Annotated in this window: 53 protein-coding genes and 1 pseudogene (2 of these 54 running past the window's edge); 16 read left to right on the forward strand and 38 right to left on the reverse strand. The window is 67.1% G+C overall.

The genetic code is table 11. From position 1 onward, the window contains the following. Positions 1–44 carry the 3' portion of an ABC transporter substrate-binding protein gene (locus ACO2SS_RS03040; RefSeq protein WP_423276075.1) on the forward strand. 1,168 nt of this gene lie to the left of the window's left edge, so 44 of the gene's 1,212 nt are visible here — the last part of the coding sequence; its start codon lies beyond the left edge, outside the window; the stop codon is at positions 42–44. 9 nt (positions 45–53) lie between these two features. Here ACO2SS_RS03040 and ACO2SS_RS03045 read toward each other — a convergent pair whose 3' ends face one another. From ACO2SS_RS03045 to ACO2SS_RS03080, 8 genes are all read right to left on the reverse strand, one after another. Then, positions 54–527 carry a MaoC family dehydratase gene (locus ACO2SS_RS03045; protein ID WP_423276076.1) on the reverse strand — a complete coding sequence of 158 codons (474 nt, stop codon included), beginning with the start codon at positions 525–527 and terminating at the stop codon, positions 54–56. Then, on the reverse strand, positions 524–1,207 hold the full coding sequence (locus tag ACO2SS_RS03050) for a TetR family transcriptional regulator (protein ID WP_423276077.1): 684 nt from the start codon (positions 1,205–1,207) through the stop codon (positions 524–526). The genes ACO2SS_RS03045 and ACO2SS_RS03050 overlap by 4 nt, the downstream gene beginning before the upstream one ends. A gap of 99 nt (positions 1,208–1,306) precedes the next feature. Continuing rightward, positions 1,307–2,920 carry a class I adenylate-forming enzyme family protein gene (locus tag ACO2SS_RS03055; RefSeq protein ID WP_423276078.1) on the reverse strand — a complete coding sequence of 538 codons (1,614 nt, stop codon included), beginning with the start codon at positions 2,918–2,920 and terminating at the stop codon, positions 1,307–1,309. A 10-nt stretch (positions 2,921–2,930) separates the two neighbouring features. Continuing rightward, positions 2,931–3,704, reverse strand: a complete 774-nt coding sequence (locus ACO2SS_RS03060) for an SDR family NAD(P)-dependent oxidoreductase (RefSeq protein WP_423276079.1) — start codon at positions 3,702–3,704, stop codon at positions 2,931–2,933. 16 nt (positions 3,705–3,720) lie between these two features. Then, complete coding sequence (locus ACO2SS_RS03065) at positions 3,721–5,382, reverse strand: flavin-containing monooxygenase (protein ID WP_423276080.1); 1,662 nt, start codon at positions 5,380–5,382, stop codon at positions 3,721–3,723. 486 nt (positions 5,383–5,868) lie between these two features. Beyond that, on the reverse strand, positions 5,869–7,122 hold the full coding sequence (locus ACO2SS_RS03070) for a DUF5996 family protein (RefSeq protein WP_423276081.1): 1,254 nt from the start codon (positions 7,120–7,122) through the stop codon (positions 5,869–5,871). A 38-nt stretch (positions 7,123–7,160) separates the two neighbouring features. Then, positions 7,161–8,096 (reverse strand): pirin family protein, encoded by a 936-nt coding sequence (locus ACO2SS_RS03075; RefSeq protein ID WP_423276082.1) that lies wholly within the window; start codon positions 8,094–8,096, stop codon positions 7,161–7,163. Positions 8,097–8,427: 331 nt separating this feature from the next. Beyond that, positions 8,428–9,351, reverse strand: a complete 924-nt coding sequence (locus tag ACO2SS_RS03080) for a LysR family transcriptional regulator (protein ID WP_423276083.1) — start codon at positions 9,349–9,351, stop codon at positions 8,428–8,430. Between the two features lie 141 nt (positions 9,352–9,492). Between ACO2SS_RS03080 and ACO2SS_RS03085 the strand changes: the two genes are divergently transcribed. The 7 genes and pseudogenes from ACO2SS_RS03085 (at position 9,493) to ACO2SS_RS03115 (ending at position 16,291) form a co-directional block, all read left to right on the forward strand. Next, positions 9,493–10,143 (forward strand): hydrolase, encoded by a 651-nt coding sequence (locus tag ACO2SS_RS03085; RefSeq protein WP_423276085.1) that lies wholly within the window; start codon positions 9,493–9,495, stop codon positions 10,141–10,143. A gap of 220 nt (positions 10,144–10,363) precedes the next feature. Further along, positions 10,364–10,996, forward strand: coding sequence for a LysE family translocator (locus tag ACO2SS_RS03090; protein WP_423276086.1), 633 nt, complete (start codon positions 10,364–10,366; stop codon positions 10,994–10,996). 52 nt (positions 10,997–11,048) lie between these two features. After that, positions 11,049–12,812 carry a monovalent cation:proton antiporter-2 (CPA2) family protein gene (locus ACO2SS_RS03095; RefSeq protein ID WP_423276087.1) on the forward strand — a complete coding sequence of 588 codons (1,764 nt, stop codon included), beginning with the start codon at positions 11,049–11,051 and terminating at the stop codon, positions 12,810–12,812. Positions 12,813–12,911: 99 nt separating this feature from the next. After that, entirely contained in the window at positions 12,912–13,928 is a 1,017-nt protein-coding gene (locus ACO2SS_RS03100; protein ID WP_423276088.1) for a zinc-binding alcohol dehydrogenase family protein, read from the forward strand. Positions 13,929–13,948: 20 nt separating this feature from the next. Beyond that, positions 13,949–14,131 (forward strand): annotated as a pseudogene (locus ACO2SS_RS03105) (integrase core domain-containing protein); the annotation flags it as partial. A 333-nt stretch (positions 14,132–14,464) separates the two neighbouring features. Then, complete coding sequence (locus ACO2SS_RS03110) at positions 14,465–15,163, forward strand: dienelactone hydrolase family protein (protein ID WP_423276089.1); 699 nt, start codon at positions 14,465–14,467, stop codon at positions 15,161–15,163. Positions 15,164–15,307: 144 nt separating this feature from the next. Next, positions 15,308–16,291 (forward strand): ABC transporter substrate-binding protein, encoded by a 984-nt coding sequence (locus tag ACO2SS_RS03115; RefSeq protein ID WP_423276090.1) that lies wholly within the window; start codon positions 15,308–15,310, stop codon positions 16,289–16,291. 31 nt (positions 16,292–16,322) lie between these two features. On the opposite strand, the gene ACO2SS_RS03120 is transcribed toward ACO2SS_RS03115, so the two are convergent. The 8 genes from ACO2SS_RS03120 to ACO2SS_RS03155 form a co-directional block, all read right to left on the reverse strand. Then, a complete protein-coding gene (locus ACO2SS_RS03120) occupies positions 16,323–17,162 on the reverse strand; it encodes an ABC transporter permease (protein ID WP_423276091.1) in 840 nt (279 codons plus the stop codon). After that, positions 17,162–18,112 (reverse strand): ABC transporter substrate-binding protein, encoded by a 951-nt coding sequence (locus ACO2SS_RS03125; protein WP_423276092.1) that lies wholly within the window; start codon positions 18,110–18,112, stop codon positions 17,162–17,164. Before ACO2SS_RS03125 ends, ACO2SS_RS03120 begins: the two co-directional genes overlap by 1 nt. A 24-nt stretch (positions 18,113–18,136) precedes the next feature. Further along, entirely contained in the window at positions 18,137–18,901 is a 765-nt protein-coding gene (locus ACO2SS_RS03130) for an ABC transporter permease (protein WP_423276093.1), read from the reverse strand. Then, positions 18,898–19,686, reverse strand: coding sequence for an ABC transporter ATP-binding protein (locus tag ACO2SS_RS03135; protein ID WP_423276094.1), 789 nt, complete (start codon positions 19,684–19,686; stop codon positions 18,898–18,900). The genes ACO2SS_RS03130 and ACO2SS_RS03135 overlap by 4 nt, the downstream gene beginning before the upstream one ends. Positions 19,687–19,720: 34 nt before the next feature. Beyond that, a complete protein-coding gene (locus tag ACO2SS_RS03140) occupies positions 19,721–21,370 on the reverse strand; it encodes an amidohydrolase (RefSeq protein ID WP_423276095.1) in 1,650 nt (549 codons plus the stop codon). 46 nt (positions 21,371–21,416) lie between these two features. Then, on the reverse strand, positions 21,417–22,181 hold the full coding sequence (locus ACO2SS_RS03145; RefSeq protein ID WP_423276096.1) for a creatininase family protein: 765 nt from the start codon (positions 22,179–22,181) through the stop codon (positions 21,417–21,419). Between the two features lie 91 nt (positions 22,182–22,272). Then, complete coding sequence (locus ACO2SS_RS03150; RefSeq protein WP_423276097.1) at positions 22,273–23,487, reverse strand: ABC transporter substrate-binding protein; 1,215 nt, start codon at positions 23,485–23,487, stop codon at positions 22,273–22,275. Between the two features lie 76 nt (positions 23,488–23,563). Further along, the gene (locus tag ACO2SS_RS03155; protein ID WP_423276098.1) at positions 23,564–24,382 is read right to left on the reverse strand and encodes a GntR family transcriptional regulator; all 819 of its coding nucleotides are present in this window, start codon (positions 24,380–24,382) and stop codon (positions 23,564–23,566) included. A gap of 152 nt (positions 24,383–24,534) precedes the next feature. Between ACO2SS_RS03155 and ACO2SS_RS03160 the strand changes: the two genes are divergently transcribed. Continuing rightward, positions 24,535–25,053, forward strand: coding sequence for a 3-hydroxyanthranilate 3,4-dioxygenase (locus ACO2SS_RS03160; RefSeq protein ID WP_423276099.1), 519 nt, complete (start codon positions 24,535–24,537; stop codon positions 25,051–25,053). A gap of 128 nt (positions 25,054–25,181) precedes the next feature. On the opposite strand, the gene ACO2SS_RS03165 is transcribed toward ACO2SS_RS03160, so the two are convergent. Together ACO2SS_RS03165 and ACO2SS_RS03170 are read right to left on the reverse strand one after the other, a co-directional pair. Then, positions 25,182–26,378, reverse strand: coding sequence for a 4-hydroxybenzoate 3-monooxygenase (locus ACO2SS_RS03165; RefSeq protein WP_423276100.1), 1,197 nt, complete (start codon positions 26,376–26,378; stop codon positions 25,182–25,184). A gap of 24 nt (positions 26,379–26,402) precedes the next feature. Beyond that, positions 26,403–27,338 (reverse strand): amidohydrolase family protein, encoded by a 936-nt coding sequence (locus ACO2SS_RS03170; protein WP_423276101.1) that lies wholly within the window; start codon positions 27,336–27,338, stop codon positions 26,403–26,405. Positions 27,339–27,443: 105 nt separating this feature from the next. Between ACO2SS_RS03170 and ACO2SS_RS03175 the strand changes: the two genes are divergently transcribed. After that, the gene (locus ACO2SS_RS03175) at positions 27,444–27,848 is read left to right on the forward strand and encodes a RidA family protein (RefSeq protein WP_423276102.1); all 405 of its coding nucleotides are present in this window, start codon (positions 27,444–27,446) and stop codon (positions 27,846–27,848) included. Between the two features lie 36 nt (positions 27,849–27,884). Here ACO2SS_RS03175 and ACO2SS_RS03180 read toward each other — a convergent pair whose 3' ends face one another. The 7 genes from ACO2SS_RS03180 to ACO2SS_RS03210 form a co-directional block, all read right to left on the reverse strand. Continuing rightward, positions 27,885–28,649: an HpcH/HpaI aldolase family protein gene (locus ACO2SS_RS03180; RefSeq protein WP_423276103.1), complete on the reverse strand. Its 765-nt coding sequence runs from the start codon at positions 28,647–28,649 to the stop codon at positions 27,885–27,887. Between the two features lie 14 nt (positions 28,650–28,663). Next, a complete protein-coding gene (gene hpaH, locus ACO2SS_RS03185; RefSeq protein ID WP_423276104.1) occupies positions 28,664–29,446 on the reverse strand; it encodes a 2-oxo-hept-4-ene-1,7-dioate hydratase in 783 nt (260 codons plus the stop codon). Positions 29,447–29,583: 137 nt separating this feature from the next. After that, positions 29,584–31,077 carry a 2-hydroxymuconic semialdehyde dehydrogenase gene (locus ACO2SS_RS03190; RefSeq protein WP_423276105.1) on the reverse strand — a complete coding sequence of 498 codons (1,494 nt, stop codon included), beginning with the start codon at positions 31,075–31,077 and terminating at the stop codon, positions 29,584–29,586. A 42-nt stretch (positions 31,078–31,119) separates the two neighbouring features. Beyond that, complete coding sequence (locus tag ACO2SS_RS03195; protein WP_423276106.1) at positions 31,120–31,794, reverse strand: cysteine hydrolase family protein; 675 nt, start codon at positions 31,792–31,794, stop codon at positions 31,120–31,122. Then, complete coding sequence (locus ACO2SS_RS03200; RefSeq protein ID WP_423276107.1) at positions 31,791–32,630, reverse strand: hypothetical protein; 840 nt, start codon at positions 32,628–32,630, stop codon at positions 31,791–31,793. The genes ACO2SS_RS03195 and ACO2SS_RS03200 overlap by 4 nt, the downstream gene beginning before the upstream one ends. 14 nt (positions 32,631–32,644) lie before the next feature. Beyond that, entirely contained in the window at positions 32,645–32,995 is a 351-nt protein-coding gene (locus ACO2SS_RS03205; RefSeq protein ID WP_423276108.1) for a hypothetical protein, read from the reverse strand. A 42-nt stretch (positions 32,996–33,037) separates the two neighbouring features. Beyond that, the gene (locus ACO2SS_RS03210) at positions 33,038–33,955 is read right to left on the reverse strand and encodes a creatininase family protein (RefSeq protein ID WP_423276109.1); all 918 of its coding nucleotides are present in this window, start codon (positions 33,953–33,955) and stop codon (positions 33,038–33,040) included. Between the two features lie 597 nt (positions 33,956–34,552). Between ACO2SS_RS03210 and ACO2SS_RS03215 the strand changes: the two genes are divergently transcribed. Continuing rightward, the gene (locus ACO2SS_RS03215; RefSeq protein ID WP_423276110.1) at positions 34,553–35,758 is read left to right on the forward strand and encodes an ABC transporter substrate-binding protein; all 1,206 of its coding nucleotides are present in this window, start codon (positions 34,553–34,555) and stop codon (positions 35,756–35,758) included. A 16-nt stretch (positions 35,759–35,774) separates the two neighbouring features. After that, entirely contained in the window at positions 35,775–37,475 is a 1,701-nt protein-coding gene (locus ACO2SS_RS03220) for an FAD-dependent oxidoreductase (RefSeq protein WP_423276111.1), read from the forward strand. Here ACO2SS_RS03220 and ACO2SS_RS03225 read toward each other — a convergent pair. After that, positions 37,433–38,257 carry a DNA-binding transcriptional regulator gene (locus ACO2SS_RS03225; protein WP_423276112.1) on the reverse strand — a complete coding sequence of 275 codons (825 nt, stop codon included), beginning with the start codon at positions 38,255–38,257 and terminating at the stop codon, positions 37,433–37,435. The two genes, ACO2SS_RS03220 and ACO2SS_RS03225, sit on opposite strands and share 43 nt — an antisense overlap. 131 nt (positions 38,258–38,388) lie before the next feature. Here ACO2SS_RS03225 and ACO2SS_RS03230 point away from each other — a divergent pair, with 131 nt between their 5' ends. The 4 genes from ACO2SS_RS03230 (at position 38,389) to ACO2SS_RS03245 (ending at position 44,169) form a co-directional block, all read left to right on the forward strand. Further along, positions 38,389–39,273, forward strand: coding sequence for an alpha/beta fold hydrolase (locus ACO2SS_RS03230; protein WP_423276113.1), 885 nt, complete (start codon positions 38,389–38,391; stop codon positions 39,271–39,273). Next, positions 39,270–40,901, forward strand: a complete 1,632-nt coding sequence (locus ACO2SS_RS03235) for a bifunctional 3-(3-hydroxy-phenyl)propionate/3-hydroxycinnamic acid hydroxylase (RefSeq protein ID WP_423276114.1) — start codon at positions 39,270–39,272, stop codon at positions 40,899–40,901. Before ACO2SS_RS03230 ends, ACO2SS_RS03235 begins: the two co-directional genes overlap by 4 nt. Positions 40,902–40,914: 13 nt before the next feature. After that, positions 40,915–41,868, forward strand: coding sequence for a 3-carboxyethylcatechol 2,3-dioxygenase (locus ACO2SS_RS03240; RefSeq protein ID WP_423276115.1), 954 nt, complete (start codon positions 40,915–40,917; stop codon positions 41,866–41,868). A gap of 1,035 nt (positions 41,869–42,903) precedes the next feature. Then, complete coding sequence (locus ACO2SS_RS03245; RefSeq protein ID WP_423276116.1) at positions 42,904–44,169, forward strand: tyrosine-type recombinase/integrase; 1,266 nt, start codon at positions 42,904–42,906, stop codon at positions 44,167–44,169. Between the two features lie 38 nt (positions 44,170–44,207). On the opposite strand, the gene ACO2SS_RS03250 is transcribed toward ACO2SS_RS03245, so the two are convergent. The 12 genes from ACO2SS_RS03250 to ACO2SS_RS03305 all read right to left on the reverse strand — a co-directional run. Beyond that, positions 44,208–45,311, reverse strand: coding sequence for a mandelate racemase/muconate lactonizing enzyme family protein (locus tag ACO2SS_RS03250; protein ID WP_423276117.1), 1,104 nt, complete (start codon positions 45,309–45,311; stop codon positions 44,208–44,210). Further along, positions 45,308–46,789, reverse strand: a complete 1,482-nt coding sequence (locus tag ACO2SS_RS03255; RefSeq protein ID WP_423276118.1) for an amidase — start codon at positions 46,787–46,789, stop codon at positions 45,308–45,310. Before ACO2SS_RS03255 ends, ACO2SS_RS03250 begins: the two co-directional genes overlap by 4 nt. A 1-nt stretch (position 46,790) precedes the next feature. Next, positions 46,791–47,240 (reverse strand): nuclear transport factor 2 family protein, encoded by a 450-nt coding sequence (locus ACO2SS_RS03260; protein ID WP_423276119.1) that lies wholly within the window; start codon positions 47,238–47,240, stop codon positions 46,791–46,793. A gap of 17 nt (positions 47,241–47,257) precedes the next feature. Further along, the gene (locus ACO2SS_RS03265) at positions 47,258–47,971 is read right to left on the reverse strand and encodes an ABC transporter ATP-binding protein (protein WP_423276120.1); all 714 of its coding nucleotides are present in this window, start codon (positions 47,969–47,971) and stop codon (positions 47,258–47,260) included. Beyond that, the gene (locus ACO2SS_RS03270) at positions 47,955–48,728 is read right to left on the reverse strand and encodes an ABC transporter ATP-binding protein (protein WP_423276121.1); all 774 of its coding nucleotides are present in this window, start codon (positions 48,726–48,728) and stop codon (positions 47,955–47,957) included. The genes ACO2SS_RS03265 and ACO2SS_RS03270 overlap by 17 nt, the downstream gene beginning before the upstream one ends. Next, positions 48,725–49,750, reverse strand: coding sequence for a branched-chain amino acid ABC transporter permease (locus ACO2SS_RS03275; protein ID WP_423276122.1), 1,026 nt, complete (start codon positions 49,748–49,750; stop codon positions 48,725–48,727). The genes ACO2SS_RS03270 and ACO2SS_RS03275 overlap by 4 nt, the downstream gene beginning before the upstream one ends. Positions 49,751–49,765: 15 nt before the next feature. Continuing rightward, complete coding sequence (locus tag ACO2SS_RS03280) at positions 49,766–50,641, reverse strand: branched-chain amino acid ABC transporter permease (RefSeq protein WP_423276123.1); 876 nt, start codon at positions 50,639–50,641, stop codon at positions 49,766–49,768. 4 nt (positions 50,642–50,645) lie between these two features. Next, positions 50,646–51,827 carry an ABC transporter substrate-binding protein gene (locus ACO2SS_RS03285; protein WP_423276124.1) on the reverse strand — a complete coding sequence of 394 codons (1,182 nt, stop codon included), beginning with the start codon at positions 51,825–51,827 and terminating at the stop codon, positions 50,646–50,648. Positions 51,828–51,874: 47 nt separating this feature from the next. Beyond that, complete coding sequence (locus ACO2SS_RS03290; protein WP_423276125.1) at positions 51,875–53,155, reverse strand: amidase; 1,281 nt, start codon at positions 53,153–53,155, stop codon at positions 51,875–51,877. Further along, on the reverse strand, positions 53,152–53,880 hold the full coding sequence (locus tag ACO2SS_RS03295) for a GntR family transcriptional regulator (protein WP_423276126.1): 729 nt from the start codon (positions 53,878–53,880) through the stop codon (positions 53,152–53,154). Before ACO2SS_RS03295 ends, ACO2SS_RS03290 begins: the two co-directional genes overlap by 4 nt. Positions 53,881–53,924: 44 nt before the next feature. Continuing rightward, a complete protein-coding gene (locus ACO2SS_RS03300) occupies positions 53,925–54,788 on the reverse strand; it encodes an alpha/beta fold hydrolase (RefSeq protein WP_423276127.1) in 864 nt (287 codons plus the stop codon). Positions 54,789–54,912: 124 nt separating this feature from the next. Further along, on the reverse strand, positions 54,913–55,928 hold the 3' portion of the coding sequence (locus ACO2SS_RS03305; RefSeq protein WP_423276128.1) for an enolase C-terminal domain-like protein. Its footprint extends 94 nt past the window's final position; only the last 1,016 of its 1,110 coding nucleotides appear in the window; the start codon falls outside the window, past its right edge — the gene reads right to left on this strand; the stop codon is at positions 54,913–54,915.

A 55,928-nucleotide genomic window follows, 5' to 3' on the forward strand; every position in this document is an offset into this window, starting at 1 on the left:
CGCTCGCGGAAGGAAATTGCCCGCTCGTCACCGCGGCGAAGTAGCGGAGCGCATCAAGGCCGGGTCGGGGTTGCTGGCCGGCAAGCCATCAGCAGCCCCATCCGGCCTTCCTGGGCGACGCTGCCGTCGCCCTTCACCAGCGTCATCTCGCGGTCCACGATGCCGCGAGTGCCCGACCGCGAGGGCGTCTTGCCGGCGATGCGCATGCGCAACGTGAGCCGGTCGCCGACAAAGATCGGCGCACGAAAGCGCCAGTCCTGGATGTCGGTCAGTGCGATGGAGCCCTCCGAAAGAGCTTCGAACTGGCCGAAGAGACCGAGCACGACGGCTATTCCGAACGGCCCCTGCAGGATCCGCTGACCGAACGGCGATGCTGCCGCGAAATCCGGATCCACGTGGATCGGATGGCGGTCGCCGGACACCTCTGTGAAGACGCGGAGGTCCTCCTCCGTTACGATCCGCTCGCCGCTCAGGAAAACGCTGCCGACGACGACATCCTCGAAGAAGAGGGATGATCCCGCGCTCACGGCCCGGCCCGAACAGCGTGAAGCACGAAGGTCGCCATCTCGTCCGCGATCCGATCGCGTGACTTGCGAGTTTCGTCGGGGCGCGGATGATACCACACCGTCATCCAGTTGAGCGCACCGAGCACCGGCTTCACCAGGAGGCGCGGCTCACTTTCACGGAACTCAGCGGATTCGATGCCGTCCCTGAGAACCGTGACGTAGAGGTCCTGGAACTGCGTCCGCATTGCCATCAGCTCGGTCAGGACATCGCGCTGAGACGGCGTGGTTCGCCCCGTGAGATGCAGCTCGACGCCCTGGTTGAGGACGCGCTGTGTCGGCAGGTGCTCCATCACCAGCATGGCGTGGGCGCGCGCCATATTAAACAGCCGCACAGCGGCAGGGTGTGCCGCCATGGCAAGCGGCCGCATGACCGCAAGGTTCATGGCCATCGCCTGCCGATGGATGTCGAAGAAGAGATCGGTCTTGCTGCGATAGTAGTAGTAAACCCGACCCTTCGTGGCGCCGAGAACATCCGCGACCGTGTCGATCGACGTCGCCGCGTAGCCATGCGCCATGAACGCAGTAGCGGCCGCGCGCAGGATCTCGGCGCGGCTTTCGTCGGCCCCGTTCCCGGCAGCGTCGTCGGGCCCTGCCCGTCCGGCTGCCCTGGAGCGGGCCCTGGTCCTTGTCTCCGAAGCCATCTTAGATCATCCGACCGTCAGCGCGCTCGCGGCCGGGAGGGCACGCCGCCCGACCGCGCTATCATCGCGCGCCCGACTGGCCAACCCGCCGCGGCAGCGTCATCCGGCCAGCCGCTCCTCGGCCTCCTTCGCCAGCACCGAGCGCTGGATCTTGCCGGTTGCGGTGCGCGGAAACTCAGTCACGAAGGAGACGTGCCGCGGCACCTTATAATCCGCCATGCGGTCCTTGCAGAAGCGGACGACCTCCTCGCCCGTGACCGCAGCGCCGGGATTGAGCTCGACAAACGCGTAGGCAACCTGGCCGAGGCGGTCGTCAGGCGCTCCCACGACCACCGAGGACCGGATGGCCGGATGCGCCGCGAGATGCTGCTCGATCTCGATCGGCGACGCATTGGTGCCGCCGATCTTCAGCATCTCCTTCAGCCGGCTCGTGATCGTCAGGTACCGGCGCTCGTCCAGGTTGCCGATGTCGCCGGTCCGCAGCCACCCGTCCGCCGTCACCGTCGCGCGGGTCGCATCCGGGTCCTTGTAGTAGCCGATCATGACCGTATCGCCCCGGCACCAGACCTCACCGTCCTGTCCGGCGGGCATCTCGGCCAGGGTCTCGGGATTGACGATCTTCACCTCGCAATCCGACAGCAAGGGCGCCTTGTTGCGGCAGCAGACCTCAACCGGATCGTCCCAGGCATTGAACGAGGTGGAAATCGTGTTCTCCGTCATGCCGTAGGTCGACAGCAGCCGATCGAGGCCGAGCGTCCGCTTGATGCTCTCGAATGTCTCCTGCATCACGGCCGAGCCACCGATCCAGGCCGCCTTGAGCGACGAGGTGTCGGTCGGCCTCTCAAGCAACTCGCCGACCATGTCGTAGAAGTGGGTCGGGATGCCACCGAACATCGTCACGCGCTCGCCCGCGATGAGGCGGAGCGCCTCCTTCGTGTCCCACTGAACCATGGGAATGAGCGTCGCCCCGAGCGCGAGCGCCGGGATGAGGGCCATGAAGAGCCCGGCCGAATGGTAGAACGGCATGTGCGCCATCACGCGGTCGCCCGGCTCGACGCCCATCGCGGTGCCGACGCGCGTCGCCTGGCGAATGACGTGATGGCTGTGCATCACGCCCTTGGGCTTACCCGTCGTGCCCGACGTGTAGCAGATGAGGAGCATGTCGGGGGACTTCACGGCCGCCTCAGCTTCAGCGACGCCTCCCGTGCCTCCAGCCATGAGGTCGGCCGCCGTGATCGTGCCCGGCAGCGCCTTCTCGGCCTCCAGCACGACGGTGCGCAGCGCCGGTAGCTCCGGCACGGCGATCCGGCCCGGCGTACCCTCCGTGATCCCGGGTGCCATGCTCTTGAGCATGGCATGGAAGTCCGAGCGCCACATGCCCGGCATCATCACGAGCGCCTTCGCGTCGGATTGCTCGATCACGTAGCGCGCTTCGTCGAGCTTGTAGCGAGTGTTCACGGGCACGATGACGGCGCCGATCCGGGCCGCAGCGCAGAAGGCGCGGATCCATGTGCGACCGTTCGGCAGCCAGATCGCCACGTGGTCGCCACGGCCGATGCCGAGCCGGAGGAGGCCTGCCGCGAAGTGATCGACCTCCCGGTCGAACTCAGCGAAGGTGATCGTGCCGTCCTCGTCCTTGATGAACGGGGTTAGGCCATGCTCCCGCGCAGCGTCGCGCAGGAGGGAGCCGATTGTGGGGCGCTGCTCCGCCATGCTTCGCTCGCTAGATGGAGTAGCCGCCATCGAGCGCGATGCTCTGGCCAGTGATGAAGCTTGCTCGCGAGGAGGCAAGGAATACGGCGAGATCCGCGACCTCCTCGGCCGTGCCGAAGCGGCGAAGCGCGGTGTTGCGTTTCATCGCCTCCACGAAGGCAGGCGTCAGGCGCTGCTCGAGCCGGTGGAATAATCCAGCATCAATCACGCCGAGCGCGATCGAGTTCGCCCTGATGCCGCTCCGGCCCTCCTCCCGGGCAAGGCCGCGCATGAGGGCCTCGACGCCGGCTTTCGGGACGACGGACAGGATGTCCTTGGGAGGATGTCGGATCAGGCCCGCGGACGTGATCGCCACTATGGAGCCGCGAGTCGCCCTGAGATGCGGGATCGCGGCGCGCAGGACGTTGTACGAACCTGTGAGATCGCCCGCGATCGTGCGGTCCCATTCGTCGGGGTCGATGTCCGCCGCGTAGGACATGCTGATGTCGGCGCCGGTCGCGAGCACCAGCGTATGCAGGCCGCCAAACCGCTCTGCCGCACCGTCGACGGCGGCCCGAGCACCCTCGCGGTCGGTCAGGTCGAGCCGGATGGCGGCCGCCTTCCGGCGGGCCTGCTCGATCCCGCCGACCACCTCCTGCGCCTTCGCCTCGTTGCTGCGATAGGTCAGCGCCACGTCGCTGCCCGCCTCCGCGAACCCCGCGGCGATCGCCTGCCCTACTCCGCCGCTGCCCCCGATAACGAGGGCCGCGCCGGCGCCGAAAAGCGCCCGGTCCGTCACATCCATCCTCCCTCTCATCAGCTCAGGCCGGGATCTTGTTGTACTCGGCCGGGTCGAAACTCTGCGTCAGGCGCCAGTAATCGATGAGACGCCAAGGCTGGTTCGTGGTGATGCGACCCTGAGCGTTCTTGTACCAGCTCTTCACGCTCGGATGCGTCCAGACCAGCGTCTCGAACTCCGCATCGATGCGGCGGTTATACGCGTCGTGGATGTCCCGCCGGCACTCTATCTCCGCGATGCCGTCATCGAGCATCGTGCGCAGCGAGGACAGGATGTAGCGGATCTGGCACTCGGCCAGGAACATCGCGCTGCCCCCATGCCCGAGGTTGGTGTTTGGGCCGTACATCACGAAAAGGTTCGGGAAGTCGGGAACCGTGATCCCGAGATAGGCGCGCGGGTCGTCCTCGCCCCAAGCCTCGCGAATGCTCCGGCCGCCACGGCCCCGGATATCCATGGGCCAGAGCATGCGGCCGGCCTGGAAGCCGGTCGCCAGCACGATCGTATCGAGCTCGATCAAGCGGTCGTCATCGAGCCGGATGCCCTTCGGCTCGACCTTTGCGATGCCCGTGGTATCGAGGGAGACGTTGTCCCGCCGTAGCATCGCGAACCAGCCGGCATCCGCCAACACACGCTTGCCGAAGGGTGGATAGTCGGGGACCACCTTCTCGAGCAGATCCTCGCGGCCCTCGAGCTCGCGCCGGATGTGGCGCAGCATGCGCTCGCGCAGGTCCTCGTTCAGCGCGGAGATCGTGCCGGGCGGGCCCAGCCATTTGGGATCGATCCGCAGTGCCTGGAACAGCCCGTCGCCAAATCCCCAGAACAGCTGGAAGCGATACCAGGGCGCGTAGAACGGCACGTTGTCGAGCGCCCAGACCTTCGCGCCCGGAACTGCGCGATGGAGGTTCGGGCTCCGCACGATCCAGGCTCCGGAGCGCTGCAGCACGTGCAGCGAGCGGACCTCAGCGGCGATGGCCGGCCCGACCTGCACGGCGCTGGCGCCCGTGCCGATCAGCGCGACCCGCTTTCCGGCGATGGCCGTATCCTCCGTCCAACGGGCCGTGTGGACGACCTCGCCGACGAAGGTGTCGAGACCCGGAATGGCCGGGATCGCCGGGCGGTTGAGCTGGCCGACCGCACAGATGAGCGCGTTCGCAACCTCCACGCGCTCCTGCCCATCCGCCTTGCGGCTCGTTACCCGCCAGACATGCGCGTCTTCGTCGAAGACCGCCGACACGACCTCCTCACCGAAGCGGATGTGCTTCCGCACCCCGTACTTGTCGGCGCAGCTCCGGAGATATGCGTGGATGCTCTCCCGGCGCGAGTAGTAGCGCGGCCAGCGATTGTTCGGCTCGAACGAGAACTGGTAGAAGTGGTTCGGCGTGTCGACCGCGCAGCCCGGATAGCGGTTCTCGTACCAGGTCCCGCCGACGTCGTCGTTCTTCTCGAGGATGGAGTACGGGATTCCCGCCTCGCCGAGCTTGATCGCCGCCGCGATGCCGGACATGCCCGCCCCGATGATGAGGACGCGAAAGCCGGCCGCCGCCTCGGGCGGTACCAACTCGGGCTTGGGCGCCGGCTCGAACGCCATCTGCTGCAGCAGCATCGGCACGTACTCGTCTGCCACCTCCTGACCAACAGCTACCGACATCATGCGACGCATGACACCGGCGCTCGGATTCGGCATCGCCGGCCGCCCGCCGGCGGCCAAGCGCGCCAACTCCGTCGCCGCGCCTGTCCGTATCTCGCTAGCGAGATCGTCGGGGACGCTCTGCGAATAGTCCCAAGGCCCGCGGACGTGAGGCGCGAGGCGATCTAGCCAGCCGACTTTGCCAGTCATCTGGACGAGCGACATCGCAAGGGGCACGATATCTGCCCCACCCAGAGCCTCGCTCGCAACCGACTCTTTACCATCGCTCATACGCACATACTACGGCGTATTATTCTAACGCACAAGGGAGGCCGGCCCCGGGAGCGTGGGCTGATGATCACGTAAGAGCTGGCGACGCGGGCAGAGTAGGCATGACGGGAGAGGTCCGCCGCGGGCTCTCAGGGGGGCGCGCATGCTCGGCCCCGGGGCAGACCATCAAGTGTACACCGACATTCAACGGCTTCGTCCAACTAGGAACGCGAGCCGAGGGCTCGATCATGCAGATCACTTAAGTGCCGGTGTTTACGGCCTGCGAAGCACGTCCTGCCATTCCGGATGGCGGTCGATCTGCGCCTTGGCGAACGGACACAAGGGAATGAGGGTGACCCCATCTCGACGAGCGTCCTCCACCGCCTGGCGCACCATCCGCTCACCGACCTTGCGCCCGCGCAGGGCTGCGGGGACATCGGTATGGTCGATGATGACCAATCCCTCGCCGGCTCGCGTATAGGCCATCTCCGCCTCGACGCCCTCGATGACGAGCCGGTAGCGACCCTTGGAGGGGCCATCCTCCCGCTTGACCGTTCCATCTGTGAAGGTCTCGGCATTCCTCTGCGTCGCCGGGTCCGGCGGTCGCACCCGGCTCGGCTGCCCTTGCACACATTCGAGCAGGTCGCGGTCCCAGCGGCCCAGATCGGCCGCGGCCTCGTAGGTCGATACGAGAAACGCCATCAGCGCCTCGTCGGGATCCACCGCAGACTGAACGGCATCGTAAGGCAGAATGAATTCCGACAGCCCCTCATGCCAGAAGGCCGTGTCGGGCCGGACCGACGCGGCCCGGAAGCCGCTCGGCGCCGGATAGGCGTAGGCGTAGAAGGCAGCGTAATCGAGGCCGCCGCCGCCCGGCCAGAAGCCGGCCGAGGAGAGTTCGCGGTCATAGGCTTCCTGCGCCACATCATCAGGCAGCGAGGGAACGCCGCCGGGATGGAGAGGCGCCCGCCGCCCCGAGAAGCGGGTGACGGCCAAGTCGAAGCTGCCCCAGAACAGGTGGACGGGACTAGACTTCCCTAGAAACGAGGTTCGGAATCGATTGAAGACCCTGTCGGCCGCCACCAATGCCTGGTGGAAGCGTTGGACGGCCTCCCGGTCGTAGGGCCGGTCGCGATCATCTTCCGCGAAGGGTACGGGGTTCGGCACCTCGTTCGGAATGCCGGAGAAGGTCGGCGTGCCTCCGAGTTCGGAAATCAGCCGCACGAAATTGGCGTGAAATCCCGCGACGGTGGATGGCCCGAGCCCAAAGGATGCCCTGCGACCGTTGCCGGCGGTGCCGACAACCATGTGCTCCTTGAGGTCGAAGACGATCTCGACGCCCGGCCGATCGGGGATCGGCGAGGTGGTCAGGCCGAGCGGCGTGACATAGTGGGTCGCGTTCCAGGAATGGTTGAGCCACGGCGTGTGAGCTAGGCGGTATTTCCCGGCGATCTGCAGGTAGAGATGCAGGGCCGAACACGTTTCCCGCCAGCCTAGATAATCCAGTCGGGGCCATTCGCTGCTCATCCTGCATCCTCCATTCAGAACCTGCCCGCCCGACGCTATCAGTCCGGCAGCGGGATGTGCTCGTCTCGGTCATTCATCGGGAGATCGAAGCGTCCTTTCCCCCAGTTCTGCGCACGCCATTCGGCTTTCGCCTCCTCGATGCGGTCCCGCGATGAGGCGACGAAGTTCCACCAGATGTAGCGCGGTCCGCTGAGCGTTGCGCCGCCAAGGATCATCAGCCGGGCACCCTGCTCGCCTGCCGCGACCGTGATCCGGTCGCCGGGCCTGAAGACCATCATCTGAGCGGCCTCGAATTCCCGGCCGGCAACCGAGATCGAGCCTTCGACGATGTAGATGCCCCTGTCCTCGTGATCGTCCGGCATCGGCAGCCGGGAACCGGGTTCGAGCGTCACGTCCGCGTAGAACGTGTCGGAGAACATCGTCGCGGGTGCAGTCTCGCCGTAGGCGTGCCCGAGGATGAGCCGGACCGAGACGCCGGTATCCTGGATCATCGGCAGCGCCTCTGTCGGGTGGTGCTCGAACATCGGAGTCATGTCCTCATGGCTGTCGGGCAGCGCCAGCCATGTCTGGATTCCGAAAAGGCTATTCGGCCCCGTCCGGGCCGCCGCGGAGGTGCGCTCCGAGTGGGACACGCCGCGCCCGGCGACCATCCAGTTCAGCGCTCCCGGACGGATGATCTGGTCGGCACCGGTGCTGTCGCGGTGATGGAAGTCGCCCCGAAACAGATAGGTGACGGTGCCCAGACCGATATGCGGGTGTGGCCGAACGTCGATGCCCCGTCCCGTCAACAGCTCGGCCGGCCCCGCCTGGTCGAAGAAGATGAAGGGACCGACCATCTGCCGGGCCGGCGCCGGCAGTGCGCGCCGGACCTCGAAGCCGCCGAGGTCCCGGGCGCGTGGAACGATCAGCGTTTCGATGGCATCGACGCCGACTTCATCGGGGCACCCCGGTTCGATTGCTGGGTTCCAGCTCATGCCCGTCATCCTCGCATAGGCCTGCGGGCTGCCCCGCCGAGGCGGAGGGGAATGCCCGATTCTGGTGATCCGGATCGTGCGAGCAGGTGAGCGCTTTGAGCCGGACCGCGACTGCATCTCGCGAGCGAGCGTCTCTACGACTAGCCCCGCGATGCACCGAGCTGTGTCGCAGCAAGTGGAACGCCCCGGCGGCTGCCGTTCCGGGGCAGTCAGTCGACAACGAGGGATAGGCGGGTTTCAGATGTCGCGCGCAGAGGCGGGACGGGCACCTCAGTCGCGCCGCATGAGCTGCCAACGGTTGATGTAGGCCACTTCGCCTGCCTTGCGCCGTTCAAGTCACGTGAACTTGCGGATTGTTCGCTCTATGCCGAAGTTCGTGGGGAGATTTGGTTGATCCGAACCGCTCGATCAACATCTCGGTCAGCACCCGTACCTTGCGCGGAGAATGCGCGCCCGGCGGGCGGATTACATAGATGCCGAGTTCCGGAACCGGGTAGCGCGTCATGACGGGGACGAGCGCCCCGGAAGCGAGATGCTCCTCGATCGTGGGAACAGGAAGCCCGGCGATACCGAGTCCGGCCAGGGCCGCGTAGACGAGTGCGACAGCATTGTCGCCCTTGAACCTCCCGGTCGGCCTCATCTCGATGACCTTGTTGCCGTCCATCGCCGGCCAGGCCTCGGTGCCCTGCATGAGAGCCTCATGGGTCAGCATTTCCTCAGGCGTCTCAGGCGACCCATGCTTTTCGATGTAGGCCGGACTGGCGACGTACATGGCGCACATCGGCCCAACGCGCCTTGCGCGCAAATTCGAGTCCGGTAAGCGGCCGCACCGGATCGCGCAGTCGAACCCTTCCGCAATCAGATCGACGAACCGGTCCGTGTAGCACGCATGGACATGCAACTCCGGGTACCGCTGGGCCAGGCTCGCGAGCACCGGAGCGAAGTACGTAGGGCCGAAGGTCAGCGGCGCCGCAACTCGCAGCAGCCCGCGTAGGTCGCCGGAGGGCAGAATCGCCTCCTTGGCAAGGTCCATCTCCGCGGAAGCCTTTGCCGCATGATCTCGGAAGGTCGCCCCCGCTTCCGTGAGCGCGGCTCCCCGGGTGGTCCGCGATAGCAGTTGGACGCCGAGATCCGCCTCCAGCCGCGCGAGCCGCCGGCTGACGATCGACTTGGAGACGCCGAGCCGCCGGGCAGCGGCTGTCACGCCTCCCGCATCGGCGACGACCACGAACGTCCGCAGGTCTTCGATGTCCAATCCGGCGTTCCTCTTCTTGCGACACAGTTTTCTCCACGTCGGACTACCGCATCTCCCGGACGAGCGACAAATCGCGTCCAGGCAACGTCGCCTGCTCATGAACCCGTTGCCGTCCAAGCCGGCCGGGGAAAGGATATCTCGATGACCCGCCGCAATGGACTTGCTTCTCTACTTCGCCCCGAGGATTCGGTTCTCGTGCTGATCGACCATCAGCCCTTCCAGCTTGCGAACTTGAACAGTCACGAGCCGCACATGGTGGTCAATAATGCGACCGGTCTGGCAAAGGCCGCAAAGATATTCGGCGTGCCGACGATCCTCACGAGCGTGATCGCTGCGCGGGGCGGAGTGATATTCCCGCAGATCACGGATGTATTCCCGGGTCAGGACGTCATCGACCGGACTTTCATCAACACCTGGGAGGACCGGAAGGTCGTCGACGTCGTGAAGGCGACCGGCCGCAAGCAGCTCATCATCGCGGGCCTGTGGACTGAAATCTGCGTCGCGATGCCGGCCATCCAGGCTCTCGGCGAAGGCTGGGATGTGACGGTGGTCACCGATGCTTCGGGCGGGACGAGTGTCGAGGCCCACGAGGTCGCGATCCAGCGTATGATCGAGGCCGGCGCGAACATGATGACGTGGGTCGCAGTGGCCGCCGAATGGCAGCGCGACTGGGCCCGCACGGAGTCTGCCGGGGCGGTTGCGGATTTGCTCGTCCAGCATGCCGCCGGCAGCGGCATCGCGTTCCTCTGGGAGCAGCAACTGCTCAACACGCCGGTTCCGCGGGAGGGCTGAGCTCCCGCCCTGGGATGACGGGACGACGGCCAGCTGGGAGCTGGCCGTCGAACCCCCTCGTCCTTCTTCCGTGGCGCCAGGTCGTCGTGGCACCGCAGGAGAGGGCGTCGGGATCCCTGATCTATCCGTTCTCGAAGGCTCGGACGCCTCGAGGTGCCTCGGCACGAGGCGTGGACCGGCTTCGGGCCATCCTCAATGAAAATAGCAAGTCAGGCGCGTGATGGAAGTCTCCGCATATTTTGCGTTCGCCCTGGTATCCGCCGCCCAGAGTGCGACGCCCGGCCCATCCACTTTGTTCCTCGTGAACAATTCACTTGCCTTCGGGTGGCGCCGCGCAGTCGGTGCGTTGAGTGGCGATCTCGTCGCGATCGCGCTTCTGGCGACGCTCTCGGTCCTGGGATTGGGCGCATTGCTGGAGACCTATCCCGCGGCCTTCCTCCTCTTGCGTCTATTGGGCGCGTCCTACGTCGTCTGGCTCGGCTGGAGCAATCTTCGGCCTGCTCCGGTCGGAATGGACGGGCCAACCGTTCAGACGGGTAGCCGTGGGAGTATGTTCGCGCTTTGGCTGCAATCGTTCGGAGTAGGCGTCAGCAATCCCAAGGCCGTCCTGTTCTTCGCCGCCTTGTTCCCTCAGTTTCTTCCGGCTGACAGTGGACCGGCGGTCCTGGCTCTTCTGGTCGTAACCTTCGTGCTCGTGAAGCTGGTTGTTCTCGGCGGCTATGCGCTCGGTGCCCGCCACGTCGGGCGACTGCTCCGGGAGCCCGAGCATGCGAGACGCGGGCGGACGCTGACCGGCATCATCTTCGTGGCCTTTGGCGCGATGATGATCTGGTCCGCCCTGACGGCAGTGTAGAGCTGCGAGATTTCCTGCGTGCCTAGGGGCAAGACACTGGAAAGGCGAGTTGATGGCTGAAGCGAACCTCGGGGAAATGATCGGACCTGCGGTCGTCCTGATGGGGACGGCCGTCGTCGCGGTGCCGTTGTTCCGACGGCTCGGGCTCGGATCGGTCCTGGGCTACTTCGCGGCTGGGCTTCTGGTCGGACCATCGGTGCTGGGCCTCATCAGCGATCCCAGATCCATTCTTCATTTCTCCGAACTCGGGGTGGTGATGTTCCTGTTCGTCATCGGATTGGAACTCCGCCCTCAGAAGCTATGGGCGATGCGTAGCCAGATCTTCGGGCTGGGCTGCGCACAGGTGGCTGCCGCGACAGCCGCCCTGGCGGTGGCGGGTGCGGTGATCTTCGACCTTTCCGGTCCGGTCGCCTTCGTCGCCGGGGCAGGATTCGTTCTGTCCTCGACCGCCGTGATCATGTCGGTGCTGCAGGATCGGGGCGAGCTTTCGAGCGGGGAAGGCCAGAAGTCGGTCGCGATCCTACTGTTCGAGGACTTGATGATCGTGCCGCTGCTGGCGGTCGTCGCCTTGATGTCACCGCTGTCGCCCGGGCAATCCGGTTGGACCGACATGGCCGTAGCTGTGGCCGCCCTGTTGATGCTGCTGGGGGTGGCGCGCTGGGGACTCAACCCGTTCTTCGCCCTGCTGGCCCGTGCCCGAACTCGAGAGGTGCTGACGGCTGGCGCATTGCTGGTGGTCCTCGGCGCGGCCCTCCTGATGGACGCCGCTGGCCTGTCGATGGCCATGGGCGCGTTCCTGGCCGGCGTGATGCTCTCGAGTTCGAGTTACCGCCACCAGATCGAGGGCGACATCGAGCCGTTTCGTGGCCTGCTCATGGGGCTGTTCTTCCTGGCGGTAGGCATGTCGCTCGACCTCTCCGTCGTCGCGGCCGAATGGCGGCTTCTGCTCGCAATGCTCGTTGCGTTCACGGTCGCAAAGGGCGTGGTGGTCTACGCGGTCGCGCGCCTGTTCGGCGGCTCCAACCATCAAGCCGTGCACCGGACGTCCATGTTCCTGCAGGGCGGAGAGTTTGCGTTCGTGCTCTACGCCGCCGCGATGTCCGGCGGCGTGATCGGTGCCCGGGACAATGCGCTGTTCGTCACCGTCGTGATCCTGTCGATGGCAATGACGCCGCTATTCATGATTGCGGCCGACAGGCTCCTGCGCAACGCGACCTCGATGGACGGCGTAGATGCCGCCCGCGATCTGAACGGGCGTGTACTGGTCATCGGCTTCGGCCGCTTCGGCCAGATCGCATCGCAGCTTCTGTTGTCGCGGGGCGTCGGCCTTGCCGTCATCGACCGGGACCCCGACCAGATCCGTGACGCAGCCCGATATGGGTTCAAGGTCTTTTTCGGCGACGGTGTCCGTCTGGACGTGTTGCACCACTCCGGTGCTAGGGAAGCAGATGCGATCATGGTCTGCATCGACGACCCGAAGGCCGCGCTTCAGATCGTGGAACTGGCGCAGCACGAATTTCCTCAGGCCAAGCTCCTCGTGCGAAGCTACGATCGCGGACACGCCGTCGAGCTGATCCGCGCCGGCGTCGACCATCAAATCCGTGAAACGGTCGAATCCGCCTATCTGATGGGAGCGGAAGGCCTTCGTGCGTTGGGCTTTGCCGAGGTCGATGTCGAGGAAGCCGCCGCGGACATCCGCCGGCGCGATACGGAGCGGCTTTCCGAGCAGGTCCACGGGAACGACATGTCGGGGCGCGACCGCTTCCACCTGCAGCCTGTCCCCGAGCCGCTGATCGGAATCGGGGCCGCGAAGTAGGCAGGCGGACCTCTGCCCGGTTCACCCGGCGTTCCAGACGGCTCCGTCGGCCCTTCGAACGTTGCTTGTTTCTGTTCCACTCAACCAAGGATGTGCGCCATGCGAGCCGTCGGTTTTCACACTCCGGGAAGCATCGACCGGGAGGACGCGCTGATCGACATCGAACTGCCGACGCCGGTGCCCGGCGACCGGGATCTCCTGGTCGCGGTCAGGGCGGTTTCGGTGAATCCGGTCGATTATCAGGTCCGCAAGGGTGAGTTCGGACCCAGCGGCGAGGGTTTGAAGGTGCTGGGCTGGGACGCCGCGGGCGTGGTGAGCGCGGTCGGGCGCGAGGTCACCCTGTTCCGGCCGGGGGACGAGGTATTCTACGCCGGCTCGATCCTGCGGCCCGGCACGAACGCCGAGTTTCACCTGGTCGACGAGAGGATCGTGGGGGCCAAGCCGAGGACCCTCGATTGGGCCGCCGCCGCCGCACTGCCGTTGACGGCCATCACGGCTTGGGAGGCGCTGTTCGATCGCCTCGACGTGCGGCGGCCGGTAGCGGGAGCGGCGCCGGCCATCCTCATCATCGGAGGCGGCGGCGGCGTGAGTTCGATCGCAATCCAGATCGCGAAGGCGCTCACCGATCTGACCGTGATCGCAACCTCGTCGCGGCCCGAGACGATGGACTGGGTCCGCAGCCTCGGCGCCGACCACGTCATCGACCACAGGAGGCCACTCGCCGAGCAGGTCGCCGCGCTCGGCCTGGGCGCCCCGTCCTTCGTATTCTCGACCACCCATACGGACCGCCACCTCGGGCAGATCGCCGAACTGATCGCGCCGCAAGGCAGGTTCGGGTTTACCGACGATCCCACCATCGACATCGAACTGTTCAAGCCGAAGGCGGTCTCGATCCACTACGAGCTCATGTTCACCCGCACCATGTTCGACACCGCAGACGTGGCGGAACAGGGCGCATTGCTCAACGAGGTTTCACGTCTCGTCGATGCCGGCACGCTGCGCACGACGATGACCGAGCTGCATACGCCGATCAACGCCGCCACCCTCAAGAACGTGCACGCGCTCATCGAGAGCGGCAGCACGATCGGCAAGATCGTCCTCGAGGGTTTTGGGTAGATCCAGCCACCTCACAGGCCGAGAACGGCCGCCTCCGGGAGGAATGCCTCAACGTGTCATGGTTCCTGTCAATGGCCGATGCTCGCGGCCGGATCGAGGAATGAAGGACCGACTACAACCAAGACCGACCTCACACGGCGCTCGGCGGCTTGACCCCGAGCGCCTTCGCCAACCAAGCTGATGAAGCCCGACGACTTGCATAGGCCCTGGACCGCAAACGGGGGCAAGACCACGCCCACGATGCACTAACGTTCAAACCGGACCACCCCAATGGGAACGGGCCAGCCGGTGCGCGCTCCTCGTCAAGGCTACCCGGATTGAAGAAGCGCGCTTCGTCGAAGGGTCGCGGTAGTATGCGTTGGTTTCCGCCGCGGATCGATGCCGTTACCGAGCCCGTCGGGATGTCGGCCCTGCCCCAGGAGACAGCAAAGCGTCGGATCGATATCCGGTATGTCCTGCCGATGGTCGGCCAGACATCACCGGTGGTGTGAGCCGGGGCCTCGTCGTGGCTCGATTCGTTAAGAGGAGAGGTGTCCTTGGGGAGAAACATCCAGGTCGCGTCGGGAGATGGCGGTGTGTTCGACGCGTATCTCGCGACGGCTGCCGCGCCGCGGCGTACGGCGATCCTCCTGCTGCCGGAGATGTTCGGCCTCACGCCTGCGATGAAGGAGGCCGCAGACGGTTTCGCGCAGGATGGCTTCACGACGCTGGTGCCGAACCTGTTCTGGCGTGATCCGATGCCCGGAACGCTCGCCTACGAGGGCCCGGAGCGTGACATCGCGCACAAGCGGCTCGACGCGATGGACCGCGACCTCGCCGTGCGGGATATCGGCGCCTCGCTCGCTGCCTTCCGGGCCATTGATGGAGTCCCGGGCAAAGTCGTCGCAGTCGGGCATTGTGTCGGCGGGCGCCTTGCCGCCCTCGCGATGCCGCGGACCGATCTTGCCGGCGCGGTGAGCTACTATGGGCTCGGGATCTCGAGCCAGGGCGCCGAGCTTGCCACGATGCGAGGCCCGGTGCAGCTCCATTACGGCCTCGCCGATCCTTACGTGCCCGTCGCCGAGATCGAGGCCGTCAAGGCCCATGCCGCCGGGAACGCCAATATCGAGATCCTGGAATACGAGGGCGCAGGGCACTCCTTCTGCAATCCGTACCGGCCGATGTTCAGCCCCGCCGACGCTGCCGAGGTCCGAGCCCGGACGATCGACCTGCTCGAGCGGGTGGCCGAAGGCTGAGCGAAGCACAATCCGGCCTGCCCCCCCGGAGGCACTGAGACCGGCGCGGCAGTTCATCGGCATTGCGGATAAATTTCGAATTTTCTATCCTCTGTGTCGGACGGCCGCGCATTCCCGTCGGCCACATGGAACGGAGCGAGGCGAATGTCCGCGTTGAGCGTATCGAGACGGGCTTTCACCGCCGGAGCGGCCTCGCTCGCAGGGTTGGGAATGCTGGGCGGCCCCTCGCGGGCAGCCGATCTCGTGAAGCTGCGCGTCAGCACGATCCCGATCGCCGACACGGCGTCCTTCGAGGTCGCGCGCGAGAAGGGCTTCTTCGCCGCCGAGGGCCTCGAGATCGACACCACCCCGACGCAGGGCGGTGCGGTCGGCATCCCGGCCCTGATGTCGGGCCAGTTGCAGATCGCCTACAGCAACGTCGTCTCCATCGTCCTTGCAGCCTCGCAGGGCCTGGACCTCGTGATCATTGCGGCCGCCGACGAGACGGGAGACGCCCCGCCGGATCTCGCCGGCCTCGTCTCCAAGCCGGGGGCGGGCTTCAAGGACGGCAAGGCGCTCGAAGGCAAGAGGGTCGCGGTCAACTCGCGCAACAACATCATCTGGCTCTACACCCGCGAGTGGATCGCCAAGACCGGCGGCGATCCGGCCAAGGTCAATTATATCGAGGTGCCGTTCCCGCAAATGACGGACGCCGTGCAGCAGGGCCGCGTCGATGCCGCCATGCTGGTCGAGCCGTTCCTGTCGGGCGGGCTGAAGAGCGGGCAGCTCGAGAGCATCGGCTGGCCCTACAGCACCGTCCAGAAGCGGCTCCCCGTCTCGCAGTTTGCCACGACCCGCGCCTATGCGGAGGCCAACCCGGAGATCCTGGAGAAATTCAGGCGCGGCATGGCCAAGGCCACGGACTGGACCAACGCCAACATCCGGAGCGAGGAGTTCCTGAAGCTCCTGTCGGCCTACACCAAGGCGCCGGCCGAGCGGATCAAGGACGCGACGATGCCCGTCTTCGTGAAGACCGTGGACCCGGCGAGCGTCGGGTTCGTCGCCTCGCTCATGAAGCGGCATGGCATCCTGAAGAACGACGTCGACGCCACCAAGCTCATCCACCCGGCCCTCGCTGCAGCGCGCTAACCGGACGGTCGACCCAGCTTTGGGTCGCGTCTCAGGCGCGGCCCATCCACGGGATCAGGCGGGCTTCTCCGGCGAGGAAGAGCCGGTTCAGCAGGTAGCCGGTGAGCGCGAGGCAGAGCACGGCCGCATACATCGCGTCCGGCCGCAGCGCGTATTGCATCTGGACGATGTAGTAGCCGATCCCGGCCGAGCCCGCGATCATCTCGGCGACCACCGTGACGACGAGGGCCAGGCCGATGGCGACGCGCAGGCCGGACGAGATCGCCGGGAGCGTCGCCGGCAGCACGACCCGCAGCATCGTACGCGTCCAGCCGATCCGGAACGTCCGAGCCGTCTGGAGCAGGACGTCGTCCACTCCGAGCACACCTGCCATCGTGTTGATGAGCGCAGGGAAGAAGCTCGCGAGCGCCACCACGAAGATCTTGAGCGCGTCGTCGATGCCGAGGAACAGGATCAGCGGCGGCACGATCGCCGGGATCGGGATCGGCCGGATCACCTCGACGACCGGCAGCACGACATATCGGATCCAGCGGTTTGCGCCGAGCAGGAGCCCGAGGGCTACGCCGAGCCCACATCCGATCGCATAGCCCGCAAGCATTCGCCCGATCGTCGAAAGGAGCGGCAGCCCGAGTTCGCCCTCTGCAAGTCCCCGCCATGTCGCGGCGAGAACGGCCGAGAAAGGCGGCCAGCTCTGGCTCTGCACCCAGCCAAGACGCGCGGAGGCCTCCCACAGAGCGAGCAGGACGAGGATCAGCACGAAGCCGCTCGCCCGCGTATGCAGCCATCGCCGGGAGAGCCGGTATCCGGCAGAGGCGGCCTCAGGCCGCCCCGGCGCGGTCGTTCCCAAGGTCGTGGCTGCGAGCGCCGGCATCAGATGGCCGTCGGCGCAATCAGCGGCTGCACGTCCACCGGTCCGCGCAGGAGCCTATGCTCGATCATGAGCTGCATCGTCCTCTCGATCTGCGGTGGATCCACGGCGACCGGATAGGGCGGCAGCGTCAGGCTCTTGAGCAGCCCGACATCCAGCTTGGTGAAGCCGGCGATCACGGGCAGCAGCTCGGGATTGGTGAGGTTCGCGTTGTACCACTCGACGCCGCGCCGGAGCGCCCGGGTGAATTTCGCGACCGTCTCGGGTTTCGATTGCAGATAGGCCGCCGTCGCGAGGTACTGGCCGACATCGACGCCCAGCTGCACCGAGCTGTACGGGTGGGCGATCGCCTCCATGTCCGGCTTCGCCGTCGCGAGTGTCACGAAGGGCACGACCATGTAGCCGGCGTCGACCTGCTTCTGGCGGATCGCGTCCTCCATCTGCGGATGCGGCACTTCCTTGTAGGTGACGCGGTCCGGGTTGCCACCCGTCGCCTTGATCCAGGCGCGGGCATAGAGCCAGATGACGTTGTTGCGCGTGTTGACGGCGACGACCTTGCCCTCCAGGTCCTTGCCCGACCGGATGCCGCTCTCCCGCCGCGCCACGATGGCAGAGAAGTCGTTCTTCGCCTCGGTGATCTTGGTCCCGGCCGCGACCACGCGGAGCGGGATGCCGCTCTGGGCGGCCAGGAGCGTCGAGACCACGTTGCCATAGGCGATGTCGTAGCTGCCGGCCACGAGCCCGGGGATGCCGGTTGCCCCGCCGGAGGAGGGCGAGGTGTCGACCAGTAGGCCCTCCGCCTCGAAGAAACCCTGCTTGATCGCCACGAAGAGCGGCGTGACGTCGTTGATCGGGATGATGCTGACGCGCACGCGCTCGAGCTCGGCCGCGCGGGCGGACCCGGCGGCTGCGAGGGCGGCGCCCGTCAGGAGCAGGCTGCGTCGGTTGAGCATCGTCGAGATCCTTCTCACGTCGCCTCAGGCCCGCCCGCGCCAGGGCACCAGGCGCTTGTCCGTCCAGTCGAAGAGGAGGGCGAGCGAGCCTCCGACAGCCGCGAGGATCGCGATCCAGGCATACATCTCGCGGATCTGGAACGAGCGCTGCAGGTCGAGGATCAGGTAACCGAGCCCGCTCTCGCCCGCGAGCATCTCGGCCAGGATCACGAGGACCAGGCCGAGCCCCAGCCCCACCCGCATTCCCGCCAGGATCATCGGCATCGCGGCAGGCAGCACCACGCTGAGGAGCGTTCGCAGCCGCGAGCACTGGAAGGTTCGGGCCGTGTCGAGCAGCACCGGATCGATCCCCCGCACGCCCTGCAGCGTATTGATGAGCACCGGAAAGATCGCGGCCAGCACGACGACGGTCACCATCGTGGTCGAGCCGATGCCGAGGAACAGGAACAGCGCCGGCACGAGGGCCGATTTGGGCAACGGACGGATCAATTCCACCAGGGGCTCGAGCAGCCCGTAGATGGCCGGGCTGGCGCCCATCAGCAGGCCAAGCGTGATGCCGATCAGGCAGGCGAGGCCGTAGCCGACGGCGAAGAGCAGGAGCGTATGCCCGAGCGGGCCGAGGAACTCGCCGCTGGCCAGGATCTGCCAGAGCGTCTGCGCAACGAGCGACGGGCGCGGCATGAGGACAGGGTTCAGGGACCCCATCCGGCCTGCCAGCTCCCAGGCGCCGAGCACGGCCGCGATCCCGAGCAGCCCGAGAAGTCGCGGGAGAAGCCGCTCGCGCATCATGCGTGCGCCGGGGCCAGGCGCCCGAGGAGCGCCTCCATGAGATGGTGACGCAGGGCGAGGAAGCGTTCGTCCTCCCGGGTGGTGATGTGATCGCGCGGACGAGGAAGCCCGACCTCGATCACCTCCGATAGGGTGGTCGGACGGTGGCTCAGGACCGCGACCCGATCGGCCAGGAACACCGCCTCCTCGACGTCATGCGTGACCAGGACCGCCGTGAAGCCGTTCTGTCGCCACAGGTCGAGGACGAGCGACTGGAGCTCCATCCGGGTGAGTGCGTCCACCGCGCTGAACGGCTCGTCCAGGAGCAGCACGCGCGGCTCGGCCGCGAGCGCGCGCGCGATCGCGACGCGCTGCTGCATGCCGCCGGACAGCTGCCAGGGATACTTGCTCTCGAAGCCGGCGAGGCCGACCTGCTTCAGGTACTCCGAGCACCGCTCCTTCAGCCGGCCACGCTCCGACCGCGGCGCGGCCTCGAGCGGGAACATGACGTTGTCGATGACCGTCCGCCACGGAAACAGCGACTTCGCATATTGCTGGAACAGGTAGATGACGCCCGGAGGCGGCCCCGTCACGGCGCGCCCGTCGAGCTCGACGCCGCCAGCCGTTGCCGGCGCAAGGCCCGCCGCGATGCGCAGGAGCGTCGACTTCCCGCAACCGGACGGGCCGACGATCGCCAGGAACTCCGAGGGTGCGATGTCGAGCGATATGGAGTCGAAGGCGAGATACGCGTCCGCGCCCTCGCCATAGACCTTCCGCACGTCCGTGAGGCGAAGACGTGCGCTCATGCGAAGCCCCCCTCGCCAGCCGACCTGATCGCGCTCATGCTGCCTCGAATACCGTGCGGCCGCCGACGATCGTCCGGAGCGCGTGGATGTCCTTCAACGCATCGTCCGGAACGGACAGGATATCGGCCGAGATGACGACGAGGTCGGCGAGCTTGCCGGGCTCGATCGATCCGGTCCGTCGCTCGCTGAACGAGTACCGCGCAGCGGCGCTCGTGTAGAGCCGGATCGCCTCCTCGCGCGTGATAGCTTCGGCTGGCCCGTAGAGCGTTCCGGTCGCGTCGCAACGCGTCGTCATCACGTAGATGTTCCAGAAGGGGCTGAGCGGATTGATCGGATAGTCCGTGCCTTGTCCGAGAAGGTCGAGCCCCATGCTGTCAATGAGCGACCGCATCGGGATGGCGCGGTCGGCCGTCTCCTTTCCCATGTGCCGGGCGATTGCCGCCGCCTTGTCCCATAGGAACGCGCTCTGCGCATCGACCCGGACCCCGAGTTCGCGGGCGCGGAGCATCTGGTCGGGCTGCATAAGGCTGCCGTGGATCACAACGAAGCGGCGGTCCCTGATGGATCGCTCCCGGTCCGCAGCCTCGTAGGCGTCGAGCACGGCGTCGACGGCAGCGTCCCCGACCGCGTGGATGCCGACGCGCCAACCGTAGCGGTTCGCGATCGAAACGAAGCCGTTGAGCCGCTCCTGAGGTATGACGACTGTCCCGCGGTAGTCCGGATCCTCCGGGTAGCCCGACCGCATCGCGGCGGTGCGCAGCGTCATGCCGCCATCCACCTGCAGCTTGACGCCCGAGAGGCTCAGCCACTCGTCGCCGAAATCGGACGCAACGCCCATCCGGGAAAAGAAGAGCTCCAACTCTTGGAGCGAGAGCGTCGGGTTGAGTCCGCCCGTCGGGGCGAACATCGCGCTGATCCGCAGCGTCGCCTGGCCGGCATCGCGCAGCGCCTGGTGGACGCGCAGGTCGCCCGGCGACACCGCTGCGCTGATCGCGCTCGTGAGGCCGAACCCGTTGAAGTACGCCATGGCGTCCCTCATCTGCGCGACCTGCTCGCCGAAGGTCCAGGGCGGGAGCAGACGCTCGACGAGTTCCTCGGCGGCCTCCTCCAGGATGCCCGTCGGCTCGCCGTCCGCATTCCGATGGATCTTGCCGCCGTCCGGATCCGGCGTGTCCCGCGTGATGCCGGCGAGGGCGAGCGCCCGGCTGTTCACGAGGGAGAAATGGCTCACCGGAAGGAAGACCGGATGATCCGGCGCAGCCGTATCCAGCTCCCAACGGGTGATGAAGCGCTTCTCGCGCAACTGGGCGAAGGGGTGCCAGACTCGTCCCCGGATCCACTCACCGCTGGCGGTCCGGTCCGCGCCCGCCCTGACGCGCGCAAGCGCCTCGTCGATGCTCGAGACGCCCTCGAACCCGACGGTGCAACTCAGAAGCCCGGCCCGTTCGACATGCGCATGCGTGTCGATGAGGCCGGGCAGCACCGTCTTTCCGGCAAGGTCGACGGTCTCGGTGTCTGGGCCAGCGAGCCGGCGGATCTCGTCCGAGCGCCCGACGGCGAGAAACCGCCCATCCCGGATCGCGACGGCTTCCGCGATCGTGAAGGCGGCGTCGGCCGTGACGATGCGGCCGCCATGGAGAATGAGGTCCGGATAGCCGAGGACCTCGCCGAGAGCGTGGTTCAAACCGAAAATCCCGGAACCGGCGCGGCGGCAAACATTGCTGGCATCCTCAATAGGTCATCGCCCAGAACGCATCGTTCCGGAGCAGCTTCGCGATCGCGTCGGCGGCCGCCTCGATCAGGCGCTCGCCTTTGTCGGCGCTCGCCCGCGTCGGATTTCCGAGGGCGCCGTGGCTGGTCCGCGCCTCGAAGGACCGCCAGCGATGGACGGCGAGGCTGCCCGCAACCTCCGTGTGCGAAGGATTGGTCGGGCCGATCGCGTTCATGAACTCGGACGGATCACAGAGATCCGGCGCGAGCGCGAGCATCATCGAGGTCTCGGCCTCGCAGGCATGCTCGACGTTCTTCTGATCTTCCAAGATCGCGGCGTTCGCCTCGGCCGAGAGGTGCCAGTAGGTGACGACCGCCAATGCCGCATTCAGCTCGGCGCCCAGATCGTTGACGAAACCGTTCAGCACATGGGTGTTGCCGCCATGACCGTTCACCAGGAGGACGCGGGTGAAGTTCTGGCGGACGATCGAGCGGATGATGCAGCGGAGCAGCGCGTAGTAGGTCTCGACGTCCAGCGAGATTGTGCCGCCGAGGCTCATATGCATCTCGGCGAGGCCGCACCACACGGTAGGCGCCACGACGACCGGCCGGTGGTCGGAGGCGCGTTTCGCCGCGCGAGCCGCGATCTCGGAGACCAGGATGGTATCGACGCCCGTCGCCAGATGGGGGCCGTGGTTCTCGACCGAAGCGAGCGGAACGACGACGATCGCGTCCTGGGCGGCCAGCGCCGTAAGTTCGGAAGCTTTCAGGGATGACCAGAGCATCGCGCCCTTGCTCGTTGCCGGCGGCCGCGGCCGCCTAAAATGGAAAGCCGCCGGCGCAGGCCGGCGGCGGGAGTGCGGCTGGCGCCCTACCCTACTTGATCAGCGGGCAGCCGCCATCTTTCATCGGTCGGAAGGCTTCCTCGGCCGAGATCGTCTCGAGCAGATCGTAGACGTCGTCCTTCGACTTCGACTGGGCCGGATCCTTCACCTTGAACACGAACATCTCGTGCACGGCGCGCCCGTCGGGACGCACGGTGACCTTGCCGTAGGTCGGATCGTCGAACGTCATCTTCTGCATTTGCGCGACGACCTTGTCGCCCTGCACCGAGTCCGCGGCCTTCGCGGCGCGCAGATAGGCAAGCGTCGCCGAGTAGGTGGAGGCGTGGTTCACGGTCGGCATCTGGCCGTTCATCCGCGCGGCGAAGCGCTTGGACCATTCCCGCGTGCGGTCGTTCAGGTTCCAGTAGAAGGACTCGGTCACGATCATGCCCTTGGCCTGATCGAGCCCGACCGCCTGCACGTCCGAGATCTGGATGAACAGGGCCGCGAGTTGCATGCCCTTCTGGATGACGCCGAACTCGCCCATCTGCTTGATGGCGTTGATGGCGTCGACGCCCGTGTCGCCGAGCGCGACGACATCCGCCCCGGACGCCTGAGCCTGCAGGATGTAGGACGAGAAGTCGGTCGTTCCGAGCGGATGCTTGACGCTGCCGACGACGGTGCCGCCTGCCTTCTTCACGGCTTCTGCGGTGTCGCGCTCCAGCGCCTGGCCGAGCGCGTAGTCGTACGCGATGAAGAACCACTTCTTGCCGCCTGCCTTGGTGACGGCCTTCCCCATGCCGTTGCCGAGCGCCCAGGTGTCGTGCGCCCACTGCACCGTCGTCTTCTTGCAGAACTTCCCGGTCATGTCCGAGGTGGCCGAGCCCGAGGCCATCGTCGGCAGGTTGCGCTCGTCGAGGAGAGACGAGATCGCGAGCGCGACGCCGGAATTCGGCAGGTCGACAACAGTGTTGACGTTCTCCTGGTCGATCCAGCGGCGCACGATGGCGGAGCCGATATCCGGCTTGTTCTGGTGATCGGCGGCGACGATCTCCACCTTGAGGTCACCCGCTTCCTTCGCGAAATCCTCGGCCGCCATCTGGGCGGCGATGTGCGAGCCCTGACCAGCCTGACTCGCGAAGGGGCCCGACATGTCGGTCAGCACGCCGATCTTGAGGCGCTTGTTCGGGATCTCGGCGAGGGCGCTGCCGCCGGTCGCGGCGAGCAGGACCCCAGCCATCAAGACGTTACGCAGCTTCATCGCCATCGTTGTTCCCCTCACGCCGGCGATGCCGAAATTTCCTGCTCGCCCGTCGCAGACTAGAAATTTCGAAATATCTTCGTCAAGCGGTCCGCTGGCTCGCCTTTGGCTTCCGGGGCGCCTTTTCTTTGGGCTCCCGCTCAGTTTTCGCGCTGGACGCCCCTCGCCTCTTTGCGAGCGGCGTGCCAAGCGCGGAGCGTCCGGTCGCATGGGCGAGCGCCAGATCCGCGGCGTGCCGAATATGCTTCTCGAGCAGCGCCGCCGCTTTCTCGGCGTCCCGCGCCATAGCGGCATCCATGATGGCCTGGTGCTCGGCCGTGATCGAGGAGGAGATGCGCGGGTAGGCGATGTAGGCGCGCCGATAGCGCTCGCCGTGCTGGATCAGGAGCTCGCAGAACCGGAGCAGCCAGGGCGAGCCGCAGGCGCTGTAGAGCGCGAAGTGAAAGGCGCGGTGATGGTCCTCCCAGAGGTCCGCCGCCTCCGTCGGATCGAGACCGCTCTGCCCCTCTACCCGCTTCAGCCGGTGGAACGCCGCCACCGCACGCGCCTCCCATTCCATGTCCCCGGTCGCGATCGCCCGCCGCAGGGCCTCGCATTCGAGCCGCGCCCGCCAATCGGTGATGTCGAGCAGTTCTTCCTGCCGCAGCTCGGCGACCCGGAAGCCGCGCTGCCCGTCCGACCGCACCAGGCCTTCGCTGACGAGCTGGAACAGCGCCTCGCGGATCGGGCTCGTCCCTACCTGGTACCGCTTCTTCAGGTCCTCGGACTTCACCTTCTGGCCAGCCTCGAAGGCGCCGGAGACGATGTCTCGCCTCAAGCGCGCCAGGGTCTCCTCCGTCAGGGTCTTGTGCGTCTTTGCCGGGCCGACACGCAGCGTCGGCCCCCATTCGAAGTCATCCATCTGCGCCCCGCTGCGCTCCGCCTGGTTCCTGTATGCCAGCGAGGCGGCAGGCTGTGAAGGATGTGTCCAGGATCCTAGGAATTTCGAAAATTTGACACCCGCCCGGCGGAGCGTCAGAACTTGCGGGCGATCAATCGTGAGCTGAGCAGACCATGGAAGAGCTTCCCGTCGTCGACCTCGAGAGCGTGGCGCGCGAGCTGGCCGAGTCGGGCCGGCGCGTCAGGGTTCTCTGGCAGAAGCCCGACTCGCTCGCCTTCGTGGCCCGCGGGCGGGAATACCGCAGCGAGTTCCACGTGAACGACAGCGACGAGTTCACGTACATGATCAAGGGGACGATGCACCTGCACTATCGCACCCCCGAAGGTGAAGAGAAGGTTTGCGTCATCCCGGAGGGCTCCACCAACTGGATGCCGGGCAATACCCCTCACTCTCCCCGTTTCCCCCCGGATGCCTTCGCGCTCATCACCGAGCGCGGTCGCCGCGAGGGCGAGGTCGACCGCTTCCAGTGGTATTGCCCGAAATGCGACGAACTCCTCCACGAGGAGAGCGCCGTCGTCGACGACTACACGAAGGATTTCGTCACGCAGGCCTACAAGAACTTCTTCGGCAGCGAGGCGCACCGTACCTGCAAGAGCTGCGGCAACGTCATGCCGAAGCCCGAGGGCTTCTGAGCGCGGCGTCCGCCCTCCCCCTCGTGGGGAGGGCAGAGTGGAAGCGCAGCTTCAAACCGGGCGGGGTGGTGCAGGACGGAGCCCCGCCGTCGGACCAGCCGAGCCCATCCCGCGAGACCGGATTGCCCTCAATGGTGGATGCGGCCGGCGAAGGGCAGGCCCGTATAGTTCTCGCAGAACGTCGTCATGGCAGCCCGGGAGGCGACGAGGCCCTCCAGGCGAGCGCGCTGAAGGCGCTCGTCAAATTCCTGCCCGGGAACGTGGTGAAGCAGTTCCGTCATGGCGCGGGAGAATTCCTGCGCCCGCCAGATCCGCTGCAGCGCGAGGTGCGAATAGCCGTCCAGGACGGAGCGGTCGCCATGCTTGTAGAACGTGATCAGGCCGTCGGAGAGCACGCTGACATCCGCCACCGCGAGGTTGAGGCCCTTCGCCGCCGTCGGCGGCACGATATGGGCGGCGTCGCCCGCCAGGAACAGCCTGCCGTGCTGGAGCGGCTCCGTCACGAAGGAGCGCATCGGCGTGATGCTCTTGTGGAGGATGGGTCCCTCGTTCAGCCGCGGGCTGCCTTCGCTCCCCATGCGGAGCTGCAGTTCCGTCCAGATCCGCTCGTCGTTCCAGTTCTCGATCGTGTCGTCCGGGGCGACCTGCAGGTAGAGGCGGCTGACCTTGTCGCTGCGCATGCTGTGCATGGAGAAGCCGCGGATGTGGTGAGCGTAGATCAGCTCGTCCGAAATCGGCGGCGCATCGGCCAGGATGCCGAACCATGCGAACGGATAGTCGCGCAGGAACGTCTTCGTAAGGCTGGCCGGGATCGCTGGCCGGCAGACGCCATGGAAGCCGTCGCAGCCGGCGATGAAGTCCGCCCGGATCTCATGCGCGACGCCAGCCGCATCGCGGTAGCGCACGGTCGGCCGGTCGCCTTCGATGTCTTCCGGCGTCACGTCTGACACCTCGAACGCGATCGGATCGCCCGTCTTGTCCCGCGCCGCCAGGAGGTCCTTCACGACCTCCGTCTGCGGATAGAGGATGGTGATCGCCCGGCCCGTCAGTTCCCGCATGTCGATGCGCGTGCTGCGGCCGCCGAAGCGAAGCTCGAACCCTTCGTGGAATTTGCCCTCGCGATGCAGCCGCTCGCCGGTACCCGCGGCGTCGAGGAGATCGACGGTCGGCTGTTCGAGGAGACCCGCCCGCAGGCGGTTCTCGACATAGTGCCTGTCACGCGCCTCCAGGATGACGTTGTCGATCCCGGAAAGCCGCAGAAGCCGGCCCAGGAGCAAGCCGGCGGGCCCGGCTCCGATGATGGCGACCTGAGTGTCCGATTTCATGGTGCCCCTCGCGTCTGAAGCGGATCAGCGCAGCCGCGGCATGAGCCGGAGCGCGTTTTCGCGCTCGATGAGCGCGAGATCGGCCGGGGAGAGCCCGGCCCTGGCGAGCCCCTCGACGGAACCGGCCATTGCGGGTTCCGGCGCATGCGGGAAGTCGCTGGCGAAGAGGACGTTGTCGGGCGTGGTGAAACGCAGGAGCGCCCCGAGCGTCAGCGGCCCGGCCGAGAGCGCGACATCGAAATGGAGGCGGCGCAGTTCCGCCATGACGCCGTCCGGCGCGTGCTGCTTCAGGTCGGGCCGGCGCTCGAGCCGCGCGAGGCGCTCCGCCAGGAAGGGGATCGCGCCACCCGCATGAGAGAAGATGTACTTCACGCTCCGGGTGCGCAGCAGCGTGCCCGTGAAAAGGAGGTGCGCAATGGCCCGCGTCGTGTCGAACGGGAATTCGAGCGAGGCCGGCGGCAGGCCGCCGAGGAAAGCGCCGGGCGGCTCGTTCGGGTGCACGTAGACGACGGCGCCGCGTCGCTCGAGTTCGTCCATCACAGGCGCGAAGCGCGGGTCCCCGAGATAGCGACCGTCATAGCTGGACAGGAGGCAGATGCCGTCGGCCTTCAATTCGTCCAGCGCGCGGCCAATCTCGGCAAGGCTCGCATCCACGTCCGGTAGCGGCAGGCTGGCGAAGCTGCCGAAACGCCCCGCATGGCGGGCGATCATCTCGGCGGCATAGTCGTTGCAGTGGCGGCAGAGGCCGACCGGATCGGCCACCGGAAAGCCGGGCGCCGATATCGAGACGACAGCGGTCTCGATCCCGTGCCGATCCATGGCGGCCAGCGAGTGCTCCGGGGTCCAGTCCGGGCTCTGGCCCGAGACGAGCGTCCGGCCGATGGCCTCCGCCCCGACCTCCGCGACGTAGCGCGGCGGCAGGATGTGATGCTGCGTGTCGATGCGGTGCGGACCTGGCACGATCGCCTCCCGGTGAATGCTCTGGCTTCTTACGATTTCGAGAAAGTTCTGGAAATCCGAAATTTTTCGCGCATGGTAGGCGCTTCAGCAAGGCAGAGCGGAACCGTGCCCAAACAGATCATCACTTCGAAATCCGCACCGACCACCGGCTTTACGGAGGCCTCCAAGCCGCCGCCGATCGTGCAAGCGATCCGGTTCGGCAACATGCTGTTCGTGTCGGGCCAGGGGCCGCTCGACCCGGAGACGAAGACGGTCGTGCAGGGTGGGATCGAGGAGCAGACCCGGCGCACGCTGCAGAATCTTCAGAGCGTCCTGGAGGCTGCAGGCGCGACCTTCGCAAACGTCGTCAATATGCGCGTCATCCTGCGCGACACCTCCGACTTCCCGAAGTTCAACGAGGTATTCCGCGAGATCCTCGACGGCGAGAAGGTCACCCGCACCTGCGTCGGCGGCACGCCGCATCGTACGGGTGTGAATGTCGAGATCGACTGCGTCGCGATGTTCGACTGAAGCCCTGCGGGGCGGTCGCGACGACCGCCCCTGTCCTCAATTCTTGAAGGCTCGCGCGAGCGCGTCGGCACCCTTCGCCATGATACCGAGGTCGGAGCCGACCGCCACGAACTTGTAACCCCACTCGATGTAGCGGCGCGCTTCCGCCTCGTTCGGCGTGAGGATGCCGGCGGGCTTGCCGAGCCTCGCGAGCCGGTCGACCGCGCTCTTGATCGCGTCCTGCACCTCCGGATGCCCCGGATTACCGATATGGCCGAGCGAGGCGGAAAGGTCGGCAGGCCCGATGAACACGCCGTCGATGCCGGGAACGGAGGCGATTTCCTCGATCCGGGCGAGCGCCTCCCCGGTCTCCACCTGGACGAGAAGGCAGATCTCCTGCGCGGCGTTCTTCAGATAGCCCGTGACGCGGCCGAACTTCGCCGCCCGCCCGCTCGCCGTGATCCCGCGGATGCCCTCGGGAGGATAGCGCGTTGCCGCGACCGCCGCCCTCGCCTCCTCCGCGTTCTGCACGAAGGGGATGAGCAGCGCCTGCGCGCCCGCGTCGAGGTGGCGCTTGATCAGCACCGCGTCGTTCCAGGCCGGGCGCACGATGGGTGTCGCCGTCCCGGTCGCGAGCGCCTGCATCTGCGAGATCAGGCCCGGCAGCTCGTTCGGCGAATGCTCCGTATCGAGCAGGATCCAGTCGAAGCCTGAATCGCCGATGATCTCGGCCACGATGTTGCTGCACAGGCTGCTCCAGAGCCCGATCTGAAGCTCGCCGCGTGCGAGCGCCGCCTTGAAGCGGTTCGGCTTGAGGTCCACCCAGTTCCCTCCCGTCAGACGAACTGCACGGCAACGCCGCCCAGCGGCCCGAAATCGGCGTGCAGCGTATCGCCCTTATCCGCCCAGACCGGCCGCGTGAAGGAGCCGGACAGCATGATGTGCCCGGGCTCGAGCACGGTGCCGAACGGCGCGACCTTGTTGGCGAGCCAGGCGATCCCGAGCGCCGGGTTGCCGAGCACGCCAGCCGCAAGCCCCGTCTCCTCGATCTCCGAGTTCCGGTAGAAGATCGCGCCCACCCAGCGCAGGTCGATGTCCATCGGCTTCACGGGCCGGCCGCCCAGGATGATGCCGGCCGCAGCGCCGTTGTCGGCCACCGTGTCGTAGATCTTCCGCGGATTCTGCACGCGCGCATCGATGATCTCGATCGCCGGCACGACGTATTCCGTCGCCCGCAGGACATCGAGCAGGCCTACATTCGGCCCTTTCAGCGGCTTGCCGAGCACGAAGGCGAGTTCGGGCTCGACGCGGGGAACGCAGTAATCGGCATGACGCACCTTGGCGCCGTCGGCGATCATCATGTCGTCGAGGAGATGCCCATAATCCGGCTCGTCGATCTGCGAAGACGCCTGCATCGCTTTGGACGTGAGGCCGATCTTGTGCCCGATGAGCTTGCGCCCGCCCTCGATCTTGCGCCGCGTAACCTCGCTTTGGATCCAGTACGAATCCTCGATCTCGATATGCGGGAACGTCTTGGACAGCTGCAGGACGGGCGTGCGGGTGCGCTCCGCCTCGAGAAGCTGCTCGACGGCCTGGAGGCGCTCGGCTTCGGTCAACATGGGCTTTCCTCAGGTGACTTGATTGGGTTGGCCCGAGAAGCGGGGCAGGTTTCCGCTTGTCCGGGCGAAAGCCGGGATCCGGTCCCGACCTTTTTAGGACCCCGGCTTTCGCCGGGGCGAGCGGAGGTTCGAGCGCCTCAGAGCTTCACGCAGACGTTGCGCAGCTCGGTGTAGAATTCCATCGAATGGACGCCGCCCTCGCGGCCGATGCCGGATTGCTTGGAGCCGCCGAACGGCGTCCGCAGGTCGCGCAGGAACCAGGAATTGACCCAGCAGATGCCGACCTCGATCCCGGCCGCGACCCGGTGGGCGCGGGCGAGGTTCTGCGTCCAGATCGCGGTCGCGAGCCCGTAGGGGCTGTCGTTCACCCGCTCGATCACGGCATCCTCGTCGTCGAAGGGCGCGATGTGGCAGCACGGGCCGAAGATCTCCTCCCGCACCACCGCTGAATCCTCGGGAAGCCCGGTCCAGATCGTCGGCTGGACATAGGCACCGCCCGAGAGAGGCGCCGGGAGGTCCGGCACGCCGCCGCCGGTCACGATCGTGGCGCCCTCTTCCCTCGCCCGCTCGTAGTAGGACAGCACCTTGCGGCGATGCTCCTCCGAGATCAGCGGCCCGAGCGTCCCGGCCTTGTCGAACGGATCGCGGATCTGGAGCTTCTCGGCCGCCGCCTTCAGGCGGGACACGAACGCGTCGAAGACCGGCCGCTCGACATAGATGCGCTCGGTCCCGAGGCAGACCTGGCCGCAATTGGCGAAGACCGACCGCATCGTGCCCTCGATCGCGGCATCGAGGTCGCAATCGGCGAAGACGACGGCCGCGTTCTTGCCGCCGAGCTCGAAGGAAACCGGCCGGACGCCCTCGGCCGCGGCCTTCATGATGGCCTCGCCCGTGCGGGTCTCGCCCGTGAAGGTAATGCCGTTCACGCCAGGGTGGCGCGTCAGGAACTCGCCCGCGCTGTCCGGCCCGAAGCCGTGGACGACGTTGTAGACGCCGGGCGGCACCCCCGCCTCGTTCATCACCTCGCCCAGCAGGGTCGCGGTGGTCGGCGTCTCCTCGGAGGGCTTCACGACCACGGCGTTGCCGCAGGCGAGCGCCGGCGCGACTTTCCAGGTCATCAGCAGCAGCGGCAGGTTCCAGGGGCAGACCACCCCGATGACGCCGCGCGGCACCCGGATCGCGTAGTTCAGTGCGCCGCGTCCGTCCGGCGTCGCCATCCGGAAGGTCTCCGTCGAGAGCGTCAGGACCTGGTCCGCGAAGATGTTGAAGTTCGCGGCACCGCGCGGGATGTCGATATGCGAGGCCAGGCTCACGGGCTTGCCCGTGTCGAGCACCTCGGCCTGCAGGAAGTCGTCGAACCGGCGCATGATGCCGTCCGCGACCTTCCGCAGGATCGCGGCGCGCTCCTGCTCCGTCGTCTTGCCCCAGGGCCCCTTCATGGCCCGGCGCGCCGCCTGGACGGCCGCATCGACCGTGGCGGCATCCGCCTCGTCCACCGTCCCGATCACCTGCCCGGTTGCCGGGTTGCGGTTCTCGAAGGAGCGGCCGTTGGCGGAGACGAACTTGCCGTCGATGAAATGCTTCAGATGGACTGGCCGGTCGGCCGCCACAGGCGAGATAGCGCTGCTCATGAGAGGAGCTCCCTTGTGTTCTTGGTGCGGGAGGCCGAGCCGTCAGGCCGCGGCGGCGTCCCGGGCTGCCGCCCAGAGGGCGATAAGATCGGTCGACGTGGGCACGTCGCCGAAGAGGAAGCGCACATTGGCGAGGGTCGCCTCGTGCAGCTGCGGGGCATGCGAGGCGACCGCATCGGACACGATGGCGATATCGAAGCCGCGGGCATGAGCGTCGCGAAGTGTCGACTCCACGCAGACGTTGGTCTGCACGCCGCAAAAGGCGAGCGCCTCGATGCCCCGACCGGCGAAGTGGAGTTCGAGCTTCGGGTTCGAGAAGCCCGAATAGGTGTGCTTGACGAAGACGGGCTCGTTCTCGGCGGGGCCCACGCCGAAAAAGTCTGCGCCCCAGCTTCCCTTGCGGCAGCACACGGCCTCGACGCCGAGGCGCCGCCTCTGCGCGATCATGGAAGGCGGCAGCGATTCCTCCTCGTAGGAGGCCGCCAGCCAGACGACGGGCACGCCCGCGGCCCGGGCCGAATCCAGCAAGGCCTGAAGCGGCGCCACGATCGCGGCGAGCCCCGAGACGTCCTTGCCGAGGGCTTCGGCGATGTAGCCGCCGGGCGCGCAGAAATCGTTCTGCATGTCGACGACCACGAGCGCAGTCCGCCCGGGCGCAAGCCGCTCCGCCGGTCCAGGCAGGACCGAGCGGCTGGCATAGCGGGACAGGATGCTCACGCGAAGGTCGTCCAGACGGAGCCGCCGATGCCGCAGCGCATCTCCTGGCTCGCGACATAGAACACGGTGCGGGCGGGCGTGCCGCCGGCGGCCGCCATGGCGACCATCCAGGCGAGGAGCTCGGTCGTGCCGCCCCCGCCGGCATCGTTCATGCGCTCGACCGTCGCCTCCCGGACCACCCGATCCGCATCGCTCTCCTCCATCAGCTCGAGGAACCAACGGTCGAACTTGGAATCCATGGTGAAGTACCGCGGGCCGCCGGGCTCGTGCGAGAGCCCGCCCGTGCCCATCAGGCCCACGCGGAGCCCCGGCGGCAGCACCTCCCGCACGATCCGGCGCAGCTCGCGGCCGAACCGGATGCACTCCGCGGGCTCCGGCACCGGCGGATTGATGCAATTCATGTGGATCGGCAGGATCGGGACGTCGTAGCCCAGATACCAGAGCGGCACCGACCAGTTGTCGTCGAACAGCAGGTTCTCGCCGCGGTCGACCTTGAAGCCCGAGGACATCGCCTCGCGTGCGACCACCTCGGAGACGTCCGGGCGGCCCTTCACGTGGTAGCCCGGCTGCTTCAGCCACGCCTTGAAGAACTCGGCCGGCCCGTTCCACTCGCGCGAGCAGTCGACGCGCCAGTTCGGCGGATTCTTCAGCGGCAGGTTCAGCAGATGGTCGTTGCCGACCCCGATGATGATGTCGGGCCTCGCCTCCCGCATGATCCGGCCGAGTTCCTCGTAGCCGGCCTGGATCGCCTTCTGGTCCTCGACCGGGCAGGCATCGATCCAGCCCGTGACGCCCGGGGCATGGGCCATGCCCATGATGGCGACGAACTCACCCATGACGTCGATCCTTCTCAGTTCGCCTCGGGACGGTGCTCGACGATCTTGTCGCCCCACGACTTGCGGTAGGCCTCCGCGGCTGCGCTCTTGGTCGTGTTGCCGGCCGAGCCGTGGAAGAGGCGCGTGATCTGCGGGAGGAAGTACGGGTGCACCCCCAGTTCCGCGAGCCGGCGCACGTCGATCGCCCGAAAAGCCTCCTTCTCGGGCTCGCTCAGGCCATACTGGCTCATCAGCTCCTCAAGCCGCTTCCTGAAATGAGGCCAGACGGAGTTGTCGCGCCGCACGTCGAAGACCATGCGGTTCGACGGCAGGTCGGGATCGAAGTCGTTCGCGGACGGAAGCGGCTTCGGGTTGGCGTCGGACATGGAGCTCTCTCCCGTGGTGAGAAACGGCTGCAGCGCGGGCGCCTACTTCCCGCCCACGCGGGCGAGAATGACCTCGGCCATGGACCTGGCCTGCTCTTCGAGGCGCGCCGCCCCCCGCGATGCCTCTGCCGAGGCAGGATCGCCAAAATAGCCCAGCGGCGTCTTGGCGCGCGCAGCCTCCTGCCCCTTGCGCCATTCGGCGAGGTCGGCAGGGCCGTAATCGGTGGAGCGGAGCGTCGGCAGCAGGTCCTTGCGCACCAGTTCCGGATGCGCATGGAGCATGGACGACGTCTCCGGATCGCCGGCATGGACGTCGATGAACTTCGCCGGGCTCGCCGGGACCTCGAAGCCGAGGACGGCGGGGTTGCTCGTATCGAGCCCGAGCCGCTTCACGAGCGGCGTGTTGAACAGGATCGCGGCATCGACGCCGGATGCCTGCCGGGCCGCCATCACGCCATCGAAGATCGTCTTGTTATGCAGCGCGTCGCCGTGTCCAGACGTGCAGAAGACGCGTGCGAAGCCCTGCTTCTTCAGGCTGGAGAGCACGTCCGTCATCAACGCGATCATCGTCGCCGGCTGCACCTCGACCGAACCCGGGAAGGCTCCGGAGACCTGGTTGATGCCCCAGTAGAAGGCCGGGAGGATCACGGCCTGATGCCCCCGTTCCGCCAGGATGGCGCGCGTGCGCCTCAGGACGGCGGAGGGAATGTACACGTCTGTCCCGAGCGGCAGATGGGGGCCGTGCTGTTCAATGACGCCGAAGGCCCAGAGCACGGAGGCGCCCGACTTCGCGGCCGCATCCGCCTCCTGCCACGTCATCTCCGCCATCGTGTCCGCGAAGGGCGAGGGTCCAGTCGCCGCGGGATTTGCGGCCGGGGAGGTGGGATTCTGCGCCGACGCCGGTCCAGCCACGACGGCGGCCGCCGCGACTCCCGATGCAATGACCGCTCGACGGTTCATAAATCCCTCCAGGCACCTTGTGACCCAGCTTATCGGAAATTTTCGAAATTCGATCAAGCTTCGATATTGGTCTGTCCGCTGCAAACCGTCACAGAACCTGGATCCGGGTGCCGTTCCGCTCTCCCACTCACTCGCCGGAAAGGCGGTGGCCCTGTTTTCGTGAAGGGGTTCAGCCCGGGATGATAAGCCTTTCAGACACGGCCCGACCGGACGCGGATAAGCAGAATGACGATCCGCGTTTCGGGATACTCTGGCTACCTCCCGTCTTGCCGCGAGGAGCACAAGGCGACTTAGGTCTTGGCTCGGTGAACTCCTCGGGCAGACCGATGTCCCGCTTCGCCACCGGCGGCTAGGCCGCGGCCAGCCCTCGTCACGAGCCGGTTTGCGCCCAAGCTGACCGTCCATCGTGGGTATCCGCCTGCTTGGGAGACGACACGGGGCCAAAACTCATCTCCTCGGTCCCTCGCCAACTAGGCAAGTTGAATGTGCACCAAGTGCACGGACCCGTCGTTCCTTGTTGCTGCGTGCCAGCTACGGATGACAGCCTCCAGCCAATGAACCGAGGCTAGAACAGCCCGGCGCTTTGGGAGGGAAGCCATGCTGCGGAAGGTGCTCGGGCGCGCGTTGATGGCGAGCGCCTTCGCCTTGGGGCCGGTTGCCATGGCTGCCGCTCAGGACAAGACGGTCAAGATCGGCGTCCTGACCGACATGTCAGGCTTCTTCTCGACCTTCGGCGGGCGTGGATCGGTCGAAGCGGCCAAGATGGCGGCCGAGGAGTTCAATGGCGTGGTCGCCGGCCGGAAGATCGAGATCCTCTTCGCCGACCATCAGAACAAGCCGGACATCGCCTCCACTATTACGCGGCAATGGTTCGACCTCGACAAGGTGGACGCCGTCGCCGACCTGCCGGGCACCGCCACCGCGCTCGCGGCGCTGAACCTCGCTCGCGCGCAGAACAAGATGGTCCTGATTTCCGGCTCGGCGAGTTCGGAGCTGACCGGCAAGAGCTGCCTCGCATCCAGCTTCCAATGGACCTTCGACACCTATTCGCAGGCCCATGGTGCGGTGTCGGCCGTCGTGAAGCAGGGCCTCAAGAAGTGGTTCTTCATCACGGCGGACTACATCTTCGGCCATGATCAGGAGCGCATGGCGACGGAGGAGCTCACGCGGCTGGGCGGTGAGGTAGTCGGCTCCGTGCGCGTCCCCTTGGACGCGACCGATTACGGCAGCTTCATCCTCAAGGCACAGGCATCGGGGGCCAACGTGCTCGCGCTCGCGACCTCCAGCGGGACCATCACGGCCATGCGGCAGGGCGCCGAGTTCGGCCTCCCGGCCTCCGGCGTCCGCATCGTGCCCATGAACTTCCTGATCACCCAGGCCCATGCGCTCGGTCCCGAGATCACGGCCGGGTCGTTCAGCGTCACGGCGTTCTACTGGGGCAAGTCGCCGGAATCCCGTGAGTGGTCGAAGCGCTTCTTCCAGCGGGTCGGCGCTATGCCGACCGACATCCAGGCCGGCGTCTATTCATCGGTCCGGCACTACCTCAAGGCGATCGAAGCGGCTGGCACGACGGATACCCTGGCGGTGGCTGCGAAGATGCGCGAGATGCCGGTCAACGACATCTTCGCCACGGACGGCAGGATCAGGTCAGACGGGCGAATGGTGCAGGACCTCCTGCTCCTCGAGGCGAAGCCCGCGAAAGACGTAAAGGAGCCTTGGGATTATTTCGTCGTCAAGGCGAAGCTCCCCTCGGCCGACGTGTTCATGCCGGAGCGGACGGAATGCCCGCTCGTCAAGAAGTGAGCCGGGCAGGATCATCGTGAACGCACCCACGCCTCGCGAGGCCGACCTCGTCGTCGTCGGAACCGGCATCGCCGGACTGACCGCTGCCGTCACGGGTGCCGCCCGCGGATTGTCGGTCCTGGTGCTCGAGAAGAGCGAACAGATCGGTGGAACGAGCGCCCTATCGGGCGGGGCGGTGTGGGTTCCGAACAACCACCACATGCCGGAGGTTGGGCGCCAGGACAGCTTCGAGCACGCCATGACCTATCTCGACCGAACGGTCGGGAATCTAGTTAGCCGGGAGCTGAAGACAGCGTTCCTGACGCGCGGGCCCGAGGCCGTTCGGTTTGTCGAGGCAAATTCCCGCCTCCGCCTTTCCGCCCGGCGAGATTGCCCGGACTACCTGTCGGACCGGGAGGGCGCGAGCCTCGGCGGCCGCATCATGGACCCGCCCGAGTTCGACGGGCGCGAACTCGGCGAGCGCTTCCGGGACCTTCGCTCGCCACGGCCGGAATTCGGCCTGTTCGGCAAGATGATGGTCAACCGCGCGGATATCGAACACCTCTTGAACGCCCGCTCTTCGCCCCGGAGCGCCATCCATGCGGCGCGCCTTCTGATCCGCTACGCGAGCGACAGGCTGCGCTATCCGCGCGGGACGCGGTTGCTCCTCGGCAACGCATTGATTGCGGCCCTGTACAAGTCAGTTCTGGAGAAAGGGATCCCCGTACTCCGGAACAGCCCGGTCCGCGGCCTCCTGCATGAAGGCGGCCGGGTCGTGGGGGTGGAATTCGAGGCGGCAGGGCAGCGCGTGGCCACCCGCGCCCGGCGCGGCGTCGTGCTCGCGACCGGCGGCTTTCCAAACAGCCCAGAGCTGAGACGCGAGCTAATCCCTATGGCGCCCGAGCCTCACTCGGCCGCCGCGGAGACCGGCACAGGGGATGGTATCCGCCTTGCCCGAAGCGTCGGAGCAAAGGTGCAGGACACCAATTCCAACCCGGCATTCTGGTCGCCGGTCTCGCTCGGCCGGCGCAGCGACGGCTCCGTCGCGAAATTCCCGCATCTCATGTTCGACCGCCAGAAGCCGGGCCTCATCGCGGTGAATCGGGCCGGCGTACGCTTCGCGAACGAGGCGGAATCCTACCACGAATTCGTCAAGGCAATGCTCGACGCGCGTGGGGGCGTCCAATGCTCGCCGGCTTACCTGATCTGCGACCACCGCTTCGTGACGACTTACACGTTTGGGCTGGTCCGGCCGACTGCGGGCTCGCGCCGAGCTGCGCTCCGGTCGGGCTATCTTCGGCGGGGTGACACGATCGAGCAGCTCGCGGAGAGTATCGGCCTCGACCCCGAAATCCTGTCGGAGACAGTCGCCCGCTACAACGACGGCGCCCGGAGCGGGGAGGATCCCGAGTTCGGACGGGGGAAAACGGCCTACCACCGCTATCTCGGGGATGCGGGCCACCATCCCAATCCCTGCGTGGCGCCCATCGAGACCGGTCCGTTCTACGCGATCGAGGTCGTTCCCGGCGATATTGGCACCGCAACCGGTTTGGCAACCGACGCGAATGCCAGGGTTCTGGACGAAAGCGGCCAACCTATTCCGGGGCTATATGCCTGCGGTAACGACATGAACTCGGTGATGGGTGGAGAGTACCCGGGCCCAGGCATCACGCTCGGCCCAAACCTGACCTTCGGCTACGTGGCCGCGACGCATGCCGCGGAGGCTGCCGCGGCCTGATCCTCCCTCGAGGCGGGCAATTCCTGCAGGCCCGCCTCGATCGCGCTCACGGCCTGGCGCAAAGCAGGCAGGTAGAGCTCCGCCGCACGCTCCACGGAGAGCGCAGAGAGGAAGAAGATGACATTCACGGCCGCCAGGACCCTCTCTCCCTGACGAACCGGCAGCGCGAAGCTGCCGATCTTGCTCTCCACCTCTCCGCTGCTGATCCCGTAACCGCGCCGGCGCGTTTCCAGCAGAACCCGCTCGACATACCGCTCGTCGCGGGCCAATTCCTGATCGGCGCCCCCCGAAGTGGCGAGCGCGTCTACGACGAGCTCGACCTGGCGTTCGTTGCAGGCGCCGAGATAGGCCCGACCGGCCGCCGAGGTGAGGACGGGCAAACGCCGCCCGACCATCGCATGGTGGATGGAGAAGCGGCTGAAGCGGTGGGTGGTCTCCCGGATGACCATCGCATTCTCCTCGAAGGTTGAGAGGTCGGACGGCCACATCACCTCGCGAAGGAGCGCGCCCAGGATCGGCGCTGCCAGCCCCGTGACCCACGCATCATCGTCGAACCCGTCCGAAAGGGAGCGCACCTTCAGGGTCAGGCGATGGGTTTGGTCCGATGGACTGCGGCGCACATAGCCCAGCTCTTCGAGAGTCTCGAGCATACGGTAGACCGTAGTCCGGTGGATGCCCGTCCGGGCGCTGATCTGCGCCGCAGTCGCGCCGTTGTGGCGGTTCAGCTCTGCCAGCACCTCGAGCCCGCGCTCGATCGCCCGGACATGCCTGTAACTCCCCATCCCATGCTCCTCCCGGCCCGCTTCTTAGCGGGATCGGCAAGGCTGTGCACCACGCGCACGGGACGCCTCGACGATCTTGTCCGAGCGGGAGCGCAGGCCCAGGCTCAAGGAAAGACGACGGAGGAAGGGTGTTGGGAGACGCTGGGCAGGGAGGCGGATACAGCTCGATCTGGGCCGAGCTCATGGGCGTCCCGTTTCGGCAGGGCTGGATCGACGCCGGCGGCGTCCGCACCAGGTTCCTCCAGAGCGGCGAACCGCACCTCCCGGCGCTGATCCTGCTGCACGGGACGGGAGGTCATGCGGAAGCGTATGTCCGCAACCTCCGCGCCCATGGGGAGCATTTCAACACGATCGCGATCGACATGGTCGGGAACGGGCTCAGCGACAAGCCCGACGTGCCGCTGGAGATCCCGGTCTATGTCGACCACCTCCGAGCCGTCCTCGATGCGTTCGGCATCGAAAAGGCCTCTCTCTCGGGCGAGTCGCTCGGCGGGTGGGTCGCGGCACGCTTCGCTTTGGCCGAAAAGGGGAGGGTCGAGCGCCTCGTCCTGAACACCACGGGCGGCAACACGGCCTTTCCCGACGTGATGGAGCGGATCAAGACGCTCTCCATGGCCTCCGTCGAGGACCCAAGCTGGGACCGGATCAGGAAGCGGCTCGAATTCCTGATGGCGGATCCCTCCCACGTATCCGACGACCTCGTGGCGACGCGGCAGGCCATCTACGCCGCCCCCGGCATGGTCGAAGCCATGCGGCGCACGCTCGTTCTGCAGGAGATGGAGATCCGCCGCCGCAACATGCTGTCCCCCAGCGAATGGGGAGCCATCCGGGCGCCAACCTTGGTGCTCTGGACCTCGCACGATCCGACTGCCGACGTCTCGGAGGGGCGGAAGATCGCCGAGATGATCCCGGGCGCGCGGTTCCATGTGATGGACCGTTGCGGGCACTGGCCACAATACGAGGACGCAGAGACGTTCAACCGCCTCCATCTCGACTTTCTGCGCGGGCGCTCGTGAGCGCGTGCCCTCCCCTACCCAGCGAGACGGAGATCATCATCGTCGGCGCCGGGCCGGTCGGGCTCACGCTGGCCAACGCGCTCGGGCTCGCCGGGATCTCCGTGCTGCTGTTGGAGGAGCGCGAGGGGATCATCGATTACCCGCGCGGCGTCGGGATGGACGACGAGTGCCTGCGATCCTTCCAGGGCCTTGGCTTGATCGACAAGGTCCTGCCGCACACCACGCCCAATCAGTGGCTCCGCTTCTTGACCGCCCGCGGGCGGGTCTTCGCCTCGGTCGAGCCCCGGACGGACGTCTTCGGCTGGCCCCGCAGGAACGCGTTCATCCAGCCTCTCGTCGACAAGGTCCTCTTGGAGGGCCTGGAGCGCTGTCCTTCGGTGCAGGTTCGGTTCGGAGCGGCGTTCCTCGGCTACCGTGAGGACGGGGACGGCATCAAGGTTGCGGTCCGCGAGGGCACGAGCGAGCGCCAGATCGCAGCGCGGTTCCTTGTGGGCTGCGACGGGGGCCGGAGTTCGGTCCGCAAGGCTGCCGGGATCGACTTCGAGGGCAAGACGGAATCGACGCGGTGGCTCGTCGTGGACGTCGCCAACGACCCGGTCGGCACGCCCAACGCCGTCCTGATCTGCGACCCAAAGCGGCCGACGGTGTCGATCGCACTGCCGCATGGGGTCAGGCGCTTCGAGTTCATGGTCTTCGACGGTGAATCCGAGGAAGAAATGACCCGTCCGGAGGCGATCCGCCGCCTGCTTGCGGGCATGACGGCACGGCCGGAGCGCGTCGACGTGATCAGGGCGCGCGTCTACATGCACCATGCCCGCCTCGCGGCGAGCTTCCGGGCCGGTCGCGTGCTCCTGGCGGGCGATGCCGCCCACCTCATGCCCGTCTGGCAGGGCCAGGGCTACAACAGCGGCATCCGGGACGCGACCAATCTCGGCTGGAAGCTGGCTGCGGTGCTACGGGGCTGGGCCGGCGACGCCCTCCTGGACACCTACGAAGCCGAACGGCGCGCGCATGCGGCGGCCATGATCGCGATCTCTGTCACGGCAGGTCGCATCTTCTCGCCCGTGAACCCGATCCTCGCCGCCCTGCGGGACGTCATAACCCTTGGGCTCAACTTCGTGCCGCCCGCCAAGCGCTACATCATGGAGATGCGCTTCAAGCCGATGCCGCGCTACACCGCCGGGATCGTGTTGCCGGAGACGGAGGCCGCCGGGCGGAAAGAACGCGGGAAGGTCGTCGGCCGCCTCTTCCCGCAGCCCGCCGTCACCATCGCCGGGCGCGGTACCGCGAAGCTGGACGAGGCGCTCGGGACGGGCTTCGCGCTCCTGGCCTGGGGCGATGATCCTGCCCGCTACATGGATGCATCCAACCGGGCCTTCTGGAGACGGATTGGCGCGCGCCTTCTTTGTGCCGTGCCGGCCACCCAGGTCGACGCGGCCCGCGAGCGGCTGCCTGGAACGGAGATCGTCGGCGATCCGACCGGACGACTCAAGGACTGGTTCGGCGATGCGGGCCGTTCCGTCGTGTTTCTCCGCCCCGACCGCTTCGTGGCGGCCGTGAGCGACCCGCAAAGCGCGGACGTGGTCACGCAAGCCCTCGCGGCGCGGCTCGCCGCGAAGATCGAATAGAAGGAGGAGGCCGATGACGCTCCTGGTTCAATGCATGTCGCATACGCCGCTGATGGACCTCAACCCGCCCCGGCCTGAGGTCGATGCGGAGGCCCGTGCGGCGGTCGCGGCCGCTCGCGCGAGGGTCGAGAGCTACGATCCGGACCTCGTGCTGCTCTTCGCGCCGGATCACTTCAACGGTTTCTTCCACGACATCATGCCGCCCTTCTGCATCGGGGCCGCAGCGGAGGCGATCGGCGATTACGGGACGGCGGCCGGCCCGCTCGCCGTGGACAAGGACGCCGCTCTGGCGATCTCCGGTGAACTTCTGAAACGCGACGTGGACGTGTCCGTCTCCTATCGGATGCAGGTCGACCACGGCTTCTCGCAGCCGCTCGACATGCTGACTGGCTCACTCACCCGGTACCCGGTCGTGCCGATCTTCATCAACGCAGTGGGCGTGCCGCGCCCGACGAGCCGGCGCACGCGGCTGTTCGGGGAAGCCATCGGCCACATCCTGCGTGAGCGCATGCCGGAGCGCCGCGTCCTGGCTATCGCCTCCGGCGGGCTATCGCATGACCCGCCCGTGCCATCCATCGTGACCGCCCCGCCGGAGATCGCCGAGCGGCTCATCAACGGCCGCAATCCGCCGCCCGAGGTGAGGAAGCTCCGTGAGGACCGAACCGTGCAGGCGGCCCGTGATTTTGCGGACGGGAGCCCGACGGGCGGCGGCGCCCTCCACCCGCTGGATCCCGAATGGGATCACATGCTCATCGACATCTTCTCATCAGGCAGGCTGTCCCAGGTGGACAGCTTCGAGGACGAGTGGATCACCGCCAAGGGCGGACGCGGAGGACACGAGGTTCGCACCTGGATTGCAGCGCTCGCCTGCCTCGCGGCATATGCGCCGTACAATGCCGAGCTCGACTACTACCGAGCCGTACCAGAATGGATCGCTGGGTTCTCGCTGATGCACGGGCAGGCGTGACCGCCCGGTCGCAGCAAGCACTTGCAGCGCGGCTTCGCCATCGTGCTCAACTGCCGCGTCAGGCGAGGATGCGGACCGCGCATTGATGTCTGGAGTCGCCGCGATTCCGTGGAGAGAGCCGGGCTTGGGCGCAGGCACTCGGACGTCACTTCCATTTCGCTGCCCTCAAGGGACTTGGAGACCTCCATCCGGGTTTCTGCCTGCGAGGCAAAGTGGCGGCGTGCGAGGTGCGCGCGCTCGGAAATGGCAAAGAAGCTGTCGCACATCGCGTTGTTGTGAGCGTCGCCGGCCGATGCCATCGAGGCCGGAACGCCGACCTCCCGACAGCGTCCTCTGAAGGCGACCGAGGGGTACTGACTGCCTTGGTCGAAGTGCTGGGCGAGGCCGCCAGCCGACGCTGGCAGAGCGCGCTCTCGATGCCGTCGAGCGTTAGTTCTCGATGCCGTCGAGCGTTAGCTCGCTCGCTCGCAGCCTCGGCGGTGCAGTTGCGATCGATGAGGTCCGGGCCCGGGCGGGCTTCCGACTCACCGCGGGTACTTTGTGCTTCGCGATCGGTCGGCAATTGGCGGGGGGTCAAACCCTCACTTCGGTTACCCGTATGCCGCCGCACGAAGGCCGCTGCGGTCGCTGGCTTGCCCTCGTCTGTACGCCGGAAGCGATCCTGGTACTCGCTCAGGGCTGTTTCGAATGGGCGCTGCTACGCGGAGGTCCGGTATGGTGCTTCGGCAGCTCAGAGTGAGCGCAGCTGCCCACCGCCGAGCCTGAACCGCCTCCTGCCGTTGCGAGGGTCAACACGCCGGCGCCGACAGGTCAGCACGGTATGACGCTCGGTCGACTTTTGCAGATGTGGACCGGCTAAGCTATCGAAATCGCTGGCGCGCCCAACGGGACTCGAACCCGTGTTTTCGCCGTGAAAGGGCGAAGCTGCCATGTCTGTGATGATCCTGAGGGCGGCAAGTTCCTCTTAGAACTAGATTTCAGGTCTCACTAGCATCATACTTCGCACTCCCCTCTGTGTGGGATCGAGTGTGGTACGTGGGAAAACGAGCTAGTTCCGCAATCGACACAGCCGCGAAGCGTGCTCGGCTGGAGCCGCGTCGCAATCCGTACTGGCAAGGCATCTCGGGTGGTCGCGGGGGCGTCTCCCTCGGCTATCGGAAAGCGGCCCGCGGACCTGGAACTTGGGTAGCAAAGCTCGTCATCGACAAGCAGCGAGCCGAGGAACGTCTCGCGCCGGCGGACGACGCCGGGGCCGTCGCTGGCGCCCTCCCCTACCCGGCCGCGGTGTCTGAGACGCTCGCCTGGGCCAAGAAGCAGTTTGCCAAGATCGAGGCCGAGAATTCGGACCGAGGCGCCAGCCCTACCGTCCGAGGCGTAGTTGAAGCGTACGTGAAGGCGCGAAAGGAGCGTCATGAGACGGCTGCACGTGACGCAGAGAGCCGCCTCAAGAAGCACGTCCTCGCAGATGCCAAGTTCGCTGATCTGCCGCTCGCCAAGCTGACCGCACGGGACGTGCTCTCATGGCGAGGCCGTCTTCCGGAGAAGCTGGCGCCAAGCACCGTCAACCGCCTCCTGAACGATGTCCGGGCCGCTCTGAACGGAGCGGCCGAACTCCATAGGCGCGAGCTGCCGGCCAGTCTGCCCGGCGAGATCAAGGCTGGAACGAAGGCCCTGTCCGTCGGCGACAACGCTCGCAAACAGGTTCTTTCCGATACGCAGATCAAGGCCGCGCTCTCCGCCGCAGCTGCGGTCGACGACACCGGAGATTTCGGACGCCTCATTCTGCTCTTAGCCGCAACCGGTGCGCGGTTCTCTCAGGTGGCTCGACTCACGGTCGGAGACGTTCAGATCGCTCGATCCCGCATCACGGTTCCGGTCTCGAGGAAGGGCCGCGCCGGCAAGGCTGTGCCGAAACTCGCCATCCCGGTCGGCCCGGACGTGATCGAGCATCTCCGGCCCGCTTTCGACCGCGGCGCAGAAGATCCGCTCCTGCTCCACTGGGTGAGCCGGCAGATCGGTCCCGTCGAGTGGGAGCGCGTTGAGCGGAAGCCGTGGAAGCAGGCATCCGAGGCGCTGCGGCTGTGGGACAAAGCGCGGGCGAAAGCGGAGTTACCGGCCGACACGATGATGACGGCGTTTCGGCATTCCTCCATCGTGCGAGGGCTTAAGGCGAACCTCCCGGTCCGGCTCGTCGCCGCGCTCCACGATACAAGCATTCAGATGATCGAAAAGCACTACTCGGCGTACATCGTGGACGCATCGGAGGAGCTTGCACGCCGGGCGATCCTCAGCGTCGCTTAGCAGCGAGCGCTGAGCGTGCTCTCAAAGCATTTCGCGATCTATATCCACCGTAGCAGGGGCTTCAAAGTGGACCAGTCAATCTGATTCCCAAGCCCAGCTTCACGTGGACAGGCGATCCGGCCGTCGGCGCCCAGCGCCGTCGGCACCTTAATCCCGGGGATCTCGAAATCCGCTCTCGGGAAGCATGCCTCGTAATGGGACTCGAGGGGCTGCGCGAGGCCGACATGAAGGCCCGCGACCGAGTTCGCCTCCGGGCCGAAGGCGTGGATCTCGCATCGGACGCCGTGCACGCTCGCCTGGGACACGATCCGGCTCGCGAAGGTGATGCCCTGCCGCCCGGCGTCGATTCGGAACATGATTGGGCAGCGGCTCGCGGCCGCTTGCGCGTAGTCGTTCCAGCTCCATTGCAGGGCGTCGGCAGCGACGAGCGGGATCGTGAGACGCTCGGCAAGCCATGCATAGGCGGCTCGCTGGTCGGCCGGGATCGGATCTTCGAACCAGGCGTATTCCAGTCGCTCCAGGGCGCGGCCAACGGCGACGGCCTCGATTAGCGAATAACGCTCGAGAGGGTCGAACATGAGCGTGTAGTTATTCCCGACACGTTTGCGGACGAATTCGCAGCCGGCGATATCGCGCTCCGCTCCTCCCCAGAGGTGAAGCTTGTAAGCGCGATAGCCTGCCTCCCGCGCTTCGCCGACGTGGTCTGCCACGGCCTCGAATTCAGTCATCCCGAGCTCCGCGCGCGAGGCGGCGTAGACGGGCAGGGACTGGTGGCGGGTCCCGAGGAGGGCGTGGACCGGCAGTCCGGCGGCCTTGCCCCTTGCGTCCCAGAGCGCGTTGTCGACCGCCGCGACGGCCACGCAGGAGGTCCCGTTCCAGGCGGCCCGCTTGAGCAGGGCTTCGGTGGACGCCGGATGGCTGGCCACGTCGATCCCGATCAGCGCCTCCCGGAACCAGGCCGCAATAGTCAGCGCCATGGCGTCGGGCGAAGGCGAATCGTTCCAAGTGACGCTCACGCCCTCGACGCCGCCGGCGGTCCGGATGCGCATGATCGTCGCGCTCTGCGGGCCGGATGCGCCCGGCCACTGGATCGCCGGCTCGTAGGCCAGGACCCCGACCGAAACCTCGACGATGCGGGTCATGACATGCGCATCCCGGGCGTCACGACCTTCATCTCGCGCGCCGTAATTGGCTCGGTCCCGAGCGGACGCGGGACGAAATGCTCTTGGCGGAGCCCCGCGTAGCTGGCGGCGGCCTCGAGCACGCGGTCCTCGCGCAGCCGCCGGCCGACGATCTGCAGCCCGACCGGCAGGCCCTCGCGGGTCAGGCCGCACGGCACCGACATCGCAGGCAGCCCAACGATACTGAAGGCGTAGCAGGCGAAGAAGACGTCATAGAAGCGGTCGACGGCCTTGCCGCCGACCTCCGTCGGCAAGGGGCGGTCCAGCCGGAAGGCCGGCGCGCCGACCGTCGGCAGGAGGATGTAGTCGTAATCGGCCAGGAAGCGCCGGACCCGGTGGTAGTATTCCGTCCGCAGGCGCTCGGCCCGCGTGACGGTGCGCAGGTCGAGCTGAAGGGCGTCCGAGACCTGCCCGATCAGCTGCGACGACATGCTGGCGCGGTGGACCTCCAGCCGGTCGGCGTAACGCGCAACCATGCCGAAGCCGCGCGTGCCGGCGATGATCTCCTTGAGCCCGGACGCGTCGAAGGTCGCCTCGTCCACCGCGCAGCCGAGGGACGCGAAGTCGCGCGCCGCGGCTTCCGTCAGCTCACGGACCTCGTCGTCGACGGGAAACAGGCCGCCGAGATCCGCCGTGTACGCGGCCCGTCGGCCGGCCAGCCCGCCGTCGTGTCGGGACGCGGCCGCGTAGTCATATCCCTGGTCCGGGAGGGAGGTCGGGTCGCGGTCGTCCGGGCCGGAGAGGACGGAGAGCAAGAGGCCCGTATCCTCGACGGTCCGGGCCATCGGCCCGTGAACGTGCTCCACCAGCGTGTCCCAGGCATATTCCGTCGGGTAGACGGGGATCCGGCCGGGCGATGGCCGAATGCCGGACAGGCCGCAGAATGCCGACGGGATCCGGATGGAGCCGCCGAGATCGGTCCCAAGCCCGATCGGCGCCATGCCGGCCGCAATCGCCGCTCCCGTTCCGCCGCTCGAGCCCCCGGCGGTCACGTTCAGGTTCAAGGGATTTCGGGTCAGACCGAAGATGGTGTTGTTGCTGTTCACGTCGTGGGCGAATTCGGGCAGGTTCGTCTTTCCGATCATGATCCCGCCGGCCGCGACGATGCGCTCGACCGCGACCGCATCCTCCTCCGCGATGTGGTCGCGGTAGATCTCCGAACCGAACGTCGTCCGGATACCCTTCGTGACCAGGTTGTCCTTGACCACGAAAGGCACGCCCTCGAGCGGCCTCGGCAGCCGCCCGTCGCGCAGGCGGCGGTCGATCGCCTCCGCCTGCGCCAGGGCCGCCGGGTTACGGGTGCAGATCGCGTTCACGTCGCCGTCGACCACGTCGATCCGGGCGAGCGAGGAGGCGACGACCTCGGTGGCGCTGACCTCGCGACGCGCGACCAGCCGCACGATCTCGGCCGCGCTCATCTCGTGAAGCTCGGCCGCCATGTCAGGCAGCCTCGGAGGATTTCACCGGCGCCTTGAACGTGGTCGCGTCCATGACGAGGTGGCGGCGCAGGAACTTCCAGGCGCCGTTCTCCTTTACGAGCGTGTCCTCGTACACGCCGCAATCGGCGATGGCCGGGATCTGCGTCGGCGTTCCATTGAAGGCGAGCAGGTAGCAGCGGCCCTTGACGGTGCCGTCGGGCTGCTGGGTCAGCTCGATGCTGCCGTTCCAGTGGCGGCGATAGATGTGGGGGCGACCCGCCTTGTCCTTTTGCTTGAACTCGACGAACCGATCGTGGCCGGACAGCGTGAGCCCGGCCGTGACGAGCTCGAGGACGCCCTTTGAAGCGAAGCAGGAGGCGTAGCCTTCCGCGTCGCCCTCGTCGCTGCACAGGTTGTAGGTCGCATAGAGGTTGAGGATCGCAACGTAGTCGTCGGCGGCCGGCACGGTCATGTCTGTGTCTCCCCTGTTCAACTTCCGAGATACGACGCGAGCACCTGCTCGTTGCCGATGAGTTCGGGCGCCGGGCCCGTGAAGACGATGGAGCCGTTCTGAAGGATATGCGCGCTCCCGGCCGTCGCGGCCGCGACCCCCACGTTCTGCTCGACCAGGAGGATGGTCAGCCCGCGGCCGTTTAGGAGCCTGATCGTCTCGATCATGCCGTCCACGATCTTGGGCGCGAGGCCGGCCGAGGGCTCGTCCATCAGGAGGAGCTTCGGCCGGGCCATCAGCGAGCGGGCGATCGCCACCTGCTGCTGCTCGCCGCCGCTTAGGAAGCCGGCATGGCGGGAACGGTACTCGTGCAGACGCGGGAAGAGCGAGAACACCTCGCCGAGATCGCGGCGGACCTCGGCCTTGTCGGTCCGGGTCGCCGCGCCCATCCGCAGGTTCTCCAGCACGCTCATGCTGGCGAACACCTCGCGGCCCTGCGGCACCTGGACCATGCCGGCCCGCACGATTGCGGCCGGCGCCGACCCGCCGAGCTCCGCCGCGCCGAGCATGACGGAGCCGGCACGCGGGCGGAGCAGGCCGCTCAGAGTGTTGAGGATCGTGGTCTTGCCGGACCCGTTGCCGCCGAGGAGGGCCACGACCTCGCCTTCCGGCACGCTGAAGGTCACGTCGCGCAGGATCTCGGTGCGCCCGTACCAGACGTTGAGGTTGCGGACCTCAAGCACGGCCGGCATGCCCGAGATAGGCGTCGATCACCTGCGGGTCACGCCGCACGGCGTCGGGCGGGCCGTCGGCGATCTTCGCGCCCGAGCTCATCACCACCACGCGCTCCGACACGCCCATTACGGCCCGGATCACGTGCTCGATCATGATCAGCGCGACGCCGCGCTCGTCGCGGATGCGCCTGAGCAGAACGATCAGCTCGTCTACCCGGGGCACGCTGAGGCCGACCGCCGGCTCGTCGAGCAAGATCACCTTCGGGTCATTGGCGAGGGCGCGCGCGATCTCGACGATCCGCTGCTGGCCGAAGGAGAGCTGGTTCCCCTGGCGGTCCGCGAAGCGCTGCATCCCGACATACTCGAGAGCCTGCCGAGCCCGGCCGAGGATGTCGGCCTCCTCCCGCCGCATCGAAGGAGAAGCGACGGCCGCCGACACGATTCCGGCCCGGCCGCCGAGGTGGAAGCCGGCCATCATGTTCTCAAGCACGGTCATGCCGGCGAAGAGCTGCGACGACTGGAACGTGCGGCGAAGCCCCAGCGCTGCGATCCGGCTCGGCTTCTGCCCGCCGATGGACACCCCGTTCAGCACAATGCGGCCCGCGTTGGGCCTGACCATGCCCGAGATGGAATTAAGCAGGGTCGTCTTGCCGGCCCCGTTCGGGCCAATCACGCCGAGGATCTCGCCCGACCCAACCTCGAGGTCCACATCCTTCAGGATGTGGAGCCCGCCGATAGCGACGGACAGGCCGGAGACGGACAGGAGCGGGCTCACGGGCGCTCCTGTGCGACGCCGAGTTGCGCCGGGGCGATCGCGGGAGCCGCGCTGGCCTCCTCCGGCGCGTCGCGCCTGTGCAGGTCCTCCCGCCAGCCCGGCCAATACCGCCGCGCGAGCGACACCACCCCGAGCGGCATGAAGAGGACGAAGCCGAGGAGCACGACGCCGAAGGCGATCTCCTGCAGCGACTTGAACTCGCGCAGCCCTTCCAGCATGGCGACGAGCAGAAGGGCGCCGATCACCGAGCCGGCGATGGACCCGACGCCACCGACGACGACCATCGCCTTCTGGATGACCATCTGGAACAGGTCGTAACTCTCGGGCGCCACGTAGTTGAGGAGGCCGCAGAACAGCCCTCCCGCGATGCCGGCGTAGAAGCCGCTTATTGCGAAGGCGATCACCTTGTAGCGGAAGAGGTCGACGCCAAGCGCGGCTGCCGCGACCTCGTTATCCCGCATGGAGACGAGCGCCCGCCCGATCCGGGAATGGACGACGTTCCAGGCGACCAGCGTCAGGGCCAGCGCCACGACCCAGCTGAGGCCGTAGATGCCCTGCGGGGCGGTGACCGGGAGGGGCGCGAAGTTCAGGCGCGGGACGGTGAAGCCCGTCGCCCCGAAGGTCAGCCACTCCGCGTTGAGGAAGACCCACTGCGTGAACTGCGCGAAGGCGAGCGTCGCGAGGGCGAGGTGAATGCCGCTCAGGCGGAGCGCCGGCCAGCTGATGACGGTGCCGATCAGCATCGCGACGAGGCCCGCCGAGGGAAGTGCCAGCCAGTAGGGCAGGCCTAGCCTGACCTGGAGGAGCCCGGCCGCGTATGCGCCGATCCCGAACATGGCGGCGTTCGCGAAGGCGATCTGGCCCGCATAGCCGATCAGGATGTTCAGCCCGATCGCCAGGATGATGTAGATGAGAGCGACGTTCGTCACGTAGAGCATGTACGGGTTCGCCACGAACGGCACGACGGCTAAGAGGCCAAAGACCAGCACCAGAAAACCGCGGGCGGAGAGAAGGGACGCCATGGCCGCCCTTCCCCGTCAGATCTTGCGCATGGCGGCGCCGCCAAGGATGCCGCGCGGCATGAAGAGCAGCGCGAACATGATGACGACGAAGGGCGCCACGTCCTGGTACTTGCTGCCGACGTAGCCGGCCACGAAAGCCTCGATCAGCCCGACCAGAAAGCCGCCCAGCACCGCTCCCGGCAGGCTGGTCAGGCCGCCGAGCACGGCGCCGGCGAAGGCCTTGATGAACAGCCCGAAGCCGATATCCGGATAGAGCTGCGTTAGCGGCGCCATTAGCACGGCCGCGGCGCCGGCCGCCGCGGCGCTCAGCGCGAAGGCGAGCTGCTGCAGCCGGTCGATTGGGATGCCAACGAGGGTGGCCGCCTTCACGTTGTCGGCCATGGCCTGCATCCAATTGCCGACCGCGGTGAAGCGGAAGAAGGCCGCGACCGCGACCAGGAGCGCGATGCTGAAGCCGAGCACAACGACCTGCTGCGGCAGCACGATCACGCCGGCGAACCGGATCGGCGCGCCCGCGATCATCGGCGGGAACGGGATGTAGTCGCCAACCCCGCCCCAGATGGCGCGCGCGGTCCCCTTAAGGATGAACGAGACTGCGATGCAGGCGAGAAGGACCGGAACCAGCCCGGCCTTCATCAGCGGCCGGAAGGCCGCCTGGTACACCAAGCCGCCGAGCAGGAAGGCGGCGACCACGGCCAGGCCCAAGGCGGCGAGATAGGGAAGACCCAGCTGCACATGGAACAGGAAGCCGAAGAAGCCTCCGACCATGAACATCTCGCCCTGCGCTAGGTTCACGACGCTCGTCGACTTGACCACGATCACGAGGCCGACCGCCACCAGCGCATAGAGCGCCCCGAGGGTCAGCCCCGATGCGAGCAGGTAGCCGAACATCGGCTCACTTCGACAGGGTGGTGGTGGCGACGGTGGCCACCCGCCCGTTCACCAGCTGAACCCAGGCAGCGTGCTTGTGGCACTGGTGGTCGGCGGCCGTGCAGGTGATCGGCCCCGGATAGACCGGGGTGTCGAAATCCGTCAGCTTGTCCATCTCCTGGACGAAGCGGTCGCGGGTCAGATCGCGCCCAGCCCGCTTCAGGGCCTCGACGACTACCTGCGCGCTGCCGATCCCGAGCAGGTGATAGATCGACATAGTCTCGCCCGGGTAATACGTCTCGAAGAGCTTGCGCCAATCGGCCATTTCCTTGTCGTCCGGCATGTGCCGGACGTGGCTGATGGCGAACATCTTCTGCAGCGCCGCGGCGGAGCCGACCTGCTTGGCGAGGACCGGCAGGTCGCCGAGCGCCGTCTGGCCGATCGCCAAGGGCGCGAAGCCGATCTTGTCCGCATCGCGAAGAAACGCGGCGGCGGCCTTCGGGAAGACCAGCATGATCACCGCGTCCGCATTCGCCTGCTGCAGGCGCAGCGCCTGGGGCGTCGCGTCGTTCGCTTCGGCGATGATCTCCTCGTCGGCGACGGGCTTAATGCCCTTCCGCTTCAGCTCCGCCATCACGGCGTCGTAGCGGCCACGCCCCCAAGCGTCGCGTGTCGAAATGACGGCGATCCGCTTCGCGCCCTTCTCGGCCGCGAAGGCGACCTGCGAAGCGCTCTCGATCGCGGCAGTCAGCGCGGTCGTGTAGATCGTCGGCACCGTGGGAAGCGTCAGGCTGTCGGCCACGGAGGCGAAGATCACCCAGGGGGCCTTCGAGTCCTTGATCTCGGGATAGGCGCCGATGCTGGCGTTCGAGCAGCCGCCGCCATGGATGACGAAGACCTTGTGGTCGAAGATGAGCTTCTTGGCCGCCCCAATCGCGGTGGCCGGGTCGCAGCGATCGTCCTCTCGGACGGTCTCAATCTTGCGCCCGTTGATGCCACCGGCCTTGTTGACCTCCTTGTAGACGATGTCGGCCCCGTCGATGACGAGCTTGCCCGTGAAATAGCCCGGTCCCGTGAGGGCGCCGAATTGTCCGATCCGGACGGTCGTATCCGTAAGGCCGGGATCAGCCGCCTGCGTAGCGGTCGCGGCCGCGAAGGCCAGGGACGGAAGGAGGTATTTCGCAGCGAGCCTTTTGAAGCGTGCCATGGTGCTCTCCTTCCGCCGTTCCGGCGGGGGTAGTTCCTATTCCTCGGCTAGCGGGCCTCTTCGCGGAGAGCGTCCTCCAGCCATGCGGCGGCCCTGAGCACGTCGCGGTCGCGGCCAAGGCGTCCGACGATCTGGATGCCGAGCGGCATGCCGGACGCGTCCGCAAGGCCCGGGACGTTCACGGTGGGGAGCCCGAGCAGCGTCCACAGGCGCGTCTGGTTTGGCGAGCCGGTGGCCTCGATCCCGGCCGGCGCCGCGCCCGAGGCCGACGGCCAGATCAGGACGTCGGTACCGGCGAACAGCGCGTCGCTCGCGAACCGCGCAGCGCGGCCGTCCGCAAGGGCGGCCACATAGGTCTCGGTCGATATGGCGAGCCCGCCCCGGATCATGTCCCGCAGTTTGGGGCTGAGGAGATCCTGGTGGTTGTCGAACTCGTAGGCGAGCGACCGCGCGAGCTCGTAATCCTGGATCGCGTAATGGGCCTGGTGCGCGTCCTCAAACATCGCCGGAACCGGCAAGGTCGTCACCGCCGCGCCCCGGGCGGATGCCGTCCGGCATGCTGTCTCGACAGCCTCCGCCATGGCCGGCTCCATCTCGTCCCAGACCTTCAGGCGGGCTATCCCGAAGCGGGGCTGCGAGAGTTCGCCCTCCGGTACGGCCAGATCCTGGCCCGTGATCGCTTCCGCGAAGAACGCTAGATCGCGCACGTCGCGGGCGAACAGGCCAATCGTGTCGAGCGTCCAGGAGAAGCCCTTTACACAGAAGCCTGGAAGGAGGCCGATGGTCGGCTTGATGGCCGCCACGCCGCAGAACGAAGCCGGGCGGACGATCGAGCCGCCGGTCTGCGTCCCGATGCTGAACGGGAGGAAGCCTGCTGCGACCGCCGCGGCCGAGCCGGACGAGGAGCCGCCCGGCGTATGCGAGGGGTTGTGGGGATTCCGGGTCGGGCCCGGATTGACGGCCGCGAACTCGGTGGTGACCGTCTTGCCGGCGATCGTCCCGCCGGCACGTCGCACCATCGACACGACCGGCGCATCGCTGACCGGCATACGGCTCGCGTAGATCGGCGAACCGCAGGCGGTCGGCATGTCAACCGTGTCGATGATGTCCTTGACGCCGACCGGAAGACCGGCGAGCGGTCCCTTCTCCCTCGGGCCGGCCAGGAAGGCATCCCGGTCGAGATGCGCGAAGGTCTGCAGCTCCGGTTCCCGTGCCTCGATGGCCGACAGGTACTCGGCTAGGACGGTGGCGAGGCGGGTCGTGCCGGCCGAGAGGGCAGCGGCGAGAGCCCTGCCGGATCCGGCAGGCGCGGCGTCTCTACTCGTCACGCGCGTCCCTCCCCGGCTGCGGCACGGGCCGGCTGGGTGTCGAGCCGGCTGATGAACTGAGCGAAGTCAGCGCGCTTGATGTCGGCGTGATCGGCCATCAGGCGCTGCGCCCGATCCGCCTCCCCGGAGCAGATCGCGGCGGCGATCTCGAAATGCTCCTCGGCCGAGCGCTTCAGCCGACCGGGAAGCCGGAGCGTGTAGTTCCGGTAAGCGCTGACCCGCTGGCGCGCCTGACGGGTCAGCCGCTCGAGAGACCCGTTCTTCGTGCCGCGATAGACAAGGTTATGGAAAGCTAGGTTGGCGACCATGTAGTCCTCCGGCGAGGTATCGGCCGCCACCGCGCACTCTTCCGCGCTCTGCCGCAGCTCGACTTGCTCCTCGAACTCGAGCCGCTGAGCGGCGTGGTAGGCACAGAGGCCCTCCAGTCCCGACATGACCTCGAACAGCTCGAAGACCTCCGCGGCGCTCAGCGACATCACGTAGCTGCCGGATCGCGGCCTGACGTCGATCAAGCCGAGCGAGGCGAGGCGGCCGATGGCATCCCTGACAGGCGCCCGCGAGACGCCGAAGCGCAGCGCGAGCGCCCGCTCGTCCAGCCGCTCGCCCGGCTGCAGCTTCGCTGTGATGATCTCGTCTTCGAGCGCCTTGACGATCTCGTCCCGCGAAAGCTCGCGGCCGCCCTCCTGCTCGCTCGACGGCCTCTCGGCCAGTTGGATGTTCAACACCCGGTCCCGATCCTTCCCTCGACGCGCTCCGGCCCTGCCGATGGTCAAGCGGCTTCCTCGCTCGTGCTTTCGGCCCGCCATCTGCCCCAGCGGCCGCAGGTGACGGCGGCCAGGAAATCGCCCAAGACCTGGTTGAACAGCGCCGGCTCCTCCACGGGGAGCAAGTGCCCGCAGAGCGGGAGGACGGCCAGCGCCCCGTGCGGAGCTGTGCGGCTGACGAAGATGCTCGTGTCGAAGCCCGGGATGTCCTGGTCACCGACCGCGACCAGGACCGGCATCGGCAGCCCGGCGATCTCCGTTTCCAGGTCGAAGAGCGGCTTCCGGCCCATGAGCGCGTTCGCCATCATGAGCGAGCAGCCGATGGGCGACATGTCCCGCATCCCGCGGATGAACTCGTCCCAGGAGGCCGGGTCCTTGATGCGGAGCGCCTGGCGCTGCGGGGCCCGCTCGATGTTCTGAACGAGCGCTTCCATGCCCTCGCGGGCGATCGCGTCCGACAGAGTCCTCGCGCCCGCGAGCCACGCCTCTCGGTCGACGCTCCCGGCCCCGGCCCCGATAACAGCGAGCGAGCGGACCTTGCCGGGGTGGCGGATGGCGAAATTCAGCGCGACCCCGCCGCCCGTCGCGACGCCGACCACATGGGCCGACGGGATCCCAAGATGGTCGAAGAGGCCGTCGAGCTCGGCCACGAGTTCGTCATGGGCGTAGGCTGCCGGATCCGTCGGCACGGCAGACGGCGGGTAGCCTCTGTAATTGTACGTAACGCAGCGGAAGCTGCGGGCGAAGAAGCGGACCTGATTGTGCCAGGCCCGCATGTCGGATGCGAACTCGTGGCAGAAGATGATCGGGACGCCCTCCCCGACCGTCTCGTAGGCGATCTCGACGCCATTGACCGAAGCGAAGGGCATCAGCTCCCGACCTCTCGCGGCTTATCAGTTCGAGAAACTGACCATACCAGTTTAGATGCGTTGGTCGTCAAGCTGTCATGGCGATCTTTGCGCCTGTATTGTCGGCAATGTGCCGCAATCCTGGTCAGGCCGCCCATACGCAGTGACGCTCGAGCTCCGGCAGGTCGATCTCGCAGCCGAGGCCAGGGCGATCCTTGGTCCTGGCGAGGCCGCCCGCGATCTCGAAGCCGGGCGCCACGCCCGGAACTTCGTCCAGGCCTACGGCCTCGTGGTGCTCGAACCAACGCGAGGTTGTGGCCGCGAGGCTCATCGCGATGCACGCCTCGAGCCCGCCCCGCGGCGCGAAAGCGGCGACGTCGAGCTCGGCCCCGTTTGCCTCGGCGGCGGACGCGAAGGATAGCCCGAGCGTGAAGCCGGACCGACCGACATCGAGCCGGAAGCCCTGAGCCGCTCCGGCGCGCGCCGCCTCGCCGCATTCGCTCGGGCTCCAGCGAAGCGACTCGTTGACGACGATCGGCACGTCGATCCGCGGCGCGAGCCAGCGATACCCTGCGGGATCGAGCGGCGAGAGCGGATCCTCGTAGCGGATGAACCCAAGTTCCCCGATTGCTCGTCCGACCGCCAATGCGTCGTCCCGCCCATACCGGCCCACCGGGTCCAGCATCAGCCCGATATCCGGCCCGAGCGCTAGGCGTATCGCCTCGCAAGCAGCGAGATCGCGGTCGCGCTCGCCCCAAAGGTGGAACTTGCAGGCGCGGAAGCCCGCCTCGACGTACCGGTGGGCGAGGTCGACGAACTGAGCCACTTCCGTGAAGCTGAACTCTTCGGCGGAGATCACGTAGGACGGAAGCTCGCGCCGCTTGGCGCCGAGGAGGTGGTGGGTGGGCACGCCCAGCCGGCGGCCCGCAAGGTCGAAGAGGGCGGCTTCGACGACGGCTGCCGCGCGCCCGTATCCCAGCCCGTGTGCCCTCGACGTGACCAGGGACGATGACGCGAAGGGCACGGTCACGTCCTGCCCGACAACGACTTCGGCCAGCGCCGTTTGCGCCGACCCGGGATAACCCGCCTCATCGCCGAGATGGGCCCACGAGATACCGACCCCGAACGCGCCGCAATCCGAGCGCACGAGCGCAACGAGCG

The organism is Enterovirga sp. CN4-39 (genome assembly GCF_049446235.1).
Lineage (GTDB): Bacteria > Pseudomonadota > Alphaproteobacteria > Rhizobiales > Beijerinckiaceae > Enterovirga.

What these genes read in the sequence shown, in the direction of transcription:
- ACO2SS_RS03050 (WP_423276077.1), bottom strand. Translation starts at nt 1,207, where the DNA reads ATGGCTTCGGAGACAAGGACCAGGGCCCGCTCCAGGGCAGCCGGACGG.
- ACO2SS_RS03055 (WP_423276078.1), bottom strand. Translation starts at nt 2,920, where the DNA reads ATGGCGGAGCAGCGCCCCACAATCGGCTCCCTCCTGCGCGACGCTGCG.
- ACO2SS_RS03060 (WP_423276079.1), bottom strand. Translation starts at nt 3,704, where the DNA reads ATGGATGTGACGGACCGGGCGCTTTTCGGCGCCGGCGCGGCCCTCGTT.
- ACO2SS_RS03065 (WP_423276080.1), bottom strand. Translation starts at nt 5,382, where the DNA reads ATGCCGAATCCGAGCGCCGGTGTCATGCGTCGCATGATGTCGGTAGCT.
- ACO2SS_RS03070 (WP_423276081.1), bottom strand. Translation starts at nt 7,122, where the DNA reads ATGAGCAGCGAATGGCCCCGACTGGATTATCTAGGCTGGCGGGAAACG.
- ACO2SS_RS03075 (WP_423276082.1), bottom strand. Translation starts at nt 8,096, where the DNA reads ATGAGCTGGAACCCAGCAATCGAACCGGGGTGCCCCGATGAAGTCGGC.
- ACO2SS_RS03085 (WP_423276085.1), top strand. Translation starts at nt 9,493, where the DNA reads ATGACCCGCCGCAATGGACTTGCTTCTCTACTTCGCCCCGAGGATTCG.
- ACO2SS_RS03090 (WP_423276086.1), top strand. Translation starts at nt 10,364, where the DNA reads ATGGAAGTCTCCGCATATTTTGCGTTCGCCCTGGTATCCGCCGCCCAG.
- ACO2SS_RS03095 (WP_423276087.1), top strand. Translation starts at nt 11,049, where the DNA reads ATGGCTGAAGCGAACCTCGGGGAAATGATCGGACCTGCGGTCGTCCTG.
- ACO2SS_RS03100 (WP_423276088.1), top strand. Translation starts at nt 12,912, where the DNA reads ATGCGAGCCGTCGGTTTTCACACTCCGGGAAGCATCGACCGGGAGGAC.
- ACO2SS_RS03115 (WP_423276090.1), top strand. Translation starts at nt 15,308, where the DNA reads ATGTCCGCGTTGAGCGTATCGAGACGGGCTTTCACCGCCGGAGCGGCC.
- ACO2SS_RS03120 (WP_423276091.1), bottom strand. Translation starts at nt 17,162, where the DNA reads ATGCCGGCGCTCGCAGCCACGACCTTGGGAACGACCGCGCCGGGGCGG.
- ACO2SS_RS03125 (WP_423276092.1), bottom strand. Translation starts at nt 18,112, where the DNA reads ATGCTCAACCGACGCAGCCTGCTCCTGACGGGCGCCGCCCTCGCAGCC.
- ACO2SS_RS03130 (WP_423276093.1), bottom strand. Translation starts at nt 18,901, where the DNA reads ATGATGCGCGAGCGGCTTCTCCCGCGACTTCTCGGGCTGCTCGGGATC.
- ACO2SS_RS03135 (WP_423276094.1), bottom strand. Translation starts at nt 19,686, where the DNA reads ATGAGCGCACGTCTTCGCCTCACGGACGTGCGGAAGGTCTATGGCGAG.
- ACO2SS_RS03145 (WP_423276096.1), bottom strand. Translation starts at nt 22,181, where the DNA reads ATGCTCTGGTCATCCCTGAAAGCTTCCGAACTTACGGCGCTGGCCGCC.
- ACO2SS_RS03150 (WP_423276097.1), bottom strand. Translation starts at nt 23,487, where the DNA reads ATGGCGATGAAGCTGCGTAACGTCTTGATGGCTGGGGTCCTGCTCGCC.
- ACO2SS_RS03155 (WP_423276098.1), bottom strand. Translation starts at nt 24,382, where the DNA reads ATGGATGACTTCGAATGGGGGCCGACGCTGCGTGTCGGCCCGGCAAAG.
- ACO2SS_RS03160 (WP_423276099.1), top strand. Translation starts at nt 24,535, where the DNA reads ATGGAAGAGCTTCCCGTCGTCGACCTCGAGAGCGTGGCGCGCGAGCTG.
- ACO2SS_RS03165 (WP_423276100.1), bottom strand. Translation starts at nt 26,378, where the DNA reads ATGAAATCGGACACTCAGGTCGCCATCATCGGAGCCGGGCCCGCCGGC.
- hpaH (WP_423276104.1), bottom strand. Translation starts at nt 29,446, where the DNA reads ATGTTGACCGAAGCCGAGCGCCTCCAGGCCGTCGAGCAGCTTCTCGAG.
- ACO2SS_RS03190 (WP_423276105.1), bottom strand. Translation starts at nt 31,077, where the DNA reads ATGAGCAGCGCTATCTCGCCTGTGGCGGCCGACCGGCCAGTCCATCTG.
- ACO2SS_RS03200 (WP_423276107.1), bottom strand. Translation starts at nt 32,630, where the DNA reads ATGGGTGAGTTCGTCGCCATCATGGGCATGGCCCATGCCCCGGGCGTC.
- ACO2SS_RS03205 (WP_423276108.1), bottom strand. Translation starts at nt 32,995, where the DNA reads ATGTCCGACGCCAACCCGAAGCCGCTTCCGTCCGCGAACGACTTCGAT.
- ACO2SS_RS03210 (WP_423276109.1), bottom strand. Translation starts at nt 33,955, where the DNA reads ATGAACCGTCGAGCGGTCATTGCATCGGGAGTCGCGGCGGCCGCCGTC.
- ACO2SS_RS03215 (WP_423276110.1), top strand. Translation starts at nt 34,553, where the DNA reads ATGCTGCGGAAGGTGCTCGGGCGCGCGTTGATGGCGAGCGCCTTCGCC.
- ACO2SS_RS03225 (WP_423276112.1), bottom strand. Translation starts at nt 38,257, where the DNA reads ATGGGGAGTTACAGGCATGTCCGGGCGATCGAGCGCGGGCTCGAGGTG.
- ACO2SS_RS03240 (WP_423276115.1), top strand. Translation starts at nt 40,915, where the DNA reads ATGACGCTCCTGGTTCAATGCATGTCGCATACGCCGCTGATGGACCTC.
- ACO2SS_RS03250 (WP_423276117.1), bottom strand. Translation starts at nt 45,311, where the DNA reads ATGACCCGCATCGTCGAGGTTTCGGTCGGGGTCCTGGCCTACGAGCCG.
- ACO2SS_RS03255 (WP_423276118.1), bottom strand. Translation starts at nt 46,789, where the DNA reads ATGGCGGCCGAGCTTCACGAGATGAGCGCGGCCGAGATCGTGCGGCTG.
- ACO2SS_RS03260 (WP_423276119.1), bottom strand. Translation starts at nt 47,240, where the DNA reads ATGACCGTGCCGGCCGCCGACGACTACGTTGCGATCCTCAACCTCTAT.
- ACO2SS_RS03265 (WP_423276120.1), bottom strand. Translation starts at nt 47,971, where the DNA reads ATGCCGGCCGTGCTTGAGGTCCGCAACCTCAACGTCTGGTACGGGCGC.
- ACO2SS_RS03275 (WP_423276122.1), bottom strand. Translation starts at nt 49,750, where the DNA reads ATGGCGTCCCTTCTCTCCGCCCGCGGTTTTCTGGTGCTGGTCTTTGGC.
- ACO2SS_RS03280 (WP_423276123.1), bottom strand. Translation starts at nt 50,641, where the DNA reads ATGTTCGGCTACCTGCTCGCATCGGGGCTGACCCTCGGGGCGCTCTAT.
- ACO2SS_RS03285 (WP_423276124.1), bottom strand. Translation starts at nt 51,827, where the DNA reads ATGGCACGCTTCAAAAGGCTCGCTGCGAAATACCTCCTTCCGTCCCTG.
- ACO2SS_RS03300 (WP_423276127.1), bottom strand. Translation starts at nt 54,788, where the DNA reads ATGCCCTTCGCTTCGGTCAATGGCGTCGAGATCGCCTACGAGACGGTC.